This window comes from Marinobacter alkalisoli (genome assembly GCF_045449795.1).
In the GTDB taxonomy this organism is placed as follows: domain Bacteria; phylum Pseudomonadota; class Gammaproteobacteria; order Pseudomonadales; family Oleiphilaceae; genus Marinobacter.
In genome coordinates this window covers 1-40,539 of the sequence record NZ_JBJJLB010000009.1, presented here as the reverse complement: position 1 = coordinate 40,539, position 40,539 = coordinate 1, and the positions used below count along the sequence as shown (strand labels likewise).

The 40,539-nt window shown below is 59.8% G+C and carries 38 protein-coding genes; 27 read left to right on the top strand and 11 right to left on the bottom strand.

The window, feature by feature from the left end; genetic code table 11:
• Positions 1-204 precede the first annotated feature (204 nt).
• Complete coding sequence (locus ACJO3M_RS03580; RefSeq protein WP_406998860.1) at positions 205-1,158, top strand: IS110 family RNA-guided transposase; 954 nt, start codon at positions 205-207, stop codon at positions 1,156-1,158.
• Between the two features lie 541 nt (positions 1,159-1,699).
• Here the strand turns inward: ACJO3M_RS03580 and ACJO3M_RS03575 are convergent.
• The 7 genes from ACJO3M_RS03575 to mutM all read right to left on the bottom strand — a co-directional run bounded on the left by ACJO3M_RS03575 (position 1,700) and on the right by mutM (position 7,568).
• A complete protein-coding gene (locus tag ACJO3M_RS03575; protein WP_406999789.1) occupies positions 1,700-2,116 on the bottom strand; it encodes a GNAT family N-acetyltransferase in 417 nt (138 codons plus the stop codon).
• Between the two features lie 260 nt (positions 2,117-2,376).
• Positions 2,377-3,909 (bottom strand): phosphoenolpyruvate carboxykinase, encoded by a 1,533-nt coding sequence (locus ACJO3M_RS03570; RefSeq protein ID WP_406999787.1) that lies wholly within the window; start codon positions 3,907-3,909, stop codon positions 2,377-2,379.
• 173 nt (positions 3,910-4,082) lie between these two features.
• Entirely contained in the window at positions 4,083-4,937 is an 855-nt protein-coding gene (gene hslO, locus ACJO3M_RS03565; protein ID WP_406999785.1) for an Hsp33 family molecular chaperone HslO, read from the bottom strand.
• 80 nt (positions 4,938-5,017) lie between these two features.
• A complete protein-coding gene (gene hslR / locus ACJO3M_RS03560; RefSeq protein WP_406989468.1) occupies positions 5,018-5,425 on the bottom strand; it encodes a ribosome-associated heat shock protein Hsp15 in 408 nt (135 codons plus the stop codon).
• 41 nt (positions 5,426-5,466) lie between these two features.
• On the bottom strand, positions 5,467-6,156 hold the full coding sequence (gene yrfG, locus ACJO3M_RS03555; RefSeq protein WP_406999783.1) for a GMP/IMP nucleotidase: 690 nt from the start codon (positions 6,154-6,156) through the stop codon (positions 5,467-5,469).
• Between the two features lie 77 nt (positions 6,157-6,233).
• Positions 6,234-6,566, bottom strand: coding sequence for a hypothetical protein (locus tag ACJO3M_RS03550; RefSeq protein ID WP_406989466.1), 333 nt, complete (start codon positions 6,564-6,566; stop codon positions 6,234-6,236).
• 189 nt (positions 6,567-6,755) lie between these two features.
• The gene (gene mutM / locus ACJO3M_RS03545; RefSeq protein WP_406999781.1) at positions 6,756-7,568 is read right to left on the bottom strand and encodes a bifunctional DNA-formamidopyrimidine glycosylase/DNA-(apurinic or apyrimidinic site) lyase; all 813 of its coding nucleotides are present in this window, start codon (positions 7,566-7,568) and stop codon (positions 6,756-6,758) included.
• A gap of 176 nt (positions 7,569-7,744) precedes the next feature.
• On the opposite strand from mutM, the gene ACJO3M_RS03540 reads away from it, so the two are divergent.
• A complete protein-coding gene (locus ACJO3M_RS03540) occupies positions 7,745-8,923 on the top strand; it encodes a DesA family fatty acid desaturase (RefSeq protein ID WP_406999779.1) in 1,179 nt (392 codons plus the stop codon).
• 183 nt (positions 8,924-9,106) lie between these two features.
• On the opposite strand, the gene rsmD is transcribed toward ACJO3M_RS03540, so the two are convergent.
• Entirely contained in the window at positions 9,107-9,742 is a 636-nt protein-coding gene (gene rsmD / locus ACJO3M_RS03535) for a 16S rRNA (guanine(966)-N(2))-methyltransferase RsmD (protein WP_406999793.1), read from the bottom strand.
• A 162-nt stretch (positions 9,743-9,904) separates the two neighbouring features.
• On the opposite strand from rsmD, the gene ftsY reads away from it, so the two are divergent.
• The 7 genes from ftsY to ACJO3M_RS03500 all read left to right on the top strand — a co-directional run bounded on the left by ftsY (position 9,905) and on the right by ACJO3M_RS03500 (position 17,428).
• Entirely contained in the window at positions 9,905-11,089 is a 1,185-nt protein-coding gene (gene ftsY / locus ACJO3M_RS03530) for a signal recognition particle-docking protein FtsY (protein ID WP_406999777.1), read from the top strand.
• Between the two features lie 14 nt (positions 11,090-11,103).
• The gene (ftsE, locus tag ACJO3M_RS03525; protein WP_406999775.1) at positions 11,104-11,775 is read left to right on the top strand and encodes a cell division ATP-binding protein FtsE; all 672 of its coding nucleotides are present in this window, start codon (positions 11,104-11,106) and stop codon (positions 11,773-11,775) included.
• The gene (gene ftsX, locus ACJO3M_RS03520; protein ID WP_406989460.1) at positions 11,765-12,757 is read left to right on the top strand and encodes a permease-like cell division protein FtsX; all 993 of its coding nucleotides are present in this window, start codon (positions 11,765-11,767) and stop codon (positions 12,755-12,757) included. Before ftsE ends, ftsX begins: the two co-directional genes overlap by 11 nt.
• 195 nt (positions 12,758-12,952) lie before the next feature.
• Entirely contained in the window at positions 12,953-13,819 is an 867-nt protein-coding gene (gene rpoH / locus ACJO3M_RS03515; protein ID WP_406989459.1) for an RNA polymerase sigma factor RpoH, read from the top strand.
• A gap of 242 nt (positions 13,820-14,061) precedes the next feature.
• Positions 14,062-14,970 carry an NAD(P)-dependent oxidoreductase gene (locus ACJO3M_RS03510; protein ID WP_406999773.1) on the top strand — a complete coding sequence of 303 codons (909 nt, stop codon included), beginning with the start codon at positions 14,062-14,064 and terminating at the stop codon, positions 14,968-14,970.
• A gap of 306 nt (positions 14,971-15,276) precedes the next feature.
• Positions 15,277-15,957, top strand: a complete 681-nt coding sequence (locus ACJO3M_RS03505) for a winged helix-turn-helix domain-containing protein (RefSeq protein ID WP_406989457.1) — start codon at positions 15,277-15,279, stop codon at positions 15,955-15,957.
• A complete protein-coding gene (locus ACJO3M_RS03500) occupies positions 15,944-17,428 on the top strand; it encodes a HAMP domain-containing sensor histidine kinase (RefSeq protein WP_406999771.1) in 1,485 nt (494 codons plus the stop codon). Before ACJO3M_RS03505 ends, ACJO3M_RS03500 begins: the two co-directional genes overlap by 14 nt.
• 12 nt (positions 17,429-17,440) lie before the next feature.
• Here ACJO3M_RS03500 and ACJO3M_RS03495 read toward each other — a convergent pair whose 3' ends face one another.
• On the bottom strand, positions 17,441-17,692 hold the full coding sequence (locus ACJO3M_RS03495) for a hypothetical protein (RefSeq protein ID WP_406989455.1): 252 nt from the start codon (positions 17,690-17,692) through the stop codon (positions 17,441-17,443).
• A gap of 297 nt (positions 17,693-17,989) precedes the next feature.
• Between ACJO3M_RS03495 and greB the strand changes: the two genes are divergently transcribed.
• Both greB and ACJO3M_RS03485 read left to right on the top strand, forming a co-directional pair.
• Positions 17,990-18,505 (top strand): transcription elongation factor GreB, encoded by a 516-nt coding sequence (gene greB, locus ACJO3M_RS03490; protein ID WP_406999769.1) that lies wholly within the window; start codon positions 17,990-17,992, stop codon positions 18,503-18,505.
• 88 nt (positions 18,506-18,593) lie between these two features.
• Positions 18,594-19,061 carry a hypothetical protein gene (locus tag ACJO3M_RS03485; protein WP_406999767.1) on the top strand — a complete coding sequence of 156 codons (468 nt, stop codon included), beginning with the start codon at positions 18,594-18,596 and terminating at the stop codon, positions 19,059-19,061.
• Here ACJO3M_RS03485 and ACJO3M_RS03480 read toward each other — a convergent pair.
• Both ACJO3M_RS03480 and ACJO3M_RS03475 read right to left on the bottom strand, forming a co-directional pair.
• On the bottom strand, positions 19,058-19,369 hold the full coding sequence (locus ACJO3M_RS03480) for a site-specific integrase (protein ID WP_406999765.1): 312 nt from the start codon (positions 19,367-19,369) through the stop codon (positions 19,058-19,060). The genes ACJO3M_RS03485 and ACJO3M_RS03480 overlap by 4 nt on opposite strands.
• A gap of 149 nt (positions 19,370-19,518) precedes the next feature.
• Positions 19,519-19,779, bottom strand: coding sequence for an acyl-CoA-binding protein (locus ACJO3M_RS03475; RefSeq protein WP_406989115.1), 261 nt, complete (start codon positions 19,777-19,779; stop codon positions 19,519-19,521).
• A 155-nt stretch (positions 19,780-19,934) separates the two neighbouring features.
• Between ACJO3M_RS03475 and ACJO3M_RS03470 the strand changes: the two genes are divergently transcribed.
• The 16 genes from ACJO3M_RS03470 to ACJO3M_RS03395 form a co-directional block, all read left to right on the top strand.
• Positions 19,935-20,426, top strand: a complete 492-nt coding sequence (locus tag ACJO3M_RS03470; RefSeq protein WP_406999763.1) for a DUF4442 domain-containing protein — start codon at positions 19,935-19,937, stop codon at positions 20,424-20,426.
• 192 nt (positions 20,427-20,618) lie between these two features.
• Positions 20,619-21,116: a type VI secretion system contractile sheath small subunit gene (gene tssB / locus ACJO3M_RS03465; protein ID WP_406989111.1), complete on the top strand. Its 498-nt coding sequence runs from the start codon at positions 20,619-20,621 to the stop codon at positions 21,114-21,116.
• Between the two features lie 56 nt (positions 21,117-21,172).
• Positions 21,173-22,654, top strand: coding sequence for a type VI secretion system contractile sheath large subunit (tssC, locus tag ACJO3M_RS03460; protein WP_406999761.1), 1,482 nt, complete (start codon positions 21,173-21,175; stop codon positions 22,652-22,654).
• Positions 22,655-22,657: 3 nt separating this feature from the next.
• The gene (gene tssE / locus ACJO3M_RS03455) at positions 22,658-23,098 is read left to right on the top strand and encodes a type VI secretion system baseplate subunit TssE (protein ID WP_406989108.1); all 441 of its coding nucleotides are present in this window, start codon (positions 22,658-22,660) and stop codon (positions 23,096-23,098) included.
• Between the two features lie 127 nt (positions 23,099-23,225).
• A complete protein-coding gene (gene tssF, locus ACJO3M_RS03450) occupies positions 23,226-24,998 on the top strand; it encodes a type VI secretion system baseplate subunit TssF (protein ID WP_406999759.1) in 1,773 nt (590 codons plus the stop codon).
• Entirely contained in the window at positions 24,962-25,978 is a 1,017-nt protein-coding gene (tssG, locus tag ACJO3M_RS03445; RefSeq protein WP_406999757.1) for a type VI secretion system baseplate subunit TssG, read from the top strand. Before tssF ends, tssG begins: the two co-directional genes overlap by 37 nt.
• A gap of 22 nt (positions 25,979-26,000) precedes the next feature.
• Positions 26,001-27,326 carry a type VI secretion system-associated FHA domain protein TagH gene (tagH, locus tag ACJO3M_RS03440; RefSeq protein WP_406999755.1) on the top strand — a complete coding sequence of 442 codons (1,326 nt, stop codon included), beginning with the start codon at positions 26,001-26,003 and terminating at the stop codon, positions 27,324-27,326.
• Positions 27,323-27,856 (top strand): type VI secretion system lipoprotein TssJ, encoded by a 534-nt coding sequence (gene tssJ / locus ACJO3M_RS03435; protein WP_406999753.1) that lies wholly within the window; start codon positions 27,323-27,325, stop codon positions 27,854-27,856. Before tagH ends, tssJ begins: the two co-directional genes overlap by 4 nt.
• Positions 27,856-29,190: a type VI secretion system baseplate subunit TssK gene (tssK, locus tag ACJO3M_RS03430; protein WP_406989102.1), complete on the top strand. Its 1,335-nt coding sequence runs from the start codon at positions 27,856-27,858 to the stop codon at positions 29,188-29,190. The genes tssJ and tssK overlap by 1 nt, the downstream gene beginning before the upstream one ends.
• Before the next feature lie 3 nt (positions 29,191-29,193).
• Complete coding sequence (gene icmH / locus ACJO3M_RS03425; RefSeq protein ID WP_406999751.1) at positions 29,194-30,021, top strand: type IVB secretion system protein IcmH/DotU; 828 nt, start codon at positions 29,194-29,196, stop codon at positions 30,019-30,021.
• A gap of 10 nt (positions 30,022-30,031) precedes the next feature.
• Entirely contained in the window at positions 30,032-32,665 is a 2,634-nt protein-coding gene (gene tssH, locus ACJO3M_RS03420) for a type VI secretion system ATPase TssH (protein ID WP_406999749.1), read from the top strand.
• Between the two features lie 170 nt (positions 32,666-32,835).
• Positions 32,836-34,401: a sigma-54 interaction domain-containing protein gene (locus tag ACJO3M_RS03415; RefSeq protein ID WP_406999791.1), complete on the top strand. Its 1,566-nt coding sequence runs from the start codon at positions 32,836-32,838 to the stop codon at positions 34,399-34,401.
• A complete protein-coding gene (vasI, locus tag ACJO3M_RS03410; RefSeq protein ID WP_406999747.1) occupies positions 34,398-35,042 on the top strand; it encodes a type VI secretion system-associated protein VasI in 645 nt (214 codons plus the stop codon). The genes ACJO3M_RS03415 and vasI overlap by 4 nt, the downstream gene beginning before the upstream one ends.
• A 32-nt stretch (positions 35,043-35,074) precedes the next feature.
• Positions 35,075-36,502 carry a type VI secretion system protein TssA gene (tssA, locus tag ACJO3M_RS03405; RefSeq protein ID WP_406999745.1) on the top strand — a complete coding sequence of 476 codons (1,428 nt, stop codon included), beginning with the start codon at positions 35,075-35,077 and terminating at the stop codon, positions 36,500-36,502.
• 37 nt (positions 36,503-36,539) lie between these two features.
• Positions 36,540-40,142, top strand: coding sequence for a type VI secretion system membrane subunit TssM (gene tssM / locus ACJO3M_RS03400; protein WP_406999743.1), 3,603 nt, complete (start codon positions 36,540-36,542; stop codon positions 40,140-40,142).
• Positions 40,143-40,228: 86 nt separating this feature from the next.
• On the top strand, positions 40,229-40,539 hold a 311-nt coding region (locus ACJO3M_RS03395; RefSeq protein ID WP_406999741.1), incomplete at its 3' end, for a contractile injection system protein, VgrG/Pvc8 family.

Sequence of the window (40,539 nt, the reverse complement as noted above, 5' to 3'; positions counted from 1 at the left end):
TTGTATGGATAATTTCTGCCGTGTTTGGGTAAATTGAGGCCCACCCCCAGTGGCCGCTGGGGGCCTTCATGCAGCAGCTCGATGTTGGCAGGCTCCTCATTCGAGAGACCGGTAACAAGTGCGTAGCGCTGCATGACTCTCAAGCGATAACTCGTACAGTCATCGGGGCCTCGAGCCCGTATAGCAAGGCAGAGTCAGCTTATTATGAACACCACAGAAATCCAAACTTCACTGAATATCGGTGTCGACGTTGGTAAAGCCAACCTTGATATCGCTCTCCATCCTTCCGGACAGTTTTATTCAATTCCCAATAGCGAAGCCCACATTCGTCGGTTCGTGAAGATCCTCAAGGACTACGATATTGAACGAATCGTGGTGGAGGCCACAGGGCGCCATGAGCATGCCCTGGTTCAGGCCTGCAATCAGGCAGGCTTACCGATCATAGTCGTCAATCCCACCAGTGTCAGACGTTACGCTCAGGCCATCGGCGTGCTCGCCAAAACTGACCGTATTGATGCCCAGGTGATTGCCAAATATGCTGCCACACTCAAGCCGGAATTCAGACCTATCCCGGACAAAACATCACAAAAGATCAGAGACTTATTGGCCAGGCGGGCTCAGCTTATGGAGATGTCCACCATGGAGAAAAACCGTCTCCAGATCATGCCAAAACCCCTTCACCGATCCATTAAAAGCTTACTCAGGATGCTGCAGAGCCAGATTGAAACGATCACCCGACAAATCGAGCAGGAAGTGGCCAAAGTGGATCACTGGCGTACCAAAATGGACATCATGACCAGTGTGCCCGGTGTCGGAAAAGTGCTCGCCTACACCTTCCTGAGTGAGCTGCCGGAGCTCGGCTCTCTGAACCGAAAGGAGATCGCCGCACTGGTCGGTGTCGCACCCATCAATCGAGACAGCGGCAAGCTCAATGGCAAACGGAGGATACGAGGTGGGCGCCCCAGAGTCCGAACCGTGATGTTCATGGCCATGCTCTCATCCATTCAGTGCAATCCCGTTTTCAAACGCTTTTACGAACGCTTGAAGGCCCAGGGGAAGATTCCAAAAGTGGCCGTCGTTGCCTGCATGCGAAAGATGATTGTGGTGCTCAATACCATGGTCAAAAATCAGGAACCGTGGCGTGAAAAAGTGGCTTAATATATGCGATTGACACCACAGTCACTTGTTATAGGTAATCTAAGGCAAACAAAGGCACAAACCACAAAAGCCAGTAGCCAGATATAAAAACCAGGGCCGTAGCCCATAATGTACTTTGTTGGGCCACCGTCATTCCAAGGCTCATCGTACAAAAAGGTGGTTAAAGCGAGAAGGACGGTGAGAATCGACAGCTTCATTGCCAATGTCGGGCTTCTCTCGAGAAGGCAGAGAGCCAAGATAAAAGTCACGTTGGCATACCAAGCGGGGCAATAGTCAAAAATTGCCAACGCCCCTACAAGGAGTATGTAGTACCCCTCATACGCGCCATCAATCTCACAGCTTGTGGGCCCCCAATAACAGTGGCCGGTATACAGAGCATCGAATGGTAGGGCTATCAAAAACAACGAAACCAGCAGAACCCTTGCCTTCCAAATATTGAGATCACCTGAGAAGCTCATATTACCTATAACGCCAGCCAGCATGCGCGGCTACGGAATGGAGGCGAAGCCGCAATGCAGTAGGCGTCGCGTGACTGGCCTTGTTAATTGCCAATGGTCACCCCCGCATCTAGAACCCAGCAGCGATCATTGTGCGTGTAACCAAGCTGACCATAGTACGAATTGGCGGCCGGTGCTGCGATGAGTATCAATTTGCAGAGCGGCCCCAGTTGCTCCTGGGTCAGTGACTGTAATCGTTTGCCTATTCCTGATCTTTGATAGTTCTGATGAACTGCCAAATCTGACAGGTAGCAGGCATAGTGAAAATCCGTGACGCTGCGAGCGATGCCGACCAACAAGTCATCATCCCACGCGCTTACGACGAGATTGGAGTTGGAAATCATCCCTTCCATACAGTCTCGATCGTGAATTGGCCGACGCTCCCCAAGGGTAGAGCTCTCCAACAAACCGATGAACTGGTCCGTGGTGATAGGGTGATTCACCTGAAAGCTGATAGCCATACCTCTCCTTGGCAATTAACATTTGTATATGAGTCTGAATGATCACTTTTCCACTGACTCATATCTCAATTCAATAATCCTCCAAAACTAGGCAGAAAACCCCATCAGGTCAATGAGTTCCGAGTAATTTCCTGATCACCATCCCAAACAAAAATGATCACAACGACTGTTTTTCCAGCTTCCGGGGCTGTGGGAGTTCTGAAAGGCACAAAAAAAGCGCCGTGCTCAAGGAGCAGGGCGCTTTTTCAGTAAAGGCGGGCTTATGCTTTGGGCCCGGCCTCTACGATGGCGTCAGAGACGTCGAACTTCTTGAAGTTCTCGACGAACTGGCCGATCAGTTCGGCGGCCTTGGCGTCGTAGTCTGCTTCGCTGGCCCAGGTGTTGCGCGGGTTTAGCAGGTTGCTGTCTACGCCGGGCACGCTGACCGGAACGCTCAGGTTCAGGGTGGGCAGGTGCTCGGTTTCGGCATCGTCCAGGTCGCCGTTCTGGATGGCGCTGATGATGGCGCGGGTAGTCGGGATGCTGAAGCGCTCGCCGACACCGTAGGAGCCGCCGGTCCAGCCGGTGTTAACCAGGAAGACCTTGCTGCCGAATTCGTCCATGCGCTTCATCAGCAGTTCGGCGTAAACGCCGGCCGGGCGCGGGAAGAACGGTGCGCCGAAGCAGGTGGAGAAGGTGGACTTCAGTTTGGAGGAGGAGCCCATTTCAGTGGATCCCACCAGCGCGGTGTAGCCACTCAGGAAGTGATAGGCCGCGGCTTCCTTGCTGAGGACGGACACGGGCGGCAGTACGCCGGTCATGTCGCAGGTCAGGAAGACGATGTGAGACGGCTCGCCGGCGCGGTTCTCTATTACGCGCTTCTCAACGTGCTCCAGCGGGTAGGCGCAGCGTGAGTTTTCGGTGAGGGAGACGTCGGTGTAGTCCGGCTCGCGGGTTTCCGGGTCGATCACTACGTTTTCGACGATGGCGCCGAAGCGGATGGCGTCCCAGATGATCGGCTCGTTCTTCTTGCTCAGGTCGATGCACTTGGCGTAGCAGCCGCCTTCGATGTTGAAGACAGTGCCCGGGCCCCAGCCGTGCTCATCGTCACCGATCAGGAAACGATCGGGATCGGCGGACAGGGTGGTCTTGCCGGTGCCGGACAGGCCAAAGAACAGGCAGGTCTCGCCGTCTTCGCCGACGTTGGCGGAGCAGTGCATCGGCAGTACGTCTTTCTCTGGGAGCAGGAAGTTCTGTACCGAGAACATCGCCTTTTTCATCTCACCGGCGTAGTGCATGCCGGCCAGCAGCACCTTGCGCTTGGCGAAGTTGATGATCACGCAGCCATCGCTGTTGGTGCCGTCACGCTCGGGCACGCACTGGAAGTTGGCGGCGTTGAGGATCTGCCATTCCTGCTTGTCGGCCTGGTTGTAGCTGTCCGGGCGGATGAACAGGTTGCGACCGAACAGGTTCTGCCAGGCGGTTTCGGTGGTCATTTTCACCGGCAGGTAGTGTTCGGGGTCGGAGCCGACGTGGACGTTGGAGACAAAGCGGTCTTTTTCCGCGATGTAGGCTTCAACGCGATCCCAGAGGGCATCGAACTTGTCAGCGTCGAATGGACGGTTGATCGGACCCCACTGGATATCGTCAACCGTGCTGGGCTCTTCGACGATAAAGCGGTCCATCGGGGAACGACCGGTGCGTTCGCCGGTGCGGACGACCAGTGAACCGTTGGATGCCAGTTGGCCTTCGCGTCTTTCCAGTGCCAGCTCGACCAGTCGTGCTGAACTCAGATCATTATAAGTGTTGCTCACTTCGACCTCGCCCTTGGGGTGTCTTCATGATTGCCCAGACCGCACGGTGAGAATTGGCGGAAATCTGAGCAATCGGGTCAATTCAGGCGCGCTATTATGCCAGAGACGCCGGTAAAAAACGACTGCCCCGAAAGCCGCGCCAATACTGGCATTGGGGCTAATTCATCAAGGCCTCAGTGTAACGTATGGCCGGTGAAAAGATGATCAATATCATTTCTATCGAATCGATAGTGAGCATGACAGAACTGGCAATCCATTTCGATGCTGCCCTGTTCTTCGAGGATGCTGTAACACTCTTCCTGACCAATGCCTTCCAATGCGCCCAGGGTGCGTTCCCGTGAACAGCTGCAGTGGAAGGTGACCGGTTCGGCGTCGAACACGCGCACGGTTTCTTCGTGGAACAGGCGGTGCAGCAGGGTTTCGCTGTCCAGTTCCAGCAGTTCTTCCGCTTCCACAGTGCGGGCCAGGTGGTTGATGCGGTCCCACAGATCGTCATCGTGATCGCTGGCGCCTGGCAGGCGCTGCAGCAGCAGGCCGGCACAGCGCTGCTCGTCGGCAAAGATGAACAGGCTGGTGGCCAGCTGTTCCGAGCGTTGGAAATAGTCTTCCAGGCAGCCCGCCAGGGTATCCGCTTCCCGGGGTACCACGCCCTGGTAACGCTGGCCCTGGTCCGGGGTGATGGTAATGGCCATGCGCCCCTGGCCCAGCAGGTTGTGGAAGTTGTCTTCCATCACCGCGTGTTCGTCAAAGCGCGCCAGCCCGCGGATCTTTCGGTCGTGGCTGCACTCGGCCATCAGGGTGCGCAGCGGGCCTTCGCCCTGGGCCTGCAGCGACAGCGTGCCTTCAAATTTCAGGGTGCTGCTCATCAGTACGCTGGCCACCAGGGATTCTCCCAGCAGCTGGCGCACGGTGTCGGGGTAGGGGGCCTGGCTGACGATTTCCCGGTAGCTGTCACCGAGTTGCACCCAGGCACCACGAACCTGGCTGTGCTCGAAAATAAATCGCTGGAACTGGTCCCGGGATGCCATGGTGATGTCTCCTGAAATAAATAGTGTAATAAGCGGGCAGTGGATAACAGGGTTGTGGTGTTTCTGGCTGGAACGGCGGTTCAGATGCCGTTCTGTTCCCGGAAACGCTGGATATCACGGCGATCTTTCTTGGAGGGTCGCCGCGCCGGGGGAAGTTGGGCTGCCTGCATGGTCTTGCGTTGCCAGGCCAGTTCCTCACGACGTTTCACGCTGTCATCGGTTTCGTGGTACAGCTTCTGGGCTTCGGGCGCACCCCGGCGGCGGTCGCTGATGTCATCAATGATGACGATGCGTTCCTGCCAGCCCAGCCTCACGGTCAGCTTGGCGCCGGTTTCCACGAGTTTTCCGGGTTTGCAGCGCTGGCTGTTGTAGTGGACTTTGCCACCCTCGATTGCTTCCTTGGCCAGCGAGCGGGTTTTGTAGAAGCGTGCGGCCCATAACCACTTGTCGAGCCGGACACGGTGATCGTCGGTGTTTGTCGCCGTCATGTCTCCTCACCTGATGAGCGTATGGTCATATTATAACCGGCTCATTCGCCCGATGGCAGGGGCTGTCGTTCACGCAGCGCAGGCAGCACTTCGCTGAAGTGATGAATAGAGGGTATTTCCGGGTGCTTTTCCCGGGCCTGCTGGCGGCTGTCGGGGGCCAATATGGCCAGGCACTGGCCGATGCCGGCGGCACGGGCACTTTCCAGTACGGGGAAGCTGTCATCCACCATCAGGGTGCTCTCGGGCTGGTAGGGCTCCCGTTGGGCGAGATCGCTCCAGAACTCGGGGTCTTCCTTGGGTTTGCCCAACTCATGGCTGGAGATGATGCCATCCACCCGTTGCTCCAGCTGGGTGTGGCGCAGTTTCAGCGCCAGCGGATCGGGGTGGCAATTGGTGACGATCACCGAGCGCAGCCCCGCCTGGCGAATGGCGTCGAGAAAGTCGGTCACGAAGGGACGGTAGCCAATGCGATCGCCCACCTCGGCCTTGAGGCCGGTAATGTCGAGCTTCAGGCGGTCGCTCCAGTAATCGGTGCAGTACCACTGCAGTGAGCCGTGCTCGGCCATGATCATCGGAACCACAGTGTCGCGGGCTTCTTCCGGGCTGAGGTCGTAGTGCTCTGCGTAGCGCGCGGGCAGGTGTTCCAGCCAGAAGTGGTTGTCGAAATGCAGGTCCAGCAGTGTTCCATCCATATCCAGGAACACAGTGTTGAGGGAAGACCAGTTCACCATAAACGAAAACAGCCTGAAGTGAGTGTCACTTCAGGCTGCCGAATCCGCCGGGTTTTGGCAAGCCGGGATACTACGGATCAGTTGTCTTCCTGTTCGACCGTTTCAGCCTTGCGGCCGGTGCGGCTGCAGCCGAGGCAGCGAACGAAGGTGGCCTTGGCGGGGCCAACCACCAGGACTTCGCCCGCTTCGCCGGCGTTCCCGCCCAGTGCCGAGAACGGCAGGGACACCAGATAAACCGCGCTGCCAATAATGGTGGTGGCCAGCAGGGCCGGGCGAACGAAAATCGCGTCACCGGTCATGGCGAGGGCGGAGGGCTTTTCATCAACAGCCCGGGCGTGGCCAAGGGAAGAGAACGTCAGCAGGCAAACTGCCAGGGTTGTCATCGCTATGCGGGAAATTGTACCGGTCATTTCTTGTGTCTCCTGAAATCTTGCCTGTCTTTCCAGTTGGTGTCGGCCAGTCCGTATTGGCTTTTTGTTGGTCGCCGGGCCGCAGGCTGTGAACGCATGAATAACAATTGTAGCCTACAAATGTGGATACTCTGTTAACTATGAATCATATTTGCGCATTTTCAAACGATTTTTCTGTTTCAGAGTGCATCAGCGCTGGCAGCGGCCACAGTACACCGTGGAGCGCTGGTTCATGCGGATTTCCTTCAGCGGCGTACCGCATTCCTCACACGGCAGGGCCGCACGGCCGTACACCAGCAGCGATTGTGCGAAGTATCCGGGCTTGCCTTCGCTGTTGACGAAGTCCCGCAGGGTGGTGCCGCCCATCAGGATGGCGGCGCTGAGGGTTTCGCGGATGGCGTCCACCAGGCGGTTGTAGCGGTCCAGGCTGATGCGGCCGGCCTTGCGTTTGGGGTGTATTCCGGCCTTGAACAGGGCTTCGTTGGCGTAGATGTTGCCCACGCCCACCACCACGTGATTGTCCATGATGAAAGACTTCACCGGTGTCTGTTTGCCCCGGGACAGGCGGAACAGCATCGCTCCGGTGAATTCCGGCGCCAGCGGTTCTGGGCCCAGGTTGGCGAGCAGTGGGTGTTGCTCCGGGGTGTCCGACCACAGCCAGCAGCCGAATCGCCGGGGATCGTTGAATCGCAGGCGGACGCCGCTGTCCAGCTCCAGCTCGACATGATCATGGGGCAGTAATGGGGCATCGTCGGTGATTACCCGCAGGCTGCCGGACATGCCCAGGTGTACAATGGCGCTGCCCTTATCCACCTTTAATAGCAGATACTTGGCGCGACGTTCCACGCTGCGGATGGTGGCGCCGGTCAACTGCTCGTCCAGCTCCCGGGGAATCGGCCAGCGCAGGCTGCGGTTGCGGATGGTGACCCGTCGGATGGTGCGTCCTTCACAGTGGGGTGCTATACCACGGCGCGTGGTTTCGACTTCCGGTAATTCTGGCAAGCGGGGGTCTCCGGTCTCAGGGGGATGCGCGAACGGTTTGAAACCCGTTAAGTGTAATCAGTAACAAATTTTCGTCCAAATGCAGTTGTTGGAGCTTACAACTGTACGCTAAAGTGCCCAATACGGTTCTCCGGTTTTCGTGCCGGTGGAACCACGATTATGATTGAGGATTGAATATGTGGTTTAACGGTCTCCTTGACCTTTCGGTGATGCAACTGGTCCTGGTTGCATTGGGCATGACCCACGTCACCATCGTAAGTGTAACGCTCTACCTGCATCGCCATTCGGCTCACAATTCGCTGGATCTGCATCCGGTATTGAAGCATTTCTTCCGTTTCTGGCTGTGGCTGAGCACGGGTCAGAACACCAAGGAATGGACCGCCATCCATCGTAAGCACCACGCCAAGTGCGAAACCGAGGAAGACCCCCACAGCCCGGTTGTTCTGGGTATCCGCAAGGTTCTGTTCGAGGGCGCTGAGCTCTATGCTGAATCCGCCACGCCGGAAACCCTGGAGCGTTATGGTCAGCGCACCCCGGAAGACTGGGTTGAGCGCAACGTTTACAGCCGCTACAAGATGCTGGGTGTCGCTCTGATGGCGGTGATCGACCTGATGCTGTTCGGTGTTCACGGTATCTGGATCTGGGCGGTTCAGATGATGTGGATTCCGGTCTGGGCGGCGGGCGTTGTGAACGGCATCGGTCACTGGTTCGGGTACCGCAATTTTGAGTGTGCAGACAATGCCCGCAACATTTCACCGCTGGGTATCCTGATCGGTGGTGAAGAGCTGCACAACAATCACCACACCTATCCGAATTCTTCCAAGCTGTCCCGCCGCTGGTTCGAAGTGGATATTGGCTGGGGTTACATTCGCCTGTTCCAGCTGTTTGGTCTGGCCAAGCCGAAGGGCTTTAAGCCGATTGCCCATTATGTGCCGGGCAAGCAGGAAGTGGACGTAGAAACCGTTCAGGCCATTGCCAACAACCGCTTTGATATCATGCGCCAGTACCGCAAGCGCGTTATGGAGCCGGTGCTGCGTCAGCAGAAGGCGCTGATGGATGACGAGATTCGTCCCCGTTACCGCAAGCTGAAGCAGTTGCTGTCCCGCGAGGTGTCGCTGATCAAGCCGAAGGAGCAGGAGCACCTGGAGACGGTGCTGGAGCGTAATGCGGCGTTGCGGAAGATTTATGAGATGAGTCATGAGCTGCAGGCGCTGTGGCGCAAGCGCGGGGTGAAGCCCCAGGAGAAGATGCAGGCGCTGGCGGACTGGTGCAAGGAGGCGGAGGCCAGTGGCATTCGCTATCTGGAAGAATTTGCGGCGCACCTTCGGGCTTATTCTCTGCGGCCCTCGGCCTGAATTTTTGCACCCCTTTTTGCAGGCCTGCCACTGGGTAGCCTGCAAAAGGGGTGGTGTGGTCCCGGGGTGGGGTGCTTTTTCTTCTGGGAAAAGAACTCGCTGCGCTCAGACACCTTTGTCCCGTCAGAAAAAGCACCCCACCCCGAGACCTGTCTGACTTTTGTGAGATATCTCTGTTTCCCTTCAAGTACCTTCTGATTCTTCTGTTTTGAATAAACAATAAGTGACCTGGCCGGCGGACTTTTGCCTGTGCAGGGTCCAGTTCTCGGGTGTTTCCGGGGTTGCCCGTTCGCTTTCGTGTTCCACGTAGATCCAGCCGCCGGGTCTGACCCAGCCATAATCAGCGATCAGCGGGAACAGGTTTTCCAGCCAGCCCTGGCGGAAGGGTGGGTCCATGAAGAGGATGTCGAAAGGCTCGGCCGAAGGTTGGGCCAGGTAGGTGTCCACGCTCTGGCAGACCACGTCTCCCTTTTCTGATTTTAATAGCCGCAGGTTACCGCGCAGGGCCTGGGCCAGTGCTGGTGTGTGGTCGACGAATACGGTTGTACCGGCACCCCGGGACAGGGCTTCCAGGCCGAGGGCGCCGGAGCCGGCGAAGAGGTCGAGGCAGCGGCTGCCGGCCAGTTGGTAGTTCAGCCAGTTGAACAGGGTTTCCCGGGTGCGGGCGGGGGTGGGGCGTACGCCGCCGGTTTCCGGAAAGCGCAGTTTGCGGCTGCGCCAGTCGCCGCCGATGATTCGCAATTCACCGCCGCTGGCGGCTTTCGCCGGTCCGCTGTGACCAGTCCGTGCGCTTTTCTGTTGTCTTGGTTTCCGCCCCATGGTTCCTGCTGTCCGCCGCTGTATCTGGAATGGCGACATGGTAACGGAAAATCCTCCTGTCGCCATCCGGGTTGCCGTTGGCATGGGCCCCCAATTACCTCCGACAGTCTGCTAGAATGTCGGCTTTCTTTTGTCCCGCCAATTTCAACCGATGGAATGAGTATGACCGCAGAGTGGATTTCAATTGGCCTGTTGGCCCTTCTTGTCCTCGTTTTTGCTCTGGACCTGGCCGGCAACCGGAAGCGTATTCCCCGGCCCAAACCGGTACCCCAGAAAAAGCCTGAGCCACAGCCGGGCGCCGAACCCGCACGTGAACAGGCGGAAGCATCCGCGCCTGAGGCGCCGTCCGCAGAGGCGCCTGTTGCGGAAGTGGAGCCAGCCCCTGCACCTGCCGCGGAACCGGAGCCGGCTCCGGAAGAGCCGCAGGTCAGTGTTTTAGAGCGTATCCGCCAGGGCCTGGGTAAAACCCGTGCGACGCTGTCCTCCGGGTTATCCGATCTGTTCGCCGTCGGCAAGAAGATCGACGAGGATCTGCTGGAGGAGATTGAAACCACGCTGCTGATGGCGGATGTTGGTGTCACCGCCACGTCGGAAATCATTGAATCCCTTACTGACAAGCTGGAGCGTAATCAGCTCAAGGACGGCGCGGCGCTGCGTCAGGCCCTTCGCGATGAGCTTCACGGCCTGCTGAAGGATGTCACCAAGCCGCTGGAGCTGGATTCGACCAAGCAGCCCTATGTGATCCTGATGGTGGGTGTGAATGGTGTTGGTAAGACCACCACGATCGGCAAACTCACCAGGAAGTTCCAGGATGAGGGCAAGTCGGTGATGCTGGCAGCGGGGGATACCTTCCGTGCCGCCGCCGTGGAGCAGTTGCAGGTCTGGGGTGAGCGCAATAACGTGCCGGTGGTGGCTCAGCATACCGGTGCCGACAGTGCCTCGGTGATCTTCGATGCCATCCAGTCCGCCCAGTCCCGCGAGGTGGATGTGGTGATTGCCGATACCGCCGGCCGCCTGCAGAACAAGGACAACCTGATGAACGAGCTGGAAAAGGTCGTTCGGGTGATGAAGAAGCTGGATGACACCGCCCCCCACGAGGTGATGCTGGTGCTCGACGCCGGTACCGGCCAGAACGCCCTGAGCCAGGCCCAGGTATTCCAGCAGGCGGTGGGTGTCAGCGGTATTACCCTGACCAAACTGGACGGCACCGCCAAGGGTGGTATTGTGTTCGCTATCGCGCGTCAGCTGCAGCTGCCCATCCGCTTTATCGGCGTGGGTGAGCAGGTGGCGGATCTGCGCAGTTTCGATGCGGAAACCTTTGTGGATGCCCTGTTTGACGACCAGTGATGCAGTAACGGCTAATGATTGAATTCCGTCAGGTCACCAAGCGCTACGACAGCGACCATACCGCCCTGCGGCAGGTAAACTTCAGCCTGGACCGGGGCGAGCTGGCGTTCCTGACCGGCCATTCCGGCGCTGGCAAGAGTACCCTGCTCAAGCTGGTCATGGTGATGGAGCGCCCCAGTGCCGGCGAGGTGATCGTCGGCGGGCAGATGCTGAACAAGCTCCCCAAGCGCCAGATTCCCTATATTCGTCGTCACATTGGCGTGGTATTCCAGAATCACCAGCTGTTGTTCGATCGCACGGTGTTCGACAACGTCGCTATGCCCCTGGAAGTGATGGGGGTACCGGCGCGGGACATTGGCCGCCGGGTGCGGGCCGCCCTCGACAAGGTCGGACTGCTGACCAAGGAAAAGATGAACCCCCTGCAGCTGTCCGGCGGTGAGCAGCAGCGCGTCGGCATCGCCCGCGCGGTGGTGAACAAGCCACCGGTGCTGCTGGCGGATGAGCCCACCGGTAACCTGGACCCGGAGTTGTCGGCGGACATCATGCGCCTGTTCACCCAGTTCAGTCAGGTGGGCGTGACGGTGCTGATTGCCAGTCACGATATTGCCCTGATCAATGATATGCAGCGCCGGACCCTGACCCTGGATCATGGCCGTTTGATTGCGGGAGGTGGCCATGGCGCCTGACCCCCGTAAACGCAAAGGCGCAAGGCAGGGCCCGTCGCCGTGGCAGGAGCTGGCGGAGAGTTACCTGGTGCATCACCGCAAGGTGGCCCGGGACAGTGCCGAGCGGCTCTGGCGTACCCCGGTCGCCAGTTCCATGACCTGGATGGTGATGGGGGTGGCGTTGGCGCTGCCGGTGGCGCTGTTGTTACTGTTGACCAGTTTGCAGGGCGTCAGTGCCGGCTGGGAGAGCAGTGCCCGCATTACCGCCTATATGGGTGAGAATGTCTCGCTGGAGCGTGCACGCGAACTGCGGGCCGAGGTGCTGGATGACAGCCGTATCCTGGAGGTGGAGCTGATCGACAAGGAGCAGGCGCTGTCGGAGTTCCGGGTCTCCTCCGGTCTTGATGATGCGCTGGATTATCTGGAAGGCAATCCGTTGCCCCATACCCTGCTGGTGACGCCGGATGAAGCCTCTCGCAGTACTGGCGGTGTGGAGACGCTGGTCACCCGCCTGCAGGGCCTGGATGGCGTTGAGCGCGTGCAGGTGGATCTGGGCTGGCTGCAGCGCCTGAACGCCATGACAGACCTGCTGGCCCGTGCGGTCTGGGCCCTGGCCCTGTTGCTGGCGGCGGCGGTAGTGTTGGTGATTGGCAATACCGTACGGCTGGCAATCGAAAACCGCCGTGATGAGATCCTGGTGGCGAAAATGGTGGGCGGCACCGATGCCTTTGTGCGTCGCCCGTTCCTGTATACCGGGGCCTGGTTTGGTCTTGGTGGCGGTGTGGTGGCCTGGATTCTGCTGCAATTGTCGTTGTGGTGGCTCAGCGGCCCGGTTGAGCGGCTGGCGGGGTTATACCGCAGCGACTTTTCCCTCAATGGTCTGACTTTCGATGGTGCGCTTGCGTTGCTTATTGTGGCCATGCTGTTAGGCTGGTTGGGGGCCTGGGTAGCGGTCAAGCGCCATTTGGACGATATTGAGCCCGGAGAGGTCGCTGGAGGTTAATTCGGGATTGCGGGAAAACCGTATTGTAGAATTTGCGGCAAAGGGCGTAGTGTCTCTATTTAAGATACAAAGCGGAAATTTCCAGTCAGTTGTTTTTAAAGGTGTTACTGGGAAATTCCAAGAACTTTTTAAGGTCTTGGCGATCAAAAAATCACTTGGTATATTTAACGGTCGTCAGGTTCGGAGGTTAAAAGCATGGGTACGAGTTTACAGCTGATTGACAGACTGGTTCCGGGTGCCAATCTCGAGTCTTACATCCAGGCTGCGAGCAGGATTCCGGTATTGTCTGTTGAAGAAGAGCGTGAGCTTGCTGAGCGTCTCCACTATGAGGGTGACGTGGACGCAGCTCGTCAGCTGGTGCTCTCTCATTTGCGGTTTGTGATCCACATTGCCCGCAGCTATTCCGGTTATGGCCTGGCCCAGGCCGACCTGATCCAGGAAGGCAACGTGGGGCTGATGAAGGCCGTCAAGCGCTTCAACCCGGAGTACGGTGTACGTCTGGTGTCCTTCGCGGTGCACTGGATCAAGGCAGAGATCCACGAGTTTATCCTGCGCAACTGGCGCATTGTGAAAGTGGCCACCACCAAGGCCCAGCGCAAGCTGTTCTTTAACCTGCGCAGCCAGAAGAAGCGCCTGGCGTGGCTCAGTCACGATGAGCTGCATGCCGTGGCGGAAGATCTCGGCGTGGAACCGAAAGTTGTGCGTGAGATGGAGGGCCGGCTGGCTTCCCAGGATACCGCCTTTGATGGTCCGCAGGACGATGACGACGACAATGCCTACCAGGCGCCGGCTTATTACCTGCAGGATCAGCGCGGCGATCCGGCGGTACAGCTTGAAAACGCCGACTGGTCAGAGGACTCCAACGGTCGTCTGATGCACGCGTTGGGAACTCTGGATGAGCGCAGTCAGGATATCCTGCGGGAGCGCTGGCTGTCCGAGAGCAAGTCCACGCTGCACGAACTGGCTGACAAGTACGGTGTTTCTGCCGAGCGAATCCGGCAGCTTGAGAAGAACGCCATGAAGAAGATCCGGACGAGTATGGTGGAAGCTGTACCGGCCTGATTCTGAGGCACCCGGATATTCCAGAACGCCACCATCCTGATTCAGGTTGGTGGCGTTTTTGTTTGTATAATCTGTCAAAGTACAAGAGTTCAAACTTCGGGGTAGAAGCGAGTGGATAGGCTGTTCCAAAACACGCTGTGAATACGTCCCTGTACGCTCCGCTCCGCCATCCATGGCTCCGCAGGGTTTTGGAACAGCCTATCCACTCGCTTCCCATAATTTCGGAATAAGGCTAAGCAAAGATGACTATAGATAGTCCCCATATCGCCTTCCTCGGCATTGGCTTGATGGGTGCGCCCATGACGCGGAACCTCCTGGATGCCGGGTTTTCCATGACTTTGTGGAACCGTACCGCCAGTAAGTGCGATCCGTTCAAGGATGAGGTCACCATTGCGGATTCACCAGAACAGGCCGTCCGGGATGCGGATGTCGTCATTACCATGCTGGAAAACAGTGATGTGGTGGAGCGGGTGCTGGTAGAGCAGGGGGCAATCGCGGCATTGAAGCCCGGCGCACTGGTGATCGATATGAGTTCTGTTCAGCCGTCTGTGGCACGCCGTCACGCCGAGCTTGCGGCGGAAAAGGGAGCGGGCTATGTGGATGCACCGGTGTCGGGTGGAACGGTGGGGGCGACCGAGGCCCGTCTGAGCATCATGGCCGGTGGTTCGGAGCAGGATGTGGACCGCGCCCGCCCGGTTTTCGAGGTGCTCGGCAAGTGCACCAGGATCGGTCCTGTTGGCTCAGGCCAGTTGGCCAAGCTGGCCAATCAGGCGATTGTGGGCATCACTATTGGGGCGGTGTCGGAAGCGCTGTTGCTGGCGGCGAAAGGCGGTGCCGATCCGGCGGCGGTGCGGGAGGCGTTGATGGGCGGTTTCGCCGGCAGCCGTATTCTGGAGCTGCATGGTCAGCGCATGATTGACCGTGATTTCGCGCCTGGCGCGCCGGCCCGTATTCAGCTCAAGGACATGCGGATGATTCTGGATGAGGCCCGGGCCGAGAACCTGACCCTGCCGCTGGCGCAGCAGGTGCATAATGAATACCAGTCACTGGTGGCCAATGGTCATAGCGATGTCGACCACAGCGGCCTGTTGCTGGATCTGGAGCACCTGAATGGCGCTCTGATGGGCACCCTCGGAAAACCGGAAAAATAATCAGGCTGAGCGTTACTGCTATTCTGTATACCGGGGTTATTCCTTGATAGCTCTGCCCCGGACCGCTGAAATTAACTTTTCGAATGTTTTCGCGGGCTGGATGAACTGGGGTACAAAGGCTGGTTAAGTGCGGGGTATCGCCCCGCAACCACGACGGCTGAGAGCCTGGTTGGTTTCAGAAGGTGTCGTGACCGTCGCCATAGGCGACACCCTCTTACAAGATCGTAACTGGCCGGGTTGCCGACTTCTTCGTACCCTGTTTGTAATGTAATCCTTAAAGTAATCCGCTATCGGGAGGACAAACCGGTGAAAGCGCTGGTAATTGAAGACGATCAGGATGTAGCAAGCTATCTTGTCAAAGGCCTGAAGGAGTCGGACTTCGTGGTCGATCATGCGGCCGACGGCAAGGAAGGGATGATGATGGCGGCCAGTGAGGATTACGACATCATGATCGTGGACCGCATGCTGCCGGGAATGGATGGACTGGCGATCATCAAGACCGTACGGGCCACCGGAAACCAGGTGCCGGTGCTGATCCTCAGCGCTCTGGGCGATGTGGATGACCGGGTTGAGGGGCTGCGTGGCGGTGGTGATGATTACCTGACCAAGCCGTTCTCCTTTACCGAGCTGCTGGCCCGCATTGAATCGCTGGTGCGTCGTAACCGTCAGTCGGCCGAGACCGAAACCGTGCTGCGGGTGGCGGACCTGGAAATGGACCTGCTGGCGCGAACCGTCAAGCGGGCCGGTCAGAATATTGATGTGCAGCCCCGGGAATTCCGTCTGCTGGAATACCTGATGCGCAACGCCGGCCAGGTGGTGACCCGCACCATGCTGCTGGAAAAAGTCTGGGACTACCATTTTGATCCCCAGACCAACGTGATTGACGTGCATATCAGCCGGCTGAGAGCCAAGATCGATAAGGAATTCGAGACTCCGTTGCTGCAGACCATACGGGGTGCAGGGTACATGTTGCGTGAAACTGCTTAGCCAGCTCCGGACGTCGTCCTTCCAGTTAGCACTGTTGTACATGGTGGTGTTTGCCACCTCGGTATTCCTGCTATTGGCGTTCATTTACTGGCGCACTGCCGGTTTCATGACCGCCCAGACGGACCAAACCATCGAGGCCGAGATCGCCGGTCTCGCGGAGCAATACCGCGGTCGCGGCATTAATGGTCTGATTACCATTATCCGCGAGCGTGTGGCGCGGGATCCCAACGCCAAATCCATCTATCTGCTCACCACTGATGACTTCCTCAAACTGGCCGGCAATATCGAAACCTGGCCAGAGGGTGCGCGGTCGGAAAGTGGCTGGATCAATTTCACCCTGAACGAGTCCGTTGGCTGGCGAGGCCCGGAACGCTTGGCCCGCGCCCGTATCTTCGAGGTTCAGGGAGGGTTGCGGTTGCTGGTCGGCCGCGACGTTGATGAACTCACCAACCTCAAGCGCGTCATTGAAACCGCCATTAACTGGGGGATGGGCATTACCCTGGCACTGGCCCTTCTGGGCGGCTTCCTGATGAGCCGAAGTACGACCCGGCGCATAGAAGTAATCAACAATACCTCCCGACGAATCATGAACGGCCACCTGTCGCTGCGTATTCCCACCCGGGGCACCGACGACGATTTCGATCAGCTGGCGGAGAACCTGAATCAGATGCTGGACCGGATCGTCTACCTGATGGAAGGCATCCGTCACGTCTCCGACAGTATTGCCCACGACCTGCGAACCCCGCTGACCCGGTTGCGTAACCAGCTTGAGAACACCCTGATGTCTGTCGATAACGACGAGGCGCGGGAGCAGGCTGGCCGCGCGGTGGCCGAGGCGGATCAACTGCTGGCCACGTTCAACGCCCTGTTGCGGATCGCGCGGCTGGAAACCCGGGGCAACACCGCGGACATGAAGCCTGTGTCCCTGGATGGCCTGGTTAGCGATGCCTGCGAACTCTACGAAGCGCTGGCGGAAGACAAGGATCAGGTGTTCGAGCAGTCCCTGGAAAGTCAGGTGATGATTGAGGGTGATCGGGACCTGCTGTTCCAGATGGTCAGCAACCTGATCGACAACGCCATCAAATATACCCCGGAAACGGGCGCTATTCGGGTGGCGGTCCGCCGTGAGGGTGACGATTGCCTGTTTGAAGTCAGCGACAGTGGAATCGGTATACCGGATGACGAGAAGGAACAGGTCTTCCAGCGTTTCTATCGGGTCGGCAAGAGCCGTTCATCACCCGGTAACGGGCTGGGGCTGAGTCTGGTGAGTGCCGTGGCGGAAATTCATCAGGCAAGGATTGAGCTGTCGGACCACCGGCCGGGAGAGGAGAATCCCGGGCTGACGGTAACTATTCGCCTGCCGGCCTATGTGGTTGAGAAGAAACGTATTCGCACAACCCAGACTGATCCGCAGGGTGGAGCCGATGGCGGGGAGCAGAGAAACTCCCCGTCGGAACTTTCAAAAGTCTGATCAAGGGTCTGATCAGCTGGCAGCGCCGCGGAAGCGGTTGACCTGATTCAGCACCGGACGCACAAGGCTCTCAACCTGGGCGCGACGGCGATCCAGTCGAACCTGAATGCTGTCCCACTCACCTTCCAGGTGCTTCTGTTCCAGCATGATGAAGGCGGCCAGATTGTGGCGGTTCACCTTACCGGTGATGCCGTACTGGTCCAGCCGATAGCCCAGGGCGTCCAGGCTGTTCAGGGCAGTGTTCATCAGTTTCTGGGTGTTCATGCGTGTTCCCCGTGATCATTGTGGAAAGGTTTCAAATATACTGACCTCAAACGCTATTCCCATTCTCTAGAGTGCGCAACCTAATCCGCAGGCTGACGACCATATCCCTGACCAAAACGTAATTCACCGGCCACGCCCGTGTAATCCCCACTGTGCATAATGGAAACTGTAGATTTGGAGGCCGGCAGTCAACACTGCTTGCTTCTCCCTCCAGCACAGCGCTAGCCTTACCCCGTTTTTACGGGGTTTTTTTATGCCCGCATTCACCATTTCCGATACCGAAACAGGCGTCTTGATATGAAACAGCAATCCGGTGCTGCGCGGGGACGAACCCGATACATTACCCCGCAGGGCGAACAGGCCTTGCGGGAGGAGTTGCGCTACCTGTGGAAGGAAAAGCGCCCGGAAGTGACCCAGGCGGTGCGTGAGGCGGCGGCGCTGGGGGATCGTTCGGAAAACGCGGAGTATATCTATGGCAAGAAGCAGCTGCGCGAGATCGACCGGCGGGTGCGCTTTCTGACCAAGCGGCTGGACGAGCTGACGGTGGTCAACCGCCTGCCGGATGATCGCGGCAAGGTATTCTTCGGTGCCTGGGTGACCATTGAGCATGAGGATGGCAGTGAGCAGTGCTACCGGCTGGTGGGGCCGGATGAGTTCGACCTGAGCCGGGGCTACCTGAGTATTGATTCGCCCATGGCCCGGGCGTTGCTGGGCAAGCGCCTGGACGATGAGGTCAGTGTGCGAACGCCGGAGGGCTGGCACTCGGTGGTCATCACGGGGATTCGTTACGAGGAGCCTGCGGGCAACCAGTGAAAACCGTCACAAACCTGACGACTCGTTGAGTTTTTTGTCGCCTTTGGCGATAGACTGATCAAAAATTGACTCACGGATCGGGTTTGGTATGGGTTCTTTCTGGAAATTCACAGGTGGTTTTGTGCTGGCTCTGGCTCTGGCTCTGGCTCTGGCTCTGGCCCTGGCTCTGTCGCCCGCGTCACTGCTGGCGCAGGCGACGGCTGAAGGTGAAGGCGGCGAAGCCTTTGGCTATCGTGAGCGTTCAACGATGGAAACCATCCCCCTGCGGTCCATGGCCGAGGACACCCTGGCTGATACCGTCATCGAAGGTGGGCTGGAAGCGCCTGCGGCCGGGGTGCCGGTGCAGCCCCGCACCGATGAGGACTTCTACCTTGATCCCCTGGCCTTGCAGCCAAGGGACCCTCGCACCGACCTGGGCCGCAGCGAAATTCCGGTGGAATTCCGCTTCAGCAACCCCAAGGTGATCCCGGGCCAGACCCATAGCAACAACTATACGATCCGCCCGCCAGAGAATCGCACCTACGAGACGCAGAACATCAATATGATTGAGCGTTAGGCGGCTGCGGTCTGTTCGGCTGGTGTCTTCCCGAGTACATCCTCATAGAAAAACGTCAGGGCCTGGCTGGCCTGGTTCAGGCGTGCCCGTGACAGCTGAATTCGGTCCTTCAGGTAGGTGAGAAACAGTTGGCGGTCTTTGGTTTCCAGGTGCTGCGGATCCTTCAGCTCGTGAAACAGCACGAACCGTGATATCCAGTGCAGGTAGGTTTGCTCTGCCCGCTGGTTCAGTTGGTGTTTCTGGATTGCTTCGTTAACGCGGCCGACAAGGCCCGGCTGGGTTTGTTCCAGCGCCTCGGTAATGTCCATGGCTACTCTTCCGGATGCATTGTTGTTTTTATGTTGCGCGCATCTTATGACAATCATTTGAATGTCGCAAAATATTTAGGGCGGGTTGCCGGCATCGGGGCCTGATCAGCTGATAGTGGGCGCCCCAGCCGGCAAAGGTCTGGGCAGGATTATTTCAGGGCGTTGAGCTTGTCGATGTATTTCTGCATGGCTTCCTCGCCTGAGGTGCCTTTCAGTTCGGCCCAGGCGTCGTACTTGGCGCGACCCACGAAGTCCATCATGCCCGGGCGCTTGCCGCTGACATCCCCTTCGGTTGCCTGCTTGTAGAGGGCGTAGAACTCCAGCTTCACTTCGTTGGATGGCTTGAAATCGCCTTCAGCGGTCTGGATATAGTTAACCGCTTCGTCAAACTGGGCTTTCAGGTCACTCATGGCTGTTTCCTTTGTTATTGAGAGGGTTATCCGTGAACTACGGTTTTGCCGAGTATAGCCACAGAGGTGACGGGCGTCATTGACTGAACGTTCCTTTCCTTCGACGAATGGGTTATTGTCCTGCCTCAAAATTTAAGCTAATTGGAGAGACGTCCATGGCCGCCACCAACAAACTGACCGGTATTGTCGGCAGAATCAACAAGCTACCCACGTTTGCCCGGTCGCGGGCGCTGACCCTGTTTTTTGGCAAAGTGGTGCCTTTCACGGGTACTGCCGGTATTCGCATTGAGCACCTGGACGCGGAGCGTTGTGTCATCAGTATTGCCAACAAGCGCCGGGTGCAGAATCACATTGGTGGTGTTCATGCCGTGGCATCCCTGTTGCTGGCGGAGTCCGCGACCGGCTTTCTGGTGGGCCTGAACGTACCGGACGACAAGATCCCCGTGATCAAGACCGTCCATGCGGAGTACACCCGTCGCGCCAAGGGTGACATGACCGTGGAAGCCCGCCTGACCCCGGAACAGCGGGAGCGGATGCAGGTGGATGACAAGGGGGAAACCTCCGTACCGGTCACCATCCGTGACAGCGAAGACCAGCAGCCCATCGAGATTGAAATGATCTGGGCCTGGACGCCGAAGCGTCGTTAATTGCGGATGCCAGGGGTGTTAATCCGGGCTTTGTTTGGCAAAACTTTGCCCGGTCGCACATTTTTGCCATGCGCTGGCCAATTTTTGCTTGAGAATGGATATCATCCTGTGTAGAGTTTTGATCGTTGCGTACCGGGACGGTATGCACAAGGGATTGAACTACTGCAAATGATTTGCACAGGGAGCAAGCGCATGTCTTCAAAAGACGGTTCCGTCGCGCCGAAAGAGCGCATCAATATCAAATATGTCCCCGCCACCGGTGATCAGCAGGCTGAAACCGAACTGCCACTGAAAATGTTCGTGGTTGGTGATTTCAAGGGACAGCCCGAAGAAACCCCCATCGAGGACCGAAAGGCCATCTCCGTCGACAAGAACAACTTCCGTTCTGTCATGAAGGAAGCCGATCTTAGCCTCACCACCACGGTATCCAACCAGCTGGATGACAACGCCGACGAACTGCCGGTGAACCTGGCATTCCAGACTCTGGACGATTTTTCCCCGGATGGCATTGCCCGCCAGGTACCTGAGCTGAACAAGCTCATCGAGCTTCGCGAAGCCCTGGTTGCCCTCAAGGGCCCGCTGGGTAACGTGCCGTCATTCCGGTCCAAGCTGCAGGAACTGCTGGACAATGACGACGCCCGGGACAAACTGCTGGCCGAACTGGAACTGGCCACAGACAGCGACGAATAACCGAACGTTCGCCGTCAATCTCCGACTTAATTCAAAACGTACTGAAGGGATGTGGTATGTCTGACACTGCTGAGCAGCAATCTGCTGCCTCCGAATCCGTAGCGGAAGGGTCCTTGCTGGACCAGGTTATGGCCAACAGCCGAATGGCGCCGGCCGACGAAGGCTACGATGTGGCCCGCAAAGGGGTGGCGACCTTTATTGCCAACCTGCTGAAAAGTGAAGAGAAAGGCCAGCCGGTCAACAAGGCGCTGGTGGACCAGATGGTGGTCGAGCTGGATCGCAAGATCAGCGCCCAGATGGATGAAATCCTGCACGCGCCCAAACTGCAGGAGCTGGAATCGTCCTGGCGCGGCCTGAAGCTGATGGTCGACCGCACCGATTTCCGCGAGAACATCAAAGTGGATATCCTCCACGCCACCAAGACCGAGCTGCTGGAAGACTTCGAGTTTGCGCCCGATGTCACCCAGGCTGGTTTCTACAAGCACATTTACTCTACCGAGTACGGCCAGTTTGGCGGTGAGCCCGTGGGCGCCGTGGTTGGCAACTACGCCTTCACCCCGTCCACCCCGGACATGAAACTGCTGCAGTACGTGTCCTCCGTGGGTGCCATGGCCCATGCGCCGTTCCTGTCGTCCGTTGCGCCGTCCTTCTTCGGCGTTGACAGCTACCAGGAACTGCCCGCCATCAAGGAACTGAAAGCGGTCTTCGAAGGCCCGAAATACGCCAAGTGGCGCTCCCTGCGTGAGTCCGAAGACGCCCGCTACCTGGGCCTGACCTCACCGCGTTTCCTGCTGCGGGTGCCTTACGACCCCACTGAAAACCCGGTGCGCAGCTTCAACTACAAGGAAGACGTGTCTGGCGACCATGAGCATTACCTGTGGGGCAACACCGCCTATCTGCTGGCCACCCGTCTGACCGAAAGCTTCGCCAAATACCGCTGGTGCCCGAACATCATCGGCCCGCAAAGTGGCGGTGCGGTAGAAGACCTGCCGGTGCACCTGTTCGAATCCTTCGGCCAGCTGGAAGCCAAGATTCCGACCGAAGTGCTGATCACCGACCGTCGCGAATACGAAATGGCCGACGAAGGCTTCATCGCCCTGACCATGCGCAAGGGTAGCGACAACGCGGCGTTCTTCTCCGCCAACTCGGTGCAGAAGCCCAAGCAGTTCCCGAACACCAAGGAAGGCAAGGAAGCGGAAACCAACTACAAGCTGGGTACGCAACTGCCTTACATGATGATCGTGAACCGCCTGGCGCACTACATCAAAGTGCTGCAGCGGGAACAGATCGGCTCCTGGAAAGAACGCCAGGACCTTGAGCGGGAACTGAACACCTGGATTCGCCAGTACGTGGCCGACCAGGAAAATCCGCCGGCGGATGTCCGCAGCCGTCGCCCGCTCCGCGCGGCGCAGGTGACCGTATCCGACGTCGAAGGCGATCCGGGCTGGTACCAGGTATCCCTGGCGGTTCGGCCCCACTTCAAGTACATGGGCGCCAACTTCGAACTGTCACTGGTTGGCCGACTGGACAAGGATTAATCCGTGTTCAATCACCCGGCCAGCGACGGATCGCAGGCCAGCAGCGGCAGCCTGTTCGAACGACTGGAACAGGCCGCCGAGCCGGCCGGCCAGAGCATGGGGGAAGTCTCCCACGTTGTTGAATCCATCAAACGCCACCTGGTCCGCCTGCTGAATGCCCATCCGGGTAACAGCGCCAGCGTACCGGATCTGGGCCTGCTGGATTTCAACGACGCCACGCTCGGCACTCACGATCTGAGCGTTCAGATCCGCGGCGCGATCCGACAGTGCATTGAGAAGTTTGAACCAAGGGTGAAGCGGGTGGATGTCGTCAACCTGCCGCAGGGGCCAGACCCCTTGCAGTTGCGGTTTCAGGTGACGGTCTACCTTCGCGTTGGTTCGGAAGACGATAAGACGACCATCGATTTGTTATTGGATGACAAGCGCTACTATCGAGTGATGTAGCGGGCAAGGATGAGAGGGGGAGGGGGATGCTTTTCTGGCGGGAATAAAGGTGTCTGAGCGCAGCGAGTTCTTTTTCCCAGAAGAAAAGCATCCCCCTCCCCCTCGGACCCAGACTGGTGCAGTGGTTATGAAGTTGAACCGATTTTACAGGGACGAGTTAAGTTTTCTCAGGCTCCAGGGCCGGGAATTCGCGGATGCCCATCCGCAGCTGACAAGGTTTCTGTCGGAGCAAAGCACCGATCCGGACGTTGAGCGGCTGCTGGAAGGCTTCGCCTTTCTGACCGGCAAACTCCGCGAAAAAGTCGAAGATGAATTCCCCGAGATTACCCACTCGCTGCTGAACATGCTGTGGCCAAACTACCTGCGGCCGGTGCCAAGCTGCACCATCATGCGGTTTGATCCGCAGTTGCATTCCATCAGCGAGCGCCAGCGAGTGGACCGGCATACCGAAATCAAAAGCCGACCGCTGGGCGATGCCACCCGCCAGACCCAGTGCCGGTTCCGCACCTGCCGCGCTGTCGACGTGTATCCAGTGAGCGTAGCGGCGGCAAACGCCGAGCACTCGCGGGAAGTATCCTCCGTGACAGTGGATCTGGCGTTGCATACCGATCAACCGCTGTCGTCCCTGGGGATGGACAGCCTGCGGTTCTACCTGGGTGGCGAGAGTCATGTTGCGGAAACCCTGTTCCTCTGGCTGAACCACTACCTGGAGCGGATTGAGCTGGTGGTGGGCGAGTCCGTCTACCGTTTGCCGGCGTCCCTGTTACAACCGGTCGGGTTCGGGAATGACGAAGGGTTGCTGCCGTATCCGAAGAACGCCTACCCGGGTTATCGGATATTGCAGGAGTACCTCAGCTTCCCCGAGGCCTTCCGATTCGTGGATATCCAGGGCCTGGCGCGGCGGTTGCCGGCGGTACAGGCGGACGAAATCAGCCTGCGGTTCCATTTCAGCCGGATCCTGCCGCCGGACGCCAAAGTGCGGGAAGAGAATTTCCAGCTCTACTGCACGCCGGCGGTGAACCTGTTCACCCACGAAGCGGAGCCGGTGGACCTGAACGGGCGGCAGACCGAATACCGGATCTCGCCCTCCAGCCGCTCGCCGGATCACTACGAAGTGTTCAGCATCGAACAGGTGGAAGGCTGGCTGGAAGGCCGCTCCGGGCGGGGCGAACCGCGCATCTATACCGCGTTCGAGAGCTTTCAGCACGAAGTGGAACGGGATCGTGGCCGCACCGCACTGTATTACCGGGTGCGGGCGAGGGACAGCGTTCGCGGTGATGGCTTTGATCATTACATGTCGTTTGTGCGGGGCGACGAGTCCGAGTGCCTGAGTCGCCAGGAAGCCATCTCCCTCACGCTCACCTGTACCAACCGGCAGTTGCCGAGCCAACTGGCGGTGGGGGAGATCTGCATGGCGACGGAGAGTACGCCAGCGTTCGCCACCTTCAGCAACATTACCCGGCCCACGGCCACATTGAGGCCGACGCTGGACGGCAGCCTGCTGTGGACGCTGATCTCCAACCTGTCGCTGAACTACCTGTCCATGCTGGATGTGGACGCTCTGCGCACGGTGCTGCGGGTTTACGACTTCCGTGCGCTGGTGGACCGCCAGGCCGAGCGCGTGTCCCAGAAGCGGTTGTCCGGCATTGCGGGCATTGAAACCTCACCGGTGGATCGCATGGTGCGGGGATTGCCGGTGCGGGGGATTCGGTCAGTACTGAAGCTGGACCAGACAGCGTTCGCCTCGGAAGGCGATCTGTACCTGTTTGGCACGGTTCTCAGCCAGTTTTTTGCGCTTTACGCGAGCATTAACGCCTTTCACCAATTGGAAGTGGTGAATACAGACAATCAGGAACGGTATACATGGACGTTACAGCAAGGTCAGCAGCCGCTGATGTAGCCGAGCTGCAGCCGGTTCTGGGCAACGCACGGCGCTACAGTTTCTTTCAGCTGGTGGATCTGATTCACCGGCACCACGGGGATGACCTCGAGCGGTCCCAGGATGACCTGCCCCGGCGTGAGCGCATTCGCTTCTCGGCATCGGCCGGGCTGGGGTTCCCGGGCAGCGACGTGGTCTCGGCGTTCTCGCCGGAGCATGAGCACGCGCCTTACCAGATGGAAGTCAGCTTTCTGGGGCTGCACGGATCGCAGTCGCCGCTGCCCGGTTACTACCTGGAAGATCTGGCCTGGGAAGCGGGTCAGGAGCTGGGCATTCGCCGTCACTTCCTGGACTTTTTCAATCACCGGCTGGTGACGTTGTTTCACCGGGCCTGGCGCAAGTACCGCTATTACGTGCGTTTCAGACCCGGCGCGTCGGACGGTTTTTCCGACCACATATTCGCCCTGGTGGGCCTCGGCGACAGCCGCCTGCGGGACGCAACCCCGGTCAACTGGTCGAAGATGCTGGCCTACGCCGGATTGATGGCGGGCCGCAGTCGTTCTCCGGAAGTGGTCAGTGGCATTGTTGCCCACTGCTTTGATCTGGATGACGTCAGTATCGAGCAGTGGGTATTGCGCCGGGTAGCCATCCCGGAAGATCAGCAAACGCGCCTGGGGTGCGCCAACGCGGCGCTGGGGCACGACACACTGGTCGGCAACGGTATCCGCGATCGCAGTGGCAAATTCATCCTGCGCATTCGCAACCTGGATCGTCAGCGCTTTGCCGACTTCCTGCCCAACGGCAAGGACCATCAGCGGCTGGTGAAACTGGTGGAGTTCACCACCCGGGAACAACTGGCCTACGACCTGGAACTGCAGATGCGGCCGAAAGATGTGAAGCCGATGCAGACAGGGGCAGAGGTGCGGCTGGGCTGGAACTCGTTTTTGACGCCGGAGAAGGCCCGCAAGCTGCCGGCGGTTCGCCTCCAGATTCGCCGCTGAGTTAACGACAAGGAAACCGGACATGGACGAACGTCAGTCACTGAAACTGCAAATCAGCAATCCCGCCACCGTGGGCAGCGGCTTGCTGCCAGAACATGTATTCACCATGGCGGGAGGCTCCATTGGTACGGCGGAGAACGATACCTGGAAACTGTCGTCCCATCGCACCGGGGCCATGGCGGGACACGCCGAGGTCCGATTCATTGACGGTGTGTTCTGCCTTATTGACCGCAGTGGCCGTACCTATATCAACAGCGCCAGCCAACCCATCGGCCGTGGTCGCCGGGCGCGTCTGAACAGCGGTGACACCATCACCATCGGGCGTTACCAGATCCGCGCCGAGCTGATGCGCGGTCGCCAGAGCGGCTCCGGCCCGGCTCCGGTCGGCGAGGGTGAGGATCGTACCCTGGTGGATGTGGAGGAAAGCGATCTGGTCCGGGGAGAGGGCAGGGAGCTGGAAACCGCGGGCCATGAGCCTTTGCAGGGGCTGGCGCCGGCCCCGGGGCAGTCGGTCAGCACGGATCCGCTGGATCACTGGGCGTCGGATGAAACCAGTCAGTCGGAAGAGACCAGCACCCGCGAGGCGGATCTGTTGGCAAGCAAGCCCGAATGGTTCGCCACCGAAGGCGAAGTGACCGATGAATACCGGGAAAATCGTGATGTCGCGGTCGGACTGCCGGTCAGACAAGGAGAGCAGGACAGGATGTCAGTACAACTACCCCGTAAAACGAAACAGGAAGCCACCGACCAGAGTCGCCAGCACATCAGTGGCGCGCCGCTGCTCAAGGGCATGGAGTCCGAGCTGGACTTTGGTGACAGCGACGAGATGCGGCTGTTCCTGGAAGAGGCCGGCCAGACCCTGAAAGCCACGGTGGAGGGTCTGCTGGCGCTGCACCAGGGCGAGGACAGCCGCCACCAGGCGCTGCGCACGCGGCTGCAACCCATCGAGGACAACCCGCTGCGTCTGGGGCAGACCTACCAGGACACGGTCCAGACCCTGTTTGCCAGCCAGCGCAGCCCCGTTCACCTGTCCGCGCCAGCCGCCGTGAGCGAGAGCCTGCAGAGTCTTCGTCACCATCAGATCGCCACCAGCGAAGCCATTAGCGAAGCGCTGGACGCCATCCTTCACGCCTTTTCCCCGGAGGCCCTGCTGCGCCGTTTCCACGGTTACCGTCGTGGGCTGCAGCAGCATGAGGACGAAGGCCGCTGGGCCTGGGACATGTACCAGCATTATTACCGCGAACTTAAATCCAGTCGTCAGCAGGGTTTTGAGCGTCTCTTCCAGGAGGTGTTCGAACAGGCTTACGACCAGCACTTGCGTCAACTACAGAGGGAGAATCTGTCGTGAAATACAGTAAAGGGATTTTACTGGCCGTTGTCTTTGCGATGGTGGGGTGCAGCACACCCTACAACGCTGTCTCGAAAACCGCCAAGGTACTGTGGGACCCGGATATCCCCGTGGGCTATCCGGAGGATCTGCCCAGCCGCGTGGATCTCACCATGCTGGCGGAGCCGGACGTGAACCCGAACGAGTCGCTGGCACCGACCCCGATTGCGTTCCAGGTAATCGAAATGCGGGACAGCTCCATGCTGATGGCCGGGGATTTTGACCAGTTACTGAATGACCTGGAGGACTCACTGGGGCAGAACTACATCGATCACGATGATTATTCCCTGGTGCCCGGGCAGTTCCGGTTTATCGAACCGTTCGAGATCAGCGAGGATACGCGCTTTATCGGCATCATCGCGTTCTATGCTTACCCCAACCTGTCCCAGTGGAAGAAAGTGGTGGAGGTGGACCCCATTGGTGGTCGTTATCACCTGCTGGTCAACCTGCGCGAGCGGGAAGTTCAACTCAGAAGATCGGATGAATCCTGATGGCTGTCATGAATCGAGTGGTCTGGAGTGACGGGCTGTTCATCAAACCCCAGCACTTCCAGCAGCAACAACGATACCTGGAACACCAGATCAACGAACGGGCACTGGCGATTTCGGATTACCTGTACGGCTTTGGCGATCTGGAACTCAACGCGGAATACCTGAGCTTTGGCCGCATCGGCCTGGTGCATGCCAGCGGGCTGTTTCCGGATGGAACCCGTTTCAGTCTGCCCCAGGATGACGTGACGCCGGAGCCACTGGAAATCACCGACGCGTCCGTCGCCAACCAGGTGGTGTACCTGGCGCTGCCCCTGAGCAGCGACGCCCTGGCGGAAGTGGAATGGCCGGAGGCCGCCGTTTCCGGGCGGTTTCGTGCCCAAACCGAGGAAGTCCGTGACCTGCACTCCATTGACGGAGACGCCCATGCCATTGATGTGGCACGGGTGGCGCCGCGACTGATGCTGGAGCGTGAGGACCGCAGCGCCTACGCCGCCCTGGCCATCGGCCGGATCCTGGAGAAACGCCCGGATGGCAGCCTGGTGATGGACCCCAACTTCATGCCCACCATGCTGAGCGTACGGGCGGCTCCGCGCCTGCAACGGTTCGTCGGGGAAATGGCAGGGTTGATGAAGGAACGAGCGAGGAACATTGCCGAACGTGTCGGCGCACCGGGACAGGGTGGCGTCGCCGATGTGGCGGATTTCATGCTGCTGCAGATGCTCAACCGGGCCCACCCCCGCTTCATGCACCTGGCCCGCCTGCGCCAGCTCCACCCCGAGCGGCTGTATGAGGCCCTGCTGGAACTGTGCGGTGAGTTGGTAACGTTCACCGATGAAAACCGGCTGCCCCGGGAATACGCGGCCTACGACCATGACCTGCCGGAAGCGTCGTTCACGCCGCTGATGCAGGTGCTAAGGCAGTCCCTGAGCACGGTTCTGGAGCCGCGCGCACTGGCGATCCAGCTGCAGGAGCGGCAGTACGGCCTCACCGTGGCGCCCATCCAGGATACCCATTTGCCGAGCAGTGCGGAGTTCATCCTGGCAGTGAAAGCAGACATGCCACTGGACGACCTGCGCAAGCAGTTCACCCAGCAGTGCAAGGTGGCCTCGGTGGAGAAGATTCGCGATCTGATCAGCTTGCAGTTGCCGGGTATCCCGCTGTCGGCACTGCCGGTGGCGCCGCGTCAATTGCCGTACCACGCCGGCTTTGTGTATTTCCGTCTGGACGACCAGAGCCAGGCCTGGCAGATGCTCGACAACGCCAGCGGTTTTGCCTTCCACGTGGCCGGCAGTTTCCCCGGTATGGAAATGCAGTTCTGGGCAATCAGGAGCTAAATCATGGCAGATGCACCGGTGATGGATTCACCCAATGGCAACATGGAAACCGATGGCAGTGCGTTCAGTGACCTGATGTTTGCGGACAGCGGTGACAACGACCGCGCCGTCAGCCAGGGTTTTGCCAATCAACAGTTCCAGCTTCGTGGTCTGGAAGACAACCGGCTGATCGATGCCGCCACGCCGTTGCTGGGCCTGGTCATTCGGGTGCGGCGGCTGGCGGATTTCCGGGAGGTGGAAACGCTGTACCGGCAGGTGGTGGACGAAGTGGCAGCCATCGACCGGGAACTGGTGGAGCAGGGTTATGAGCGCCCGACGGTGGTGGCCTATCGCTACGTGCTCTGCGCCTTTATCGACGAGGCAGTGCTGGGTACGGACTGGGGCGCGCACAGCGTGTGGTCCCAGCATTCCCTGCTGTCCCGCTTCCACAACGAAACCTGGGGCGGTGAAAAGGTCTTCGCCATCCTCTCCCGCATGGAACGGGAACCGGCGCGCTACCGGGACATGCTGGCGTTTATCTACCTGTGCCTGTGCCTGGGATTTGAGGGCCGCTACAAGGTTATGACCAATGGCCGCGAGGAATACGAGGACATTATCCGTGGTCTTCACGAACAGCTGAAAAGCCTGCGGGACGACGACCAGGACCAACCCCTGGCGGATGCCCTGGCGAATGTCACCCCGGCACGCAACCACCTGCGCAGCGGCTTGCCGATCTGGGGGATTGGCGGCCTGTTTGTGTTGGCCATGGCCGGAATCTATTCGCTCTACAACATGGCGCTGAACGAACGCATCAGGGATGTGCTCAGCGTACTGGAACAACTGCCGAAATAAGGACATCACTGTGATTCGGGTAGAACTGCCGGCGCTGATCGGGCGCCTCAACGATATTTGCCGCCAGGGACTGGAATCCTCCGCGGCCCTTTGCATCAGCCGCCAGGGTGCGGAAATCACCCCGGCCCATCTGCTGTTCAAGCTGCTGGAAACGCCGTTTTCTGACGTGCGCCAGGTTCTGGAGCACACAGGCATCAACCACCAGGAATTTCAGCCCCTGGTGGGTGACAGTCTCAATGGCGAACCGCAGACGGCGGAACCCTATCCCTCTTTCTCGCCGTTGCTGGTGGACTTGCTGCAGGACGCCTGGTTGCTGGCTTCCACCGAACTGGGCCACAAGGAGCTGCGTTCCGGCGCCATCTTCCTCGCCCTGCTGCTGAACGCGGACCGCTACCTGATGCCGCGGGTCAGCCAGCAGCTGCGGGACATCAACCGCGAACAACTGCGTCGCCAGTTCGATGCCATGACAGCCGGCTCCGCCGAGCGGCCGGAACTGGACCAGGACGATGGCAAGGCATCGCTGGCCGAGACCGACATGGACCCGCTCAAGCGTTACGCCACCGACTTCACCGCGCTGGCCCGGAGTGAGAAGCTGGACCCGGTGGTGTGCCGCGATGGTGAAATCGACCAGATGATCGACATCCTCTGCCGTCGCCGCAAGAACAACCCCATCGTGGTGGGCGATGCCGGCGTGGGCAAAAGCGCCGTGGTGGAAGGCCTGGCCCTGCGCATCGTCAACGGCGATGTGCCCGAGCGCCTGACCGGTGTGGAGCTGTGGACCCTGGACATGGGGGCATTGCAGGCCGGTGCTTCCGTCAAAGGCGAGTTCGAGAAGCGCCTCAAGGGAGTGATTGAAGCGGTGAAAGGCTCCGCTACCCCGATCATCCTCTTCATCGACGAAGCCCACACCCTGATCGGTGCCGGTAACAGCGAAGGCGGCTCCGACGCCGCCAATCTGCTGAAACCGGCCCTGGCCCGTGGCGAGTTGCGCACCATCGCAGCGACCACCTGGCGCGAGTACAAGAAATACTTCGAGAAAGACCCGGCCCTGAGCCGTCGCTTCCAGCCGGTGGCCCTGGACGAACCCAGCCCCGACCAGGCGGTTCATATCCTTCGTGGCCTGCGCACCGTCTATGAAAAGGCCCACCGGGTCCTGATCGCCGACAGCGCTCTCAAAGCCGCCGCCCAAATGTCCGCCCGCTACCTCGCCGGGCGCCAGTTGCCGGACAAAGCCATCGATGTGCTGGATACCGCCTGCGCCCGGGTCAGCCTGAACCTGAGCACCCCGCCGCGTCGACTCAGCCACGTCCGCAGCGAATTGCACCAGCTGGCCATGGAACAGGACCTGCTCAGCCGCGAACACACCCTGGGCCAGAACGTGGACAGCGAACGGGAAAGCGAACTGGATGCGCGCATCGCCAAACTGAACGAAGAAGCGGCGGAACTGGAACAAAGCTGGAACGACCAGCGAGAGCTGGTCACCCGCCTGGTGGACATCCGCGAACAGCTGCTGAATGGCGACGACACCGAGGAAGAAATAACGGATGAGCGGCCTGAAACCGGCAACGAAGAACACCCGGACCCGAAGAGCGAAGCCGCCGCCATCGAACAGGAACTGGCCGAACTGCAGGCCGACGAACCGCTGGTCCACGCCCGGGTAGACGCCCGCCAGGTCGCCGAAGTCATCGCCGACTGGACCGGTATCCCGGTCAACCGCATGACCACCGACGAACTGAAAAAAATCACCCACCTGCCAGCGTACCTGCAGGCCCACATCAAGGGTCAGGACACCGCCATCGACAGCCTGCACCAGCACCTGCTCACCGCCCGTGCTGACCTGCGTCGCCCGGGCCGCCCCATGGGCGCATTCCTGCTGGCCGGCCCCAGTGGCGTGGGTAAAACCGAAACCGTGGTGCAACTGTCCGAACTGCTCTATGGCGGTCGCCAGTTCCTCACCACCATCAACATGTCGGAGTACCAGGAGAAGCACACCGTCTCCCGCCTGATCGGCTCACCTCCCGGTTACGTCGGGTTCGGCGAAGGCGGCATCCTCACCGAAGCCATCCGCCAGAAACCCTACTCCGTGGTGCTGCTCGATGAAGTGGAAAAAGCCCACCCGGAAGTCCTCAACCTGTTCTACCAGGCCTTCGACAAGGGCGAACTGGCGGACGGCGAAGGCCGCCTGATCGACTGCAAAAACGTGGTGTTCTTCCTCACCTCGAACCTCGGCTACCAGACCATCGTCAACCACGCCGAAGAACCGGAAAAAATCGAAGAAGCCCTCTACCCGGAACTGGCCGACTTCTTCAAACCGGCGTTGTTGGCCCGCATGGAAGTGGTGCCTTATCTGCCGCTGGGCGAAGACACCCTTAACCGCATCGTTGGCGACAAACTCGAGCGCCTGGCGGATCAGATCAAAAGCCGCTACCACACCGAAGTGGTGCTGGAAGACGGCCTGGTGGAAGCCATCCGCAGCCGCGCGACGAGAAGCGAAAACGGCGCAAGGATGCTGGAATCGATTATCGAAGGTGAGCTGTTGCCACCCGTTTCACTGGCGTTGCTGGAGAAGCTGGCAGCAAGAGAGCCAGTTAAAAGTGTCACTTTAGGCGTAGAGAACGAGAAATTCACCGGGGTTGTTGCTTAAGGCAACTGGGAAGTAGCGGGCCCTGTGGTTCGGCTTTCCAAATACCCTGCGGAGCCATGGATGGCGGAGCGGAGCGTACAGGGATGTATTCACAGCGTGTTTTGGAAAGCCGAACCACAGGGCCCGCGATCGGCGAACTCAACATCTCAGGGAAAAGAAACATGGGACGGATGCAGACGGAACTGCACACCGGCATCGACCTGGCGGTGGCACTGATCCGACAGGACAACCTGCCGGCGTTGCTGAAAACCGCCACCAGACAGCTGGAAAACGCCTTCGGCCTCACCCGCTGCTGGGCGCTGGAACTGGACCTGAGCGGCCGCACCCTCCATTGCGCCGAGCTGGACCAACACGGCGAATTCGACTGCGGCGACTTCAGCCACCCCTTCGCCCACGTACTGCAAAGCGGCAAACCCCGGGAACTGACCCGCGCCGCCAGCTACCGCCTCGACCACAGCGGCTTCCAGGCCCTGCTGGACGCCAGCGACCGTCCGCGCTCCTTCTGGCTCGAACCTATCAAGGGCGACGACGGCCGCACGCTGGGCATTCTCGTGCTTTGTCATGACGAGCCTGAGTGGGGCGCCATCACCGCCATGCCGCTGTACCAGGGCCTCAAACAGCTGCTTACCCACCAATGGGTCAGCCAGCTCCAGAACCGCGACCAGGTCTGGCAGCGGCGCCTGCTCAAGCGCTCGCTGGACCACCTCCACGATGCCGAAACCGTGCGCCGCCGCTGCGAACAACTTGCTGGTAGCCTGGTGGGCGGCTCCGCCGACATGGTCAACCTGCGGTCACAAATCATCCGCGCCGCCGGCAGCCAGCTCTCCGTGCTAGTGCAGGGCGAAACCGGCTGTGGCAAGGATCTGGTCGCCAAGGGCATCCACGAATTCTCCGACCGTGCCAATGGTCCGCTGGTGGTCGTTAACTGCGCCGCCATCCCCGACACCCTGCTGGAAAGCGAACTGTTCGGTCACACCAAAGGCGCGTTTTCAGGGGCGGACAAGGCCAAAGAGGGCCTGCTGGCCCAGGCTGACGGCGGCACCCTGTTTCTGGACGAAATTGGCGACATGCCCATGGCGCTGCAGTCGAAACTGCTGCGAGTACTGGAGAGCCGGCAGTTCCGGCCACTGGGTGCCCAGCAGGAACAGCACTCCGATTTCCGCCTGGTGGCGGCGACCCACCAGCCGCTGCAACAAGGCATCGAAGACGGAGGCTTTCGCCGTGACCTGTTCTACCGCCTGAGCCAGTTTCCCCTTCGGGTTACCCCGCTTCGCGACCGGCCGGAAGACCTGGCACCGCTGTGTCGGCACTTTATTTCCCTGTACCAGCAGCGGGAGGGGGCCGGCCCCATGGGCATCAGCAGCCATGCGCTCCATACCCTGTCCGGATATGCCTTCCCGGGCAACGTTCGCGAACTGAGAAATATTCTGGAATTCGCCTGCCTGCAGACTCCGGTTGGCGACGACATTCAGCCGGAAGTGCTGCGCCTGGACGACCTGTTCTCCGACCAACAAAGCCCGGCTTTTCAGGAGACCGTACCGGCTACCCTGCCGGGGGTCCCTGTGGCCGATGACATCCGTGACCTTAAAGCGGCCGCACAGGCTTTCGAAGCGGCGGTAATCCGCGAACGGCTGAGACAGTACGACGGCAATCGCGCTCAGGCCGCGGAAAGCCTCGGCTTGCCGAAGCGCACCCTGGCCCATAAATGCCTTAAATATCAGGTGTCTGAAGAATGATAACCGTTCGTTTTCCCAGCCTTCGCTGTTGGCTGGCCATAACACTGCTTATCAGCGGGTTTGCACCGGTTGCGGCCAGCCAGCTGGACGACGCCCGGGAATGTACCCGGGAATCCCAGCGGCTGGAGCGCCTTGCCTGTTTTGATTCGGTATTCGGCACGCCCCTCGAGACGACAAGTGTCACCGGCGCACCGGAGGCCAACCGGCCAGAGCGATGGCTGCAGGCGTACGCCCAGGAACAGGCAAGGGAGCCTGGTGAAGGCCCCCTATACCGGGACACCGGGGACCGTGCCGGGCAACTGGTCACGCTGGGTGCGCTGGGCAGCCAGCCACCACGCCCGATCCTGGCCTTGCAGTGCCATAACAACATCACCGAGCTTTCCCTGATGTTGCCCGCGGCACTGGAGGCCGAACGGGTGAGTATCGGTTTTGGCGCGCAACGGGATGCATGGCGGGTACGGGATAACGGCTTCGTTGTCAGCAGCGGTCGTGGCTTGCCGGCCATCCGGGTTGCCAAGGCGCTGCTGGGGCGGGGAGATGCCCGGATCAGCTCCTCCCATGGCGCCCTGGATGGCCTGATGTTCGACCTGGAAGGCTTCCGCGACGCCATCCGGCCGTTGCGCGCCAAGTGCGGCTGGTAACTGAACTGGAAACGATCGAAAGGCAGATTCGAATGCAGGTTGTTGAACAACATCCCTATGTGGAACAGGTGCTGGAAACGCTCGGTGGCGAGTCCGACATGGGCGAATCGCTGGCTGACGACGACACCCTTGAATTCCTCGAAGACGAAATCATGAAAGTGGGCTCCCTGGCCCATAACGAGATCGACTGGAGCAAGGTTGAAAGTGAGTCCCTCAGACTGCTGTCGGACCGGAGCAAAGACCTGAAAGTACTGGGGTTCCTGCTGCTGAGCCTGCAGCGGGGCGGCGATGGCGAGCGTTACGCGCTCTCCCTGTTCCTGCTGCACCAGGTACTGGACTCCTGGTGGGAGCAGGCCTGGCCCTATCCGGGTGACAAGGGTAAGCGGGCGCGCAGAATGATGTTTACCCAAATGCTTCAGCGTGCCGTCAAGGAAGTGGATTCACTGAGGTTTGACCGTGAAGTGGGGGATGGTCGCAGTTATTGCCTCAGGATGATCGACAACCTGATTACCCAGGCCGGGGATCGGGAGCTGGCGGATGACGGGTTATACGAGATCAAACGCGGCGTAGAAAAATTGCCGGCTGACCCGGAGCCGGCGCCGGCCGCCACCGGAGAGCAGCCGTCGGCAAAGCCGGCCACCAGCGCCGCCGCTACACCCATCAACACGGCACAGCGGGCCTCTCTGGGGGAGCTGACCCTGGATCCCGCAAACGAACGGGCGACCCGCCAGAGCCTGCTGAAAGTGGCGGACCTGTTGGTGGCGTCCGAGCCGGATACACCCTTGGGCTACCAGTTACGCCGTTACGCGATCTGGCAGGGAATTACCTCAGTACCGCCTTCCCGTGACGGGGTAAAAACCGACCTGGCGGCGGTGAGTGCGGATCGGGTCGCCGAGTACCGTGAGGCGCTGGACAAGGCCCCGGATGTGGAACTGTGGCAGCGTATCGAGCAGAGCCTGTCGGTCAGCCCGTTCTGGCTTGACGGTCACTGGCTCAGTGCGGGCGTGGCCGATGTGCTTGGCCATGGTCCCTGTGCCGAGGCGATACGGGAATCCGTTCTGGGCTTCGTCGAGCGGTTGCCGCAGCTGGCGGACATGACATTTAACGACGGCACGCCGTTTCTGTGCGCGGAAGCGGCGGACTGGATGCAGACAGCGCCGGCGAAGGCGGGTGTTGCCGGTGGCGCCAGTCCCTGGGAGCAGGCCTATGAACAGGCCCGGGAGTTGGCTGGCCAGAAAGGCCTGGCGAAAGCGATGCAATTGCTGGAAGACGGTCTGGCCGGTGCCCGGGAACCGCGGGAGCGCTTCCACTGGCGGCTTGCCAGTGCCCGCCTGCTGAAAGACAACGGGCTGAAAACCCTTGCCGGCCAGCAGATCCAGGATCTGCACCAGCAGACCCGGGGCCTGGCCCTGGAAGACTGGGAACCAGGGCTGATCTCGAAACTGGAAAAACTGGTTTAACGCCTTCAGGAATCACTCAGATATCTCAATTTCAGGAATGGACGCCATGTGGAGAAAAGCATTACTCATCGGTCGAAGGATTCTTCCGTACCTGCGCAGCGCCGCGCCGATTACCCTGGCCCTTGGGGTCATCGTGTTGTTGGGGGCTACCTGGTGGTTGGGGCCCCGGCTCGAGATAAACGGTGAATACCCGCTGGCCGCCTGGCAGATGCGAGCCCTGGTCACCCTGGGGGTTGTGTTGCTGGTGGCCATGATATGGGGAACCCTGCTGGCGCGTCGTCTGGGCAAGATCAATGCCGCCAAGGCCGATGAACAGCGAGAAGAGGAAGATCCCATCCTGCCGCTGGAGCGGCGGCAGAAACGCCTGCTGGATCGTCAGCTGCAGGCGCTCAAGAGCAACCTTCCGGGTCGCAAAGAGTTGTATCGCCTGCCGTGGTATCTGGTGATGGGGCTGGAGGACGCCGGCAAGACAAGCCTGATTCAACGCTCTGGCCAGACCTATACCCTGACCAACGTGACCCGCAATCCCCGGTCGGATCGTAACCCGTATGGGTTTGAATGGTGGATTGGCGACCACGGCGTGCTGATTGATCCCGATGGTGAATTGCTGAGCCAGAATAACGGTGAAGGCGCCCGTCACGAATTGCAGCAACGGTTGTGGCAGCACTTTATGCAGTGGCTGGAGAAAAACCGGCCCCAGCGCCCGCTGAATGGCGTAGTGCTGACTATTGATCTCGCCAGCCTGAGCACGGGCAGCGATCAACAACGTCAGGCCCAGGCGATTCTCCTGCGCACTCGCCTGCGGGAGCTGATGGAACAGCTGGGATCAAGGCTGCCGGTGTATGTCAGTTTTACCAAGCTGGATCTGCTGTACGGTTTCGGTCCCTTCGTGCAGACCCTCACCAAGGCAGAGCGGGAACAGCCCCTCGGGTTTACCTTCCCGCTTGAAGCACAGCTGGAAGGGGATGACTGGCTGGAAGACTTCTCGGAACGTTTCACCGGTCTGGTCGAGCAACTGAATGCCCGTCTCCCGGATGTGCTGGCAGTCACCCGTGATGCTGAGGAGCGGGCGTCGGTCTATTCCTTTACACGGCAACTGGCAGGCCTGAAGCCGGTACTGGAGCAGTTCCTGGCGGATCTGCTGTCAGAAGATGCGTTTTCGACGCCGGCTCTGGTGCGTGGTACCTACTTTACATCGGTGATTCAGGAAGGTGTGCCGGAGGATGCCTTTGTGTCCGCCGCAGCCGCGAATTACCAGCTCTCGGACCCGATCCAGCCTGCCCAGCGCAAGGGCCAGTCGGCCAGCTTGTTTACCCACGGGCTGTTCCCGGATGTGATTTACCGGGAGTCAGGACTGGCCGGCGATAATCGACGGGTTGTCCGCAGTCGCCAACGCCAGGTGGCCGTTGCCGCCGTGGTGGCGGTTGCGGCGGGTCTGGGTATGACTGCAGGCTGGCAACACTACTTCATCAAAAACGCGGAAGCGGCCACTGCCGTCGAGCAGCGGGTACGCAGCTTTATCGACAACTGGCGGCCGGTTGGTTACGAACCGGACACCACCGGAAGCAATCTGCTAGAGCCACTGGATGAGTTGCGTGAAGCCACGCTCGCCTTTGGCGATTACCGGAACAGCTGGCCCCTGGTGACCGATATGGGGTTGTACCAGGGCCAGCGTGTGGGCCCGGAAGTGGAATCTTCCTACCTGGATATGCTGGCGTACCAATACCTCCCCACGTTGATGCTTGGTGTCATGGGGGAAATGGGCCGCGCACCGGATAACAGCCCGGAACGGATGGACCACCTCCGGGTGTTGCGCATGCTCTACGATGCCAGTGGCCGCCGGACCGATATCGTAACGGACTACATGGCCAAGTACTGGCAGGCCCGGTTCCCCGGGCAGGGCGACAGGCAGGAACGGCTACGCCGCCACCTGGATTACGCCCTTGCCCACACCGATCTGGCGGAGCAGGTCCGTCAGGGGGACGTGACTGCAGACATGGCGCTCGCGCCCTTCCGCAGCAGCGTGCAATGGGCGCAGCATGAGCTGGGCCGCATCTCCACCACCGATCGGGTGTACGACGACCTTGAGAAAGAGGCCGCCCGGGAATTCGGGTCGCCGCTGGATCTGGCGCGGAAATCGGGGCCGGCCTTCAGCACCGTGTTCACCAAACTCGACGAGGGTGGTGAACCCTTGCAGGAGGAAAGCCTTGAAGAGGACCCGCTGGTGATTCCCTCACTGCTCACCCGCGAAGGGCTGAACAGCTGGTTCCTGCGCAAATCCGATTCCGTTACCGAACTGGCCCTGGTGGACGCCTGGGTTCTGGGGCGTCGGGACGATGTGGATTTCAGTGAATCCGACGAGGAACAGCTGACGGCGGAGCTGCAATCCTTGTATGCCGACCGTTACGCGGATGCCTGGCGCAAAGCCCTGAGCCGGGTTGATGTGCAGAGCTTCAGTGACCTCAACCACGGGGTGCGGGTGCTCGAGAGTCTGACCAGTGGCCATCAGCCGCTGCAGCAGTTGCTGGGACAGGTAACGCATCATACCCGGCTGGTGCCGGAGGTGAGTGATGAGGAAGACGCTGGTGCGGTTGCAGCCCGTAAGGTGCTAGAGCAATCCTCCCACTTTGCCATGATCCAGGAAATTGGCCGCCAGTTTGCGGAACTTAACCACCTTAATCAGAAGCAGGGCGATAACCCTTCCGGCATGGAACAGCTGATGGGCGTGATCGGTGACCTGCACGAATACATGCGGGGCATTCAGGAAGCGCCGGATAGCGGCAAGGCTGCCTTGCAGGCCGCCCGTGCAAGAATGGGATTGCAGGGGGCTGACCCCATTTTCACCCTGCAGCGACTGGCATCAAACCAGCCGGCGCCATTGAACCGGATGCTGGATAAGCTGGCGGCGGAAAGCTGGCGCGTGGTTCTGGATCAGGCCGTGGCGCAACTGGAGCGCCAGTGGTACCGGGAAGTGTACCAGCCGTTCCAGCAGTCCCTGGCTCGGCATTATCCGTTCAACCCCGGAGCCGGCCGTGACGCCGCCCTGCAGGACTTCGAACGGTTCTTCGCCCCGGAAGGCGTACTGGACACCTTCTATACCGATAACCTGAAACTGTTCCTGGAAGATCATCCGGAGCACGTGGCCGGATCACGGCGGGCGGGCCTGGTTCGGAGCGACGTCCGCGCCGCACTGGAGAAGGCCAAAACCATCCGCAGGGCATTTTTCACCCGTGGTGGCTCCCTGGATGTGGAATTCGCGCTGGAGCCCCTGAACCTGTCCTCCAACAAGCGCCGCAGTGTGGTGAACGTGGATGGCCAACTGGTGGAATTCAGCCACGGACCCAGCCAGAGCATACCGCTGGTCTGGCCAAATACGTTGCGTGACAGCGTGGAAAGCCGTGTGACCCTGGTGCCGACCCAGATAAACCGTTCGCCCCGCAGCCTGTCTGAAAACGGGCCCTGGGCGTTGTTCCGGTTGCTCGATCGGGCGGATATCACCGGCGTCAGCAGCAGCGCGGTGGACGTGAAGTTTGCGCTGGACGACGGCGAGATGCGTTATCGCCTTCACGCGGCCAGTAATACCAACCCGTTCACACAGGAACTCCTTGCGGGGTACCAGATACCACGCAGTCTGTATTAGACTATGGGTCGCCCTGCACAGGACCGTGTAGGGCGGCCAGCGTTACTGAGCCTTTAATTGCACCAGATTCTTCAGGGACCGAAGACATGCCCCAGGCAAGCGGACTGCAGTTCACCGCCACCATTGGCGGATTTTCCTCTGATCACTTTTCCGTTGTCGGCTTCGAGCTGACCGAAAACCTGTCCGAGCTGTTTCACGGCAAGCTGGCGCTGGCCAGTACCGACCCGTCGGTAGCGGCAGCCGATGTACTGGAACAGGCCGTGGACCTGGTGGTCTGGCAGGACGGCGCGCCGTTGCGACGCTTCACCGGTGTGGTCAACGAATTCGCCCGCGGTGATTCTGGCCACCGCCGCACCCGCTACGAACTCATCATCCAGCCCCCGCTGTGGCGCCTGGG

Bases quoted from the DNA above. Each gene is read 5' to 3' on its own strand.
- ACJO3M_RS03580 (WP_406998860.1), top strand. From the start codon at position 205: ATGAACACCACAGAAATCCAAACTTCACTGAATATCGGTGTCGACGTT.
- ACJO3M_RS03575 (WP_406999789.1), bottom strand. From the start codon at position 2,116: ATGGCTATCAGCTTTCAGGTGAATCACCCTATCACCACGGACCAGTTC.
- hslO (WP_406999785.1), bottom strand. From the start codon at position 4,937: ATGGCATCCCGGGACCAGTTCCAGCGATTTATTTTCGAGCACAGCCAG.
- hslR (WP_406989468.1), bottom strand. From the start codon at position 5,425: ATGACGGCGACAAACACCGACGATCACCGTGTCCGGCTCGACAAGTGG.
- yrfG (WP_406999783.1), bottom strand. From the start codon at position 6,156: ATGGTGAACTGGTCTTCCCTCAACACTGTGTTCCTGGATATGGATGGA.
- ACJO3M_RS03550 (WP_406989466.1), bottom strand. From the start codon at position 6,566: ATGACCGGTACAATTTCCCGCATAGCGATGACAACCCTGGCAGTTTGC.
- ACJO3M_RS03540 (WP_406999779.1), top strand. From the start codon at position 7,745: ATGTGGTTTAACGGTCTCCTTGACCTTTCGGTGATGCAACTGGTCCTG.
- rsmD (WP_406999793.1), bottom strand. From the start codon at position 9,742: ATGGGGCGGAAACCAAGACAACAGAAAAGCGCACGGACTGGTCACAGC.
- ftsY (WP_406999777.1), top strand. From the start codon at position 9,905: ATGACCGCAGAGTGGATTTCAATTGGCCTGTTGGCCCTTCTTGTCCTC.
- ftsE (WP_406999775.1), top strand. From the start codon at position 11,104: ATGATTGAATTCCGTCAGGTCACCAAGCGCTACGACAGCGACCATACC.
- ftsX (WP_406989460.1), top strand. From the start codon at position 11,765: ATGGCGCCTGACCCCCGTAAACGCAAAGGCGCAAGGCAGGGCCCGTCG.
- rpoH (WP_406989459.1), top strand. From the start codon at position 12,953: ATGGGTACGAGTTTACAGCTGATTGACAGACTGGTTCCGGGTGCCAAT.
- ACJO3M_RS03510 (WP_406999773.1), top strand. From the start codon at position 14,062: ATGACTATAGATAGTCCCCATATCGCCTTCCTCGGCATTGGCTTGATG.
- ACJO3M_RS03495 (WP_406989455.1), bottom strand. From the start codon at position 17,692: ATGAACACCCAGAAACTGATGAACACTGCCCTGAACAGCCTGGACGCC.
- greB (WP_406999769.1), top strand. From the start codon at position 17,990: ATGAAACAGCAATCCGGTGCTGCGCGGGGACGAACCCGATACATTACC.
- ACJO3M_RS03485 (WP_406999767.1), top strand. From the start codon at position 18,594: ATGGGTTCTTTCTGGAAATTCACAGGTGGTTTTGTGCTGGCTCTGGCT.
- ACJO3M_RS03480 (WP_406999765.1), bottom strand. From the start codon at position 19,369: ATGGACATTACCGAGGCGCTGGAACAAACCCAGCCGGGCCTTGTCGGC.
- ACJO3M_RS03475 (WP_406989115.1), bottom strand. From the start codon at position 19,779: ATGAGTGACCTGAAAGCCCAGTTTGACGAAGCGGTTAACTATATCCAG.
- ACJO3M_RS03470 (WP_406999763.1), top strand. From the start codon at position 19,935: ATGGCCGCCACCAACAAACTGACCGGTATTGTCGGCAGAATCAACAAG.
- tssB (WP_406989111.1), top strand. From the start codon at position 20,619: ATGTCTTCAAAAGACGGTTCCGTCGCGCCGAAAGAGCGCATCAATATC.
- tssC (WP_406999761.1), top strand. From the start codon at position 21,173: ATGTCTGACACTGCTGAGCAGCAATCTGCTGCCTCCGAATCCGTAGCG.
- tssF (WP_406999759.1), top strand. From the start codon at position 23,226: ATGAAGTTGAACCGATTTTACAGGGACGAGTTAAGTTTTCTCAGGCTC.
- tssG (WP_406999757.1), top strand. From the start codon at position 24,962: ATGGACGTTACAGCAAGGTCAGCAGCCGCTGATGTAGCCGAGCTGCAG.
- tagH (WP_406999755.1), top strand. From the start codon at position 26,001: ATGGACGAACGTCAGTCACTGAAACTGCAAATCAGCAATCCCGCCACC.
- tssK (WP_406989102.1), top strand. From the start codon at position 27,856: ATGGCTGTCATGAATCGAGTGGTCTGGAGTGACGGGCTGTTCATCAAA.
- icmH (WP_406999751.1), top strand. From the start codon at position 29,194: ATGGCAGATGCACCGGTGATGGATTCACCCAATGGCAACATGGAAACC.
- ACJO3M_RS03415 (WP_406999791.1), top strand. From the start codon at position 32,836: ATGCAGACGGAACTGCACACCGGCATCGACCTGGCGGTGGCACTGATC.
- vasI (WP_406999747.1), top strand. From the start codon at position 34,398: ATGATAACCGTTCGTTTTCCCAGCCTTCGCTGTTGGCTGGCCATAACA.
- tssA (WP_406999745.1), top strand. From the start codon at position 35,075: ATGCAGGTTGTTGAACAACATCCCTATGTGGAACAGGTGCTGGAAACG.
- tssM (WP_406999743.1), top strand. From the start codon at position 36,540: ATGGACGCCATGTGGAGAAAAGCATTACTCATCGGTCGAAGGATTCTT.